Consider the following 45,347-nt stretch of genomic DNA (forward strand, 5'->3'; position numbering starts at 1 on the left):
GCGGTGGGCCCACCTGACTCCATACCGAACTCAGAAGTGAAACGCCGTAATGCCGATGGTAGTGTGGGGTATCCCCATGTGAGAGTAGGTCACCGCCAAGCCTAATTGAAAAGCAACCCCTGATGTGGAAACACGTCGGGGGTTTTTGGTTTTTTAGGCATAGGGTTTTTAGATTAAATAAAAGGTATGATAAACAGCGTAAAAATAAGGACAACACGTAAGAAAAAACCGCACTTAAGTGAATAAAAGTGCGGTCCGTTTTTAAGATGTTTTATTCTTTTCTAACCCAGTACGTTTTCCCGGCAAAGACCAATTTGTTAGAGGAATGTTTAATTTCGGTGAGATAAATCTCCCAAATATCATTGCTCATTAATTTGGCTAAAGGTTGTTTCTTGACATATAAACTCATTGCTTGTTTACGTTCATCTTTACTTTCTAACAAATGGGCTATGCCGGAAAACTGAACACCTTCCATCTCAGTAACTTTTTTCGTTTGTTCTACGATGGTGCCGACAACATGAGCGTTTTGTAACATTATTTGCCCGTGTCTTGTTGATGTCTTGGTCATGATAATCAAGCGAACTTGCTCTTCGTCAAAAGCGTAAAAACAATTTGCCGCCCAAAAGTCATCTTGGCTATGCGCACTAATACTTACAATAGATTTCTCTTTCAGGCATTCTCTTATTTGTTTTGGTAAAGGATTCATACTGGAATTCCGGTAGTTGAAAAAGAAAATAGTATAGTGTTTTAGTCGGGTAAATGGAATTAAAATTTAGATTTGTGAAGTGGTGGAAGGATAAAAACGCTTAAATTTTTGACCGCACTTTATTATAGAAATACTCATCTTCCCAAGAGGCATGATCTAAAATTTTACCGAAGTGACTTTCAACGAGGCGTTTGGTGACATCGGTTTTAGGCGAGGTAAATAGTGAATGCGTGCTACCGTATTCAATCATCTTCCCATCTTCCATTACTAGAACATCATCGGCAACGTGTTTGATAATGCCAAGATTTTGTCCGACATAAATATAAGCCAACTTTAATTTTTCCTGCAGTTCTAGCATTAGATTGGTTAACTGTGTTTTGACCGTGGCGTCCAATGAGCCGAGCGCATCGTCAATAATGATCACTTCGGGATTCAAAATCAAGGCGCGGGCAAGGGCAATACGCTGTTTTTGGCTAACGGAAAGAGTATTTATTTTTATATTGGTATGTTCAGGGTGCATTCCTACAAGTTTTAAAATATCAAAAATTTTCTGATTGCGTTGTTGCTCATTAAATTGTGTTGTAAGAAGTAGAGGTGCGTCCAGCACTTGTCCTACATTTAAGCGAGGATTAAAGGCTGTATTCGGATCTTGGAATACCATGCGAATATGTTTGGCACGATAATGATAGTCGCCGAATGTGAGAGGATTGTCCTTAAACAAAATTCTGCCTGAGGTAGGTTTGGTTATACCAACGATCATTTTAGCCAAGGTTGATTTTCCTGAACCGTTTCGCCCGATAATTGCCATGGTTTTCCCGGATTCAAGGCTAAAACTGATTTGTTCCACTGCATGAAAATGCCCGGTACTAAAAACGCCGAAACTGTCTTTAAAGGATTTCGTTAAATCTTCTACTTGTAATAACGGCATGCTTTATTCCTGTTTATCTGTGCTTAGCGTGAGCGGTTGAATCAGCTCTTTTTCTTTAATTTTCTTTTCCCGCAGATTTATTGGGAAATGACAGTAAAACTCGTGCTGTTTAACACGAAGTGCGGTCGGTTTTACAATACATTTCTTTTGTGCAAATGGGCAACGCGGTCCAAGGCGACAGCCAATCGGCATGTGTTCCAGTAAGGGAACTGAACCTTTCAATGTGCCTAAATAACCTTTGAACGGTAGCGGTTGGGTAAAATCCGGGATGGAATGCAACAGCGCTTGGGTATAAGGATGATGCGGGTTTTCCAGAATATTTTCTTTTGGACCCGATTCTGCATTTTGTCCGCAGTAGAGCACAATGAACGAATCGCACCATTCGCTGATACTGTTAATATCATTGCTGGCAAGTAAAATCGATGTTCCCTGATTTTGGTTCATGCTGGAAAGCAAACGGAATATTTGCACCCTTGTAATGGACTCTACGGAGTTCGCGGGTTCATCAGCGATAAGCAGGCGCGGTTGGTTTGCTACGGCGATGGCAACCATCACTTTTTGTCCTTCCCCCTCCGTCAGTTCATGGGGATAGCTACGCATGATGTCTTTATGCTCTTTGATACCTACACGATGTAACAATTCAATTGCACGACGTTTTTTCCAATTCAATAAACGTTGCCACCAGTGACCTTTAAACGTCCAGTTCGGAATGCTTTCAATCAGTTGTTTACCGATTTTCTGGCTCGGATCAAGGCAAGTGAGCGGATCCTGAAATACCATGGAAATTTCTTTACCGACAATTTTTCGCCGTTGCGTCGGCGTCAGCTTGAGCAATTCAATGTCATTAAAACGAAAGCGATCTGCACTGACAATCCAGGAATCTTTGAAGGCATTGCAAATCACTTTGGCGATTAAACTTTTACCGGAGCCGGATTCCCCCACTAAGCCGCAAATTTCCCCTTCGTTTAAGGTTAAACTCACGTTATCGACGATGCGAATAAGCCCCGCCGGGGTTTTGATATCAATGCGTAAGTTGCGAATATCCAATAAAGCCATTTCTTACCTACTCATAATATTTATCAATGGCTTTGCAGAGCCCGTTGGTGAAAATTAAGCTGATCAAGACGCTGATGATAATTGCCAACCCGGGCAAGATGACCGTCCAAGGGGCGAGGTAAATCAGTTCTAACGAATCTTTAATCATGGCACCCCATTCCGGTGCGGGACGTTGCGCCCCCAAGGCGATAAAACTTAAGGCACTGATGTCAAGAATGGCGATGTTAAAGGCGCGGGATATTTCCTGAATATAGCGGGTAGCGATGTTCGGCAAAATAGTCTCTTTTAATAAAAGCCAATTTGAAATACCGTCCAAACGCAACATAAGAACGTATTCCTTCTTTAATTCCTGCTGAATGCTAAGGTAAATCTCGTGTACAAAATAAGGCAGCAGTGCGAGGCTGATTGCTAACATGGCGTTAATCAGGCTTGGTTCCATTAACGTGGTAATAATAATCGCCACCAAAAGCACGGGAATGGTCAAAAATGCATCGAGAAAATGCCCTAGAACCCGAGATTTAACGCCTTGCGACATTCCCGCTAAAATACCTAAACTACCGCCAATCAGTGCGGTAATCATAGCAACAATAATTGCCGCACCGACGGTATAGCTGGTGCCGATAAGTATGCGGCTAAACACATCACGCCCGATATCATCGGTGCCGAAGAAGTAAGCGATTTGCCCTTCACCTGCCCAAGAAGGCGGGGTTAGCTCCTTGCCGACAAATTGCATTTCGCTTGGATAGGGCGCAAGCAGCGGGCTAAAAAGTGCGGTCAAAATTAACAGCAAAAATGCATAGAAGCTGAATAAGGCGACGCGATCTTGGCGAAATAATTGCCAAATATGGGCTAATGTTGTCGTTTCGCGAAAATTTTCCGGTTCTCTATCTTGCATACCAACCCTTCTTGTTTAACGGATCCAAAATGAAGATTAGGCTTTCGGATAATAATTTAACGAAAATAATGCAAATACCGATGGTAATAATACCTGCCGAAATGGCGTTATAATCCTGCTGAGTGACCGCATCAATCAGCCAGCGACCGATGCCCGGCCAACTGAGCGTGTTTTCAACCAACATACATTGCGTTATCACTAGCGTAAATAAACGGGTCATTTGCGGAATCAGTAGCGGCAAGGTGTTGCGTAAAACGTATTTATGCAACACTTTAAATTTTGACCAGCCTCGGGTTGAAGCGACTTTCACATAATTTTGCGCAAAAACGTATTCCGCCCGTTGTTGGATTAAACGCACGATTTCCATTGTCGGCAGGATCGTCAAAACCAGCGTAGGCAATGCCAAATGCTGCAACACGTTTTGAATGATTTTGAGGCGATAAGGCGCATCGACAAACCATACGTCAATGATTGGAAACCCCGTTATCGGCTTAATTTCATACAATAAATTATATTGTCCGATAGCGGCGATTTCCCAGTTATTAATCGCCGAAGCATACAATAAAATCGGTGCAATCCAGAACACCGGCATGGCTAAGCCCATGGAGGACAAAGTGCGGGTGATTTTCCCGATGAAATGTGTTTGATAAATCGCCCCTAATAAACCGAGCGGAATCCCGAATAATACTGCCAATAAAATGGCACAAAAACATAATTCAAGAGTCGGCGGTAAAACGGTAAAAATCGTTGATTTTAGCAACTGTCCGCCGTTATAACTGACGCCCAAATCACCACGCATCAAGTTCGCCAAATAATTAAAGTAACCATTGTAAAAGTGCGGTGTTGCCAGCTCGGCATTTAATGGCTCCTGCATTAAAATAACATAGCTGATTAATGTCAGAATAACGGATGTCAGCACGAGAAAAACACATTGTCGAATCAGTGAATTAAACATTATTTGTGTCCTTTTCGTAGGGATAAGGTTGAAAAGTTAAGACTACCGAAAGGGCTCATATCAATATTTTGAACTCTTGATCCGGCAACCAACACCCGTTTCACATTGGCAATCGGGATAATCGGAAGCTCCGATAAAATCAATTCCTGCGCTTGGTTATACGCAGCGGAACGTATGCGCTGATTTGAGGTGTCTAACGCCTCATCCATAATTTGATCAAATTTTTCGCTGCACCAGTTGGATAAATTGGTAATTTCGTTTGACGTGCTGCAACTTAAAATCGGGCGCATAAAACTGTCCGGATCCAAGTTTCCCCCAAGCCAGCCGGTTAGAATCATGTCGTAATCTTCGGATTTTTTATGTAACTGCTCAATTAAAAAGGTACGTGTTACCGAACGGATATTGACTTCAACGCCCGCTTTGGCTAAATCCGCCTTAATAAGCTCCGCCGTTTTTAACGGTGCGGGATTATAGACCTGCTCTTCATTAATCACCCACATACTCAAGTTTAAACGCTTATCCTGCAATATTTTTTTTGCCTGTTGCGGGCTGTAATCATAAGCAAAGTCAGGGGTATTCACACTGGACGCCCAAGAAATATTCGGAATGATATTATTCGCCACCGTGGCGGTATTGTGATAAATGGTTCGGATAATTCTTTGACGATCAATCGCTTGCGCAATGGCACGGCGCAAATGTGCATCCTGCATTGCGGTTTTTTGGAAATTAAACGCCAAGTAAGCCAAATTCATGCCTTCAACGCTTTTGATATAATAACGCTCGTCATTTTCCCGCAATAAACCTAACTGACTTACTTCCGGATAAGACGCAATCTGGCATTCACCATTAAAGAACTTAATTAAGCGACCGGTACGATCGGTGGATAAATCGATAATAATGTCATTGATTTTAGCGTCTTTTTTCCAATAATCTTTGTTTTTTTCCAACCGCACATATTGATTGCGGAAATAATTTTTCACCTTATAAGGACCTGTTCCCACCGGCAACGTATCCAGCTGCACTAAATTATCGTCTGCATTGAGCTGTACCGCATATTCCTGCGAGAAAATAATGGCGTATTGGCTTGCCAAATGAGACAAAATAGAGGCGTCCGGCTTGAATAAAGTGATTTCTACCGTATGCGGATTCAGGGCTTTCACTGACTCGATTTTCTGATTCAGTTTAATGCTTTCAAAATAAGGGAAGCGCACCTTCTTCGCCTGCTCATGGAAAATGCGGTATTGCGGATTTTTATAGCTAACGGAGGTTTGTTCCAACGTCGGCAAATAGGTTTCATAGCCCAATACGCGATTTAGCGAAAAAACCACATCATCGGCATTAAAATCGCGGGTCGGTTTAAACCAATCGGTGTGATGAAATTTAATGCCGCGGCGTAAATGAATGGTAATCACCTTGCCGTCAGGCGAAAGAGAGTAGGACTGCGCCAGCACCGGCGTCGGCACCGCACTGGTGTTGGAAATGTCAAAAAGTTTATTATAAATCTGCTCGGTTACCACATTCATGCTGGTGCCCGCATCGGCGGTTTGCGGATTAAAAGAGAAGCCGGAAGCATTGGTGCAGTAAATTAACCCGTTGTCCGTCAGTTCTTCCGGCACACGCGGCGCCGCCATTGCGGAATTCACCACAAAAGTGAGCAAATAAAACGACGTAAAAAATTTTTTATTCAACATAACAAACGGATTCGAGTTCTAAAAAACGAATGTCAAATTGTAAGATATATTCCATGGATATTCTAGCGAATATGCCGGTTCTCGACATTTGTCGTAGAAATTCCTCACAAATCACGGAGTGATCTATTCTTTTTAAAGTTGCAGGCAAACCAATCTTCAAAAATGTTGTTTTATATGACCGCACTTTTCCTTCTATTTTTGTTAACTTAAGCGTACCTTCATTTTTTCGGTATAATATGCCGCAATATTGACTTCATTTGTGCTAATACGAAGAACGGAAGCTATGCTAAATCATCTGCAAAAAGAATTAAACGAACTGGTTAATCGCGGGTTAGATCGCACCTTACGGATTGCCGTGACAGGGCTGAGTAGAAGCGGGAAAACGGCATTTATTACAAGTTTGATTAATCAGTTGTTACATATTAACCGCGTGGATAACAGCCATCTTCCGTTATTTGACGGGGCGCGTCGGCATGGCATTATTGCGGTAAAACGCATTCCTCAAACGGATTTATCCGTTCCCCGTTTTGATTATGAAGGCAACCTCAATATGCTTTCACAACAGCCGCCTGTTTGGCCGCAATCTACTAAAGGCGTGAGTGAAACCCGCCTTGCAATTCGTTATCAACGCAGTTCGGGTCTGCTGCGTCATATCAAGGAAAAAGGCACACTATATCTGGACATTTTTGATTACCCCGGCGAATGGCTGTTGGATTTGCCTTTGCTGGATTTGGATTTTCAGCAATGGTCGCAGGAGTTGCAACGACAACTCAACGGGACACATCGAAAACTGGCGCAAAATTGGCTGGAAAAGGCAAAAAATATGCCGTTAACGGCGCCTGCGGATGAAGATGTGCTGGCGCAACTTGCCAAAGATTACACCGATTATTTGTGGCAATGTAAAAAGCACGGTTTGCATTTTATCCAACCGGGGCGATTTGTGTTACCCGGTGAGCTGGAAGGCGCGCCGGCATTGCAATTCTTCCCTTTATTGCATTTAACCGAGTCACAATGGCAACAATTAAAAAAAGAAGCGAAAGAAAACAGTTATTTTGCCGTGCTACAAAAACGCTACGATTATTATCGACGGCACATTGTGAAAGATTTCTATCAGCATTATTTTTCCACTTTCGATCGGCAGGTAATTTTGGCGGATTGCTTAACGCCGCTTAATCATAGCCGCGAAGCCTTTGAAGATATGCAATTGGCGTTACATCAGCTATTCCGTAATTTTCATTACGGCAAACGCAGTTTCCTCAACCGCCTTTTTTCGCCGAAAATCGATAAATTGATGTTTATCGCCACCAAAGCGGATCATATCACCACCGATCAGTTTGCCAATTTGGTTAGTCTGATGCGCCAGTTGGTGCAGGAAGGCGGGCGTTATGTGGAGTTTGCCGACATCGTCACCGATTACACCGCCATTGCTGCCATTCGGGCGACGCAGCAAGTGCTGGTGAATCAAAATGGACGCCAATTTAAAGCCATTCAGGGGGTACGTAGCAGCGATCAGCAAAAAGTGACTCTTTATCCCGGCAGTGTGCCAAGTAAATTGCCGAATGCGGATTTCTGGCAAAGCCGAAAATTTGAGTTCGATCAGTTTGAACCGCGCCGTTTAGAACAGGGCGAAAACATACCGCACTTACGAATGGATGCGGTGTTGCAGTTTTTGTTGGGCGATAAGTTATAGCAGGAGTGAACGGAATGGAGAAGAGGATTTTCAATCAACAGGAGAATGTTGAACAGCAGGAAGTCTTTATTGCCAAGCAGGAATTTCGTGAAGAACAGGCTATGCCGGATACGGAAGCAGACAACGAGGCGTTGGAAGGCGAAGTGTTTGAGCAGCAATTTGAACAAAGCGTTCAGCCTCAACCCCGTTGGTGGAAACGGGGGCTCATCAGTACGGCACTGTTATTTTTTACGGCGACCGTGGCGCAATCCGTGCAATGGCTGGTGGATGCTTGGCAGCAAAATCAATGGATCTATTTCGCCTTTTCTTTGGTGTTATGTTTAGCCGTATTACTCGGCATTTCGGCAATGATCGCTGAATGGCGACGCTTGGTGCAGTTGCGCAAACGGGGTGAAATGCAACATCAAAGTCGTGAATTGCTAAAAAGTGCGGTCGGTTTTCACGGTGAATTTTCAACGGCAAGCCACCAACAAGCTGTCGAATTATGCGAACAAATGGGTAAGCTCATGAAACTTGAAACGCAGCAGAGCGGCTTGAGCCAATGGCGTCAACAAATGAATGAATCCTATTCGGCGCCTGAAGTGTTGCATTTGTTCAGCCAAAACGTATTGCAGCCTTTTGATAAACAAGCAAAAAAATTAATCAATAAAGCTACCACCGAATCGGCGGCGTTGGTGGCGATCAGTCCGTTAGCATTGGCGGATATGTTTTTTATCGCTTGGCGCAATATTCGTCTAGTGAACCAAATCGCTCGCCTTTATGGCATTGAGCTGGGCTATGTCAGCCGTCTTCGGTTGTTGCGCATGGTGTTGGTGAATATGGCGTTTGCCGGCGCCACGGAATTGATTCAGGATCTTGGCGTCAACTGGCTTTCACAAGATCTTACCGCCAAACTTTCCGCCCGTGCGGCACAAGGTATCGGCGTCGGTTTGTTGACCGCCCGTTTAGGCATTAAAGCCATGGAGTTTTGCCGTCCGTTGGCATTTCAAACCGATGAAAAGCCGCGTTTGTCTCATATTCACAAAGAGTTACTCAGCCATCTAGGTTCAAGCATTTTTGATAACCTGAAGGTGAAACAGAAAGACAAAGTGTAAACTGTAAATAAAAGTTGCCAAAATAATTGGCGATTTTGGGTTGTAACGGTATTATTATGCTGTTACCCACGTAATCCACTTTTTTATGAGGCTTTCATGACCACTTCCCCGAATACCGATCCTTTTGCGCATATTGTTAGCAAAAATCCGCGAATGCAGGAGATTATCGCAAAGGCGAAAAAATTTGCTTTGTTGGACGCGCCATTGCTCATTTAAGGCGAAACGGGTACAGGAAAAGATGTAATAGCCAAAGCCTGTCATGATTTCAGTACGCGCCGACACAAAGAATTTCTTGCGGTAAATTGCGCCGGCATTCCGGGAGAAGATGCGGAAACGGAAATGTTCGGACGGCGCAATAAAGACGGCGAATTTATCGGTTTTTTTGAATATGCCGATGGCGGCACGGTGTTGCTGGATGGGGTGGAGGAGTTGCCGCTGACCTTGCAGGCGAAGCTTTTGCGCTTTTTGAGTGACGGCACCTTTCGTCGCGTTGGCGAGGAAGAAGAACATTACGCCGATGTGCGCGTGATTTGCACCACGCAACAGCCGCTACAACATTATGTGGAACAAGGCAAAATGCGTAGCGATTTGTTTCATCGGTTAAATGTGTTGACGCTGAACTTGCCTTTGTTGCGCGAACGTGCGGAAGACATTGAGCCGCTGACCCGTCAGTTTATCGGCGAAATCAGTGAAAAACTCGGGATTTTTGCACCGCACTTTGATGCCGACTTTTTACGTTATCTACAACAATATCCTTGGTTCGGCAACATTCGAGAGCTTTATAATGCGCTGTATCGCGCGGTTTCCCTTGCCAAAGAAAATCACTTGCGGATTGACGATTTGGGTTTGGAACCGCCGATGGCTACAGAACAGAAGATTGATGACTTTGTCATGGAAGGCGCAACTTTGGAAGAAATCGTTGGGCGATTTGAAGCGGCGGTGTTAGCCAAGTTTTATGCGCAATATCCCAGCTCGCGAAAACTTGCCGCCCGTTTAGGCGTGTCTCATACGGCGATCGCCAATAAATTGCGCCAGTATGGCATCGGTAAATCCTAGTCTTCTTCCGGCTGAATCGGGTTGAACGCCGCAAGTGTAGCAAAGCGTTTCATGAGTTTCAGCCATTCAACTTTTTCAATGCGGATGTTGAGCAAGAACTCGCCAAGTTCATTGATTTCTTCCTTTTCCACACAATTCAGCTCATACAACGCATGGCGGATTTTGCCTTCCGACGGCGACAAACGAATCGGTAATTGAAGAATCTGTTCCGTTAAACGAGCCCGAATGGCGTCCAGTAAAAACGCAAGCCCCTCGGCAGAATTAGCGGAAATATAGACCGCACTTGGTTGCTGCTTTTCGTCGTATTCAATATGCGGTTTGACGTTTTCCAGTTGATCGATTTTGTTATAAACCAAGAGTCTCGGCACATCCTGCGCACCGATTTCTTCCAGCACCTGATTTACCGCTTCAATATTTTCCAACTTGCGCGTATCGGCGCAGTCAATGACATGAAGTAAGAGTGAGGCTTCAGTGGTTTCCTGCAAGGTGGATTTGAAGGCAGAAATTAAATCGTGAGGCAAATCTCGCAGAAAGCCCACGGTGTCCGCTAAGATGGTCGTGCCTACATCTTTTAAATGCAGTCGGCGCAATGTGGGATCTAAGGTGGCGAAGAGTTGATCCGCCGCGTACACATTAGCGTCGGTGAGCAAATTGAACAGCGTGGATTTGCCCGCGTTGGTGTAACCCACCAGAGAAATGGTCGGAATATCGGCTTTTTGGCGGGTTTGGCGATTTTGATTGCGTTGCTTGGTGACTTTCTCCAAGCGACTTTGCAACTGGCTAATGCGCACTTTAATTAAGCGACGATCGGTTTCCAGCTGCGTTTCACCGGGACCGCGCAGACCCACCGCACCTTTTTGCTGATCCAAGCCGGTTTTACGGCGCACCAAGCGTGTGGCGAGATGTTTTAGCTGTGCCAGTTCCACTTGCAATTTGCCTTCGTGAGAACGGGCGCGCTGCGCAAAAATATCTAAAATTAGACCGTTGCGATCCACGACACGACAATCACATAAACTTTCCAGATTGCGGGCTTGTGCGGGCGTTAGGCTGTGGTTGACTAAAATTAAATCAGCTTGATATTGCTTCACGGCATCGGCGATTTCTTCCGCCTTGCCCTGTCCCACAAAATACTTGGCTTGCGGTGAACTGCGGCTGGTGGTGATGACCGTTAAAATATGCGCTTGGGCAGATTTGGCGAGCAGTTGAAATTCGTTTAAATCGTCCAAATTTTTCTGCGAATCAAAAAAACAATGCACCACAATGGCATTGTTCAAGGCGCGATTTTCGTTTATCGGGGGATTTTCAGACACAAAAAGTGCGGTGGAAATTTCCGAAGAATCCACCGCACTTTGAGTTACATTATCGGGTAAATTGTTCAATATTTTCAGCTTAATTATTCGGATTGCGCTTCAATATTGTTTTCGGCAGAAGGTGTTTCTTGCTGTTGCGCTTGATGTTGCTGCTGTTGGTTCGCATTGTGATGCGCCACGGAGCGAGCAGGTACAACAGTAGAAATTGCGTGTTTATAAACCATTTGATTAACTGTGTTTTTCAGGAGAATCACAAATTGATCGAATGATTCGATTTGCCCTTGTAATTTGATGCCGTTTACTAAATAAATTGAAACAGGAATGCGTTCACGACGTAATGCGTTCAAGTAAGGATCTTGTAAAGATTGTCCTTTTGCCATTTTTTCTTTCCTTCTATTTTCTACAAAATTTTATTAATTAAAAACAATACAGCTAAGCTGTACGGCCTCCGAGATTCAATATAACAACAATCGTACAGAAAGTCACTAGGCGCAGTCTGTGTTTTATGCTTTATTTGAAAGTGAAATCAGCACCGTTTCAAGTGCTTGTGCAGGTTGTAAACTGTCCAGCCATTGAATCGGTGATTTCCAACCACGTAGCCAAGTTATCTGGCGTTTCGCTAATTGGCGGGTGGCGCAGATACCACGAAAAACCATTTCATCATGACCATAGTCACCCCGCAAATATTCCCACATTTGCCGATACCCCACACAGCGAATAGAGGGCAAATTCTCGTGCAAATCAGCGCGTTGGTACAATTTTTCGACCTCTTGTTGAAAGCCAAGTTCAATCATTTTATGAAAACGTTGTTCAATGCGTTGATGTAGCACATTGCGTTGTTCCGGTGCGATGGCAAATTGCAGAATGTCATAAGGCAAGGCGTCGCCTTTTTGTTCGGTTAATTCCGTTAAGGTCTTACCTGTTAAATAGAATACTTCTAACGCGCGGTTAATGCGCTGTGAATCGTTCGGATTAATGCGTTGCGCGGAAATCGGGTCGATTTTGCCGAGCGCCTGATGTAACTCCGCCCAGCCGACAACGGCTGCTTTTGCTTCAATTTCCGACCGCACTTTTTCATCGGCGGACGGTAAGGGGGATAATCCTTCCAATAAGGCTTTGTAATACAACATCGTGCCGCCCACCAAGAGTGGAATTTTGCCTTGTGCATGAATATCCTGCATTTCACGCAATGCATCAGCACGGAAATTGGCGGCGGAATAACTTTCCGCCGGATCGCAAATATCAATTAAACGGTGGGGCGCCAGTGCTAATTCGGCTTTTGACGGTTTTGCCGTGCCGATGTCCATGCCTCGATAAATCAGGGCGGAATCTACGCTAATGACTTCCACCGGCAGGTGTTGGCGTAACTGAATCGCCAAATCCGTTTTTCCGGAAGCGGTGGGGCCCATTAAAAAAATCGCCAAAGGTTTGTGTTCGGAATATTGCATAGTTAGCGGGCTGATTGCGTTAATTGGGTTAAATAAGGCTGCCAATCGATTTCTACAAGCAAGTCCGAAAGCCGAATTTGTTGTTTCGCCAATAATTGTTCCGTCTCGGTCAATAAATTGACCCCGTCGGCAAGTACGCTGATGGGGGACGATGCTAATGGCGCTAAAAGTGCGGTCAAAAAATCGGGTAAATTTTCAACCGGCTGATTTAACGGTGAAATAATCAATTGCTGTAAGTTTTGCTGACGCAAATGTGCCGATACTTTTTGCAGGGTGATTTTTCGTTGTGCTAAATCTTCTGTGAAGGCGAAACCGATTTGTTCAAAAAAAACTTTTTGCTGAAGCCATGCCTGCCATTGTGTTTCAGATAAACGGAAAATAATCGGAATTAACAAGGGCTGAGATGTCGGCGCCAAGGTTAGATTCAGTTCCAGTTTTAAGCGTTGCAAACGGGCTAATGACAGCAAATAAAAATGCTGTTCCTGCTGTAATAATAAAGCTTCGTTGTTGATTAACGCCAGCGCGTGCAGGAAATTAGTCTTCGGCTTACCGACTTCGGCAACGGTGGTTTGCATTGGTGGCGTCGAATCCGTCCATAAGGCCTTATAGGCATCCAGCACTTTCGGCGTGATTCGTTCGTGCGGGGCATTTTCGCCATAAAAGTGCGGTGGATTTTGGCGGTGTTTTTGCAGTTCGCTATTTCTGTTTCCGGAATAGGTGTTGGCGGAATAATTGACCGGTTGCGCAAACATATTTTGCCCCGCCGCCGCGCGGTTCGGTTTGGTCTGGCTTGAAACTTCCCACAATCCGGCAGGTTCTTCGACCTGATATTCCGTTGCTGAGGTACTCAACGGCATTTGCTCTGACACCAGCGCATTGAGAATTCCTTGGGTGATAAAATCATGTACCAAGCGGGATTGCTGGAAACGCACTTCATGTTTGGTCGGATGCACGTTCACGTCCACGTCATTCGGATTGAGATCGATAAACAACACAAATGCGGGGTATTGCTCGTTGCTTAAATATTCCGCATAAGCCTGACGAATGGCATGGGTAATGATTTTGTCACGCACCATACGCCCGTTTACATAGCAATAATTTAAATCGTTCTGCGGGCGGTGAAAGTGCGGCAATGCCACCCAGCCGGATAAATGCAGGTCGTCGTGTTTCCAGTCGATTTGTAGGGCATTTTGGATAAAATCCTCACCGCAAATGGTGGCGACGCGTTTTAATTTTTGCTCGGGCGTAACCGCACTTTTATACTGGCGGAGCACTTTTCCGTTATGCGTGAGGGTAAAGCCGATGTTAAATTTGGCTAAAGCAATACGGCGAATTACCTCATCAATGTGAGAAAACTCGGTTTTCTCGGAACGCAAAAATTTGCGTCGGGCGGGCGTGTTAAAAAATAAATTTGCTACTTCAACGGTGGTGCCCACAGGATGAGATGCCGGCTGAATGGTGGTTTCCATGTCGCGCCCTTGGGCGTAAACCTGCCAGGCTTCGCTTTGTTCGGCAGTACGGGAAGTGAGTGTTAATCGAGAGACGGAACTGATACTGGCGAGGGCTTCTCCGCGAAATCCCAGGCTTAAAATGGCTTCCAAATCGGCAAGATCGACAATTTTGCTGGTGGCGTGGCGGGCAAGAGCTAAGGCTAATTCCTCTTTGGCGATGCCGATGCCGTTGTCGCGAATGCGGATCAACCCCGCGCCACCGTTTTCAATATCGATCTGAATTTTATCGGCACCCGCGTCCAAGCTGTTTTCCACCAATTCTTTCACTACCGACGCGGGGCGTTCGACCACTTCTCCGGCGGCAATTTGGTTGGCTAATTGTGGCGATAAAATACGTATGGTCATTATTTCTTCCCGTGTTTTTCTTCAATCAGTCGAATTTTCTGTCCGCTCAACACTTTACCATTTTTTAACTGCGGGTTTAATTTCAACAACGTATTCGGCGAAAGATTGTATTCGCGCGCAATGGCATAGAGTGTTTGATCTTTTTTCACCACATGGAACGTTGGCACGGCCTGTTTCACTTCTGCCTTACCTTTTCCCGGTGATTTTTTATCGTTGCTTTTGCTGTTGTCTGCTTTTTTATCTGTTTTAGGCGATTCTTCCGCTTTGACAACCGCCGGAATTTTAATGGTTTCAGCTACCTGCAATTCTTTACGTTTTAATTTATTCAGCGTAAGAATATCGTTGGAAGAAACCTTATATTTAGCGGCAAGTTTGCTTAGGGTTTCGCCTTTTTTCACTTTATGGCGGGTTCCGCTGTCCTTTATTGGAGCCGTTTTGGTTACGCTTTTTTCGGTTTTTTCTGCGGTGTCGGTTGTGTTATTTTTGCCGTTATCTGGGATTTTAATGGTTTCGCCCACCCATAATTCTTTGCGTTTTAATTTGTTTAACGCAACGATGTCCGCTGCTTTAACATGATATTTTTCCGCCAGTTTGCCTAAGCCTTCGCCGGATTTTACTTTATGACGAATGCCGCTGTCTTTTATCTCAAGTGCGGTAGATTTTTCGGGTGTTTTTACCGTTTCAATTTTGGGTTCATCTTTATAATTTTTACGACGATATTCCACCAAACCATTATAAATGGCGTGTGCAATTTTTTTGCGATAGGCAGGTGTACTTAATTTCTGTTCTTCTTCCTGGTTGGATAAAAAGCCCGTTTCTACCAAAATAGAGGGAATGTCCGGTGAGCGCAAAACACCAAGACTTGCATGGCGCGGAGTAGGACGACTTAACGAGGCGATTTGGGAAAAATGGCGTAGCACGATACTACCCAATTCATAACCGACCCGTTGACTATGCCCAAATTGTAAATCCAACACCGTTTGATCTAAATATTTTTCATTATGGGAAGCGAGTACGCTACCTGCACCGCCTAAAAGTTCCGAACGTTTTTCATGATCTTCGAGCCATTGTCCCATTTCGTCATTGGCGCGACGATTGGACAGTACCCATACGGATGCACCGCGCAAATTCGGAGTCTCGGAAGAATCCGCATGAATGGAAACCAAATAATTGGCTTTATGTTTGCGCGCGATTTCGGAACGTTCAGGCACGGAAATGTAGTAATCGCCGTTGCGGGTTAATACCGCATGAAAACGCGGATCTTTGTCCAGCAGGGCTTTTAATTCGCGGGCGATGGAAAGGGTGACGTTTTTTTCATAAATTTTTAAATTGCGACCGATGGCACCCGGGTCTTTCCCTCCGTGCCCCGGATCAATGGCGATTGTCCATGCGTTATTGGCGAAAGCAAATGTCGCAAAGCAAAAAAGACCGTTTACAAGAAAAAATTTAAAGATATTGCCAAGTTTCATTGTGGTACATCAAGCTTGTTTAATTGTTCAATAATATGTCTGCCGGTTGGTGATTGCGCGACCAATTCAATATGACGGGCATTGTCTGCATAGGCGATATTAACCAATAAATCCGCCTTCATAAGCATTCCAGCGCCTTTCTCCGCCCATTCAATCAAACAGAGCGTGTTCGGTGCAAAATAATCACGAATACCCATGAATTCCAACTCTTCCGGATCGGTAAGACGATACAAGTCAAAATGATAAACGGTTTTGCCGCTGAATTTGTATTCTTCCACCAGTGTGTAAGTTGGGCTTTTTACTTTGCTTTGATAACCCAAAGCTTGAATCATGCCACGGCTTAAGGTGGTTTTCCCTGCACCAAGATCACCGTTCAAGTAAAGCGCAACGCCTTGCTCATTCGGAACAGCGTAAATCGCCTCAATAAGCTTTGCACCAAAAGCACACATGGCGTTTTCATCAGGAATGTATTGGCTAAATCTATCAGTCATGTTGTTTACGGTTTAAAAAAATAGTGCGGAATTGTACCGCACTTTGGGGGAATTACATAGTATGAAGTCCGGAGATTGATGATTTCTAACTTTATTATTTGGATATATATCTAAAAAGTGCGGTTAAAATTTTAAATGTTTAATAAGATAGGAAAAAGGGGTTAAATTAACCCCTTATTAACGTTAGTTAGACGATTGATTAAAGTAACCGTATTTATATTCCGTAATCATATTGCCATCGGTAATTATTTCCGGTGTTCTGCCTAATTCTGAGAAATGAATATTTTCAGAATGAATAAAAGGCTTACTAAAAATATTATTCGCTCCACTTTCCAATTCTTCTTGAGAGTTAAAAACGGGAACTTCTTTTTCCCATTTTAATTTTGATAATCCCGCAATGATTTGCTCTTTGGTCGGCGTAGTAATAGGCGTTAGTGAAGCTAATGACATATTTATATACTGGTAAGTATATGGGAACACTTCTTTGGATGTATAGTAAGCATCGTATGAACCGGTAGTATTGAAATAAATAAAGCCATTTTCATTTAAATGAGATTTTGTTAATTCTAAAAATTCTTTACTCAGCAAATTAGAGGCATAATTACGCCAGTGAAATGTGGTATTCATCAGAATAAAATCGAATTTTTTCTCCGGATTTCTGTTTAACCAACGACGACCATCATCAGTAATAAGATTAACCCGTTTATCTTGTAGAAATTTTTCCATTTCCGGATACATTCCTGCCAGTTGAGGATAGCCCGGATTTAATTCAATCACGGTCATTGATTCAAGCTCAGGCATTGAGGTTAAAACTCTTGTCCAAGAAGCCGTGCTTAAACCAATAACTAAGATGTTTTTTGCATGAGGTGCGATAATAGGCAGTAAGTAAGCTCTTTCAATACCGTTATGACTATGGTTTAAATTTGTATTTAGCATACCGTCATAAACATTACCACCAAAAACCAGTTCATCATTGTTTTTGTCTAAATAAACTTGAATGAAACCATGTTTGTTTTCAATGAGTTTTTCTAATTTTAAATAACTTCCATCATCATCTTTTTTCTGTGCTAATGCATGAATTATTTTTTCAGGCATCGTAAAGGTTACTGTTATGATAGTGGCGGTAAAAATAACGGCGATACTTTTCAACCATTTTTCCTGTATGCAGAATGCGGCTGTAATTAATGTAATAGCAATAATAACCAAGTAGGTTTGTTGCGTAGTAAAAATATCAAAGAGATAGAATCCGATTAATATAGGAGAAATTGTACAACCTAAAACATTTGAAAAATAAACATTGGAAATTGCAGCACCTGTTTTCTTTTGTTCTGCGCCTAAATGATGTACAATTGGAAATACTATGCCTCGTAATAATGCGGTAATAAATATAGATACTATAAAAATACCTAACATTTTTTCAGTAGGGAAAGTGATTATTGCTGTAATTGTTAAACAGTCAAAAATAGAAGATAGAAGAAAAGAATATCCAATATGCTGAATATTGCCTTTCCCTGATTGGCATAAGCGTTTACCAATTAAAGAACCGTAGGCAATTCCTAATAGAAATAAAGCCAATGTTAAGGCAAATATTTGAGGCAAGGTAATGCCATAAAAACTAAAAAGTCTAATCCAAATGACTTCTAATCCTAAGCTTAGAAAACCGCTTAAGAAGGATAATATGATTGCTTTTTTAGTTATTGTCATAATTCATTCCTTTTTTTCCATATTTGAAGAAAATAATTGTAGCCACAATACAGTTAATCACTGCAGCTAAGTAAATAACTTGTGTAATCGTAAAATGGTTAAATAAAATAAAACCGGTTGCTATGCAAGCAAATGCAGCGCCTAAAGTATTTGTAAAATATAACCAACCGATATTATTTCCAATATTGTCAAAATGTTGGTTTAAATATTGTGTTAATAAAGGAAGCGTGCTTCCCATAAGAAAAGTTGGGAAAAGCAATAAAATAAAGTTAGAGAAAGCGACAGTAGCAAGAGATGAATGCAAGAATAAGTCTTGGGTTAGACTAATTAATGTTGGACTTAAGAAACCAAATGCACCGATCCCTATTTCTGTTAATGCAAACAATAAAATGATATGTCTAGGGAATTTATCCGCAATGCGTCCACCAAAATAGGCACCTATGCCTAAACCTGCCATAAAGACAGCGATGATGACGGTAATTGATTCTAAATCTACGCCAAAGGCGGTAAATAACATTCTTTGCCATGCTATTTGATAAATAAGAGCTGCAAAACCAGACATAAAAAATACAGTTCTTACTGTTTTAGCACCATATTGATCCATTGTAATATCCTATGTAAGTTATAATTTAAAAGTTGGGTATAGTGTCGTTTTTTAACGTTTCATAAGGAATATTGTCTTTAAAATTAAAGACTTTAATATTTTTATCATCCTTATTTGAGAAAAAGTCATAATCTTTGTCTAATTCTTGCGTTTTTATTCCTAGCCATTGTGCATAACCATAGATAAAGTTAAAGGCACTTCTTTTAACATTGACGAAATTTCTTGATGTGTCATCACTGGATAGTTTAATAAAAGGTACTTCAAAGTTTTGTTTTGATTCTTCACCGAAATCTAGATCGACATCTTTTTTATTTTCTTTGTTTATATGTGATAATCCATGATCTGAAAAATAAATTAATGAATAAGTTTCATTTTGATTTTTTAATAGCGTGACAATATCTTCAATTAATTTGTCGGTTTTTAAAATACTGTTTACATAACAAGAGAGACTTTCATTAATAAATTTATACTTTCTTTCTTCTTTTGTTACACGTTGACAGAAATTACGATGAGAGCCCATTAAATGAATCACAAATAACTTTGTTTCATCCCGGTAATCTTTTTCTTTAAATCTTATTTTAAGCTCATCTAATAATTTAAAATCATCAGTGTTATTCGTAATAAATCCGCCTTTCTTCGTGAAATAATGAAAATCTGCACCAGCCCCCAGTCTGCTTGCTAAGGTGTCATATTTTCCAATACTTCCTTGATTTGATAACCAAAAAGTTTTTATGCCGGCAGCTTTTGCTAAAGTAATAATATTATAAGAATAATCTTTCTTGCCTTTATCTTTAGGTTTGAAATGTAATGTATTTAATAATGAATGATATGTTGCCGGTGCTGCAGAAATATATCCGGCATTAATATATCCATTAGTTTTATCTAAAAATGGCGTTGTAGGTAATTTAAAGCCATAAGTTGACATATAATCTCTTCTGGCACTTTCGCCAATGATTAATACATAATTTTTATATTTGGGTTGACTGGAAATAACATGCCAAGGTGGAAGAATATCTTTTGCTAACTCTAAATCTTTTTTGTCATTATAATAATCACTTACACTGTCTATGATATTTGCATAAAAAGAGATTAAATTTACCGGGCTATTTGCTAATGTCCAGCGGGAATCTATTTGATCTTTTGAAATGTAATCAAAATGATGTTTTGTCGGAATCCAAACAATGCTTAGAAGAGCAACAGCAGTTAATGTAAGTTTTAATATTTTCTGATATTTAATTTCCTTGGTAGATAAAGGTAATTTAGGAATAGCCTGTGATCTTAGTCTATATAAAATATATCCGGATAAAATAAATATGAAAGGTAGTAAAAATTGATCAAATTTCAATTTACCTAAAAATTCAAAAGATTCAGCAGGGTTGGTTTCAAAAAACGCAGCCACAACGCCGGAATTTAAGCTTCCGTAAGATAAATATATTGGTTGATAAAGCGATAATGTTACGATGACAAAAGTGATGAAAATCCAAAATATTTTTTGGTTTAGTGAAAAAATTAAATAATAGATTATATATATGGAAAATATGCCATAGTAAATACTATTTTCAGGAGAGATGATAAGTGTAATAAATGAAAAAAAGAGAAGCCAAATCCAAAAGATTCGGCTATTCAGATAACTAAGAAATTTTTTTAACATAAATCGGTTCTTAAGTATAAAATTAAGTGCAACACACAACGAAAAATAACGGCGCAAATTTTATACTCAACAGCCTCTCGGCTCAATAGCATCAAGGGCTGAACCGTGTAAAGATAAGTTAAAGATTTGTCAGTTTTTTTGATGAAAAAATACCTCAAGATCTGACCGCACTTTTTAGGTGATGGGAATTATCATCGATAAAAAAATCCCTCGCTAAAAAGCGAGGGATTGATGAATTTGGAGCGGGAAACGAGGCTCGAACTCGCGACCCCGACCTTGGCAAGGTCGTGCTCTACCAACTGAGCTATTCCCGCAGAGATTTGATGGTGAGAATGGAGCGGGAAACGAGGCTCGAACTCGCGACCCCGACCTTGGCAAGGTCGTGCTCTACCAACTGAGCTATTCCCGCAGAGATTTGATGGTGAGAATGGAGCGGGAAACGAGGCTCGAACTCGCGACCCCGACCTTGGCAAGGTCGTGCTCTACCAACTGAGCTATTCCCGCATTCACATCAAATGAATGAGATGGCATTATACGAATATTTTCAAGCAGTGCAAGCACAAAATCGCGAAAATGGCGCGCTTGTTTATATATTCGTCGATTTAGTCCAGCTTCAAAAAGTGTTCGCGATAATAAGCCAACTCTTTGATAGACTCACGAATATCGTCCAATGCCAAATGGGTATTTTGCTTGCTGAAACCATTGAGAATTTCCGGTTTCCAGCGGGCGGCTAATTCTTTTAATGTGCTCACATCAAGGTGGCGATAATGGAAATAGTCGGCAAGTTCGGGCATGTATTTGAACAGAAAACGTTTATCTTGCGCCACGCTATTGCCGCAAATTGGGGAAGCGCCTTTGGGGACGTATTTTTTCAGAAAATCCAATGTTTGCAATTCGGCAGCGCGTTCGGTTAATTTGCTGTTTTTCACCCGTTCTACCAAACCGTTTGCCGTGTGGGTTTTGACGCACCAGTCGCTCATGTTGTTGAGTAACTCATCAGATTGGTGCACGGCTAAAACCGGGCCTTCGGCGAGAATGTTTAAATTTTTGTCAGTGACAATGGTAGCGATTTCAATAATGCGTTCTTTTTCCGGATCCAAGCCCGTCATTTCAAGGTCAATCCAGATCAGATTTTGTTTATCTAATTCCATTATATAAGGTATCCTATGCGAAAATTTTTCCTATTCTAGCGAAAAACGCTATAAAAAACGACCGCACTTTTTATGAGTAAACCCAAATTAACCCAAAATCAAAAACGCCGTATTCAATCCAACAATCATAAAGTATTACACCGCCATCAGAAGAAAGACATTGACTGGCAGGATGATATGCTGGGCGAGTCGCAGGACGGCTTGGTGGTGACCCGCTATGCCCGTCATGCGGATGTGGAAAATGTGCAGGGTGAGATTTTTCGTTGTAACTTGCGTCGTACCTTGGCAAGCGTGGTGGTGGGCGATAGGGTGATTTGGCGTCGTGGCAACGAACAATTACAGGGCATTAGCGGCGTCATTGAGGGCGTTCATCCGCGCAAAAATGAAATTTCCCGTCCGGATTATTATGACGGCATCAAAGTTATTGCTGCCAATATTGATCGCATTATTATCATTTCTTCTGTGTTGCCGAGCCTGTCATTAAATATCATTGATCGTTATTTGGTGGTGTGTGAAGAGGCAAAAATCGAACCGATTATTGTGCTGAATAAAGCGGATATGCTGACGGAACAACAGTGGCAGGAAGTGGATTCCCAGTTGGAAATCTACCGTAACATCGGTTATCAAACCTTGATGGTTTCCGCGCAGAACGGAAAAAATCTGGAAAAACTGACCGCACTTTTATCAAGTGGTGTGTCGATTTTTGTGGGGCAATCCGGCGTGGGAAAATCCAGTTTGATTAATGCCGTACTGCCGCATGTGGACGCGCAGATCGGGGAGATTAGCTCGACTTCTGGGCTAGGGCAACATACCACCACCTCCTCCCGTTTATACCATTTACCGCAAGGCGGCAGTTTAATTGATTCGCCGGGTATTCGTGAGTTTGGCTTATGGCATTTGGAAGATGAACAGATTACGAAAGGGTATCGCGAATTTCAAACGGTGTTGGGAACTTGTAAATTCCGCGATTGTAAACATTTGAATGATCCGGGGTGTGCTTTACGTCAAGCAGTGGAAGAGGGCAAAATTAGCGCCGTTCGCTATGAAAATTACCACCGTTTATTGGCCAGCAAAAAGGAAATGAAGTCACAACGGCATTTTTCTATGGAATGACATGATTTACCGTTTTTTAGGTATGAAATGTTAATTTTTAGTTAAGGGATTAATCGATTTTGCAGTTTTTTTGTGATCCAATTCAAACTTTTGGGCAAAACGCCTTGCATCAAAACCGTAGACACAGGATACTGCCACTTATTTATTTTAGTGTTTTAAATAAATATATGACGAAATGCTGAGATAAATTTAACGCGTTCTATTAACTTTTTAGAGGAAAGTAACATGTATTCAAAAGATGTTGAAATCACTGCGGCTAATGGTTTACACACACGTCCGGCAGCACAATTTGTAAAAGAAGCGAAAGCTTTTGCTTCCGACATTACTGTCACCTCCGCCGGTAAAAGTGCCAGTGCAAAAAGTTTGTTCAAGTTGCAAACCTTAGCGTTGACTCAGGGAACCGTAATTACTATCTCGGCAGAAGGTGACGATGCGGAAAAAGCCGTTGAACATCTTGTTGCATTAATCCCTACATTAGAATAATTCAGTAGCCATAATTTGCCTCCTTATTGCTTAACAAAAGCATTCGGACGGTAAATTATGGCTTTTATTCTATTTAGTCGGTGATTGATTTTTGTTCGGTTTAATTTTTTGTTCAGTTTAATAAGAAGGTTACTATGATTTCAGGAATTCCAGCTTCTCCGGGCATTGTTTTTGGCAAGGCGCTTGTGCTTAAAGAAGAAAAAATTGTACTTGATACGCAAAAAATTAAAGACAGCCAAATTGAAGAGGAAGTGGCGCGTTTTTATGCAGGGCGTGATGCGGCGGTTGAGCAGTTAAATTCAATTAAAGAGCGGGCTTATCAATCTTTAGGCGAAGAGAAAGCGGCTATCTTTGAAGGTCATTTGATGATTTTGGAAGATGAGGAACTGGAAGAGGAAATCCTTGATTACCTTCGTTCAAATCATGTAAACGCTGCGGTTGCCGCCAATGTAGTTATTGATCAGCAAGTAGCAATGTTATCCGAAATTGATGACGAATATCTGAAAGAGCGTGCCGGTGATATTCGGGATATCGGTAATCGTTTAATTAAAAATATCTTAGGTATGCATATTGTTGATTTGGGCGAAATTAACGAAGAAGCAATTTTGGTTGCCTATGATTTAACTCCTTCCGAAACGGCACAGTTAAATTTAGATAAAGTGTTGGGCTTTGTCACCGATATCGGTGGTCGCACATCTCACACCTCCATTATGGCGCGTTCCCTTGAATTGCCTGCTATCGTAGGGACAAATAACGTCACGCAAAAAGTAAATACCGGCGATTATCTGATTCTTGATGCATTAAATAATGTCGTTTATGTCAATCCGTCTCAAGCAGACATTCAACGCTTGCAAGCATTACAGGCAAAATTGGCGGAAGAAAAAGCCGAATTGGCAAAATTAAAAGATTTACCGGCACTGACCTTAGACGGTCACCGTGTAGATGTGGTGGCGAATATCGGTACCATTCGTGATGTGGAAGGAGCAGAGCGTAACGGTGCAGAAGGTGTAGGTTTATATCGTACCGAATTCTTATTTATGGATCGTGATCAGCTACCGAGCGAAGAAGAGCAGTTCATTGCTTATAAAGAAGTGGTTGAAGCGATGAACGGCAATTTAGTTGTATTGCGTACCATGGACATTGGTGGTGACAAAGAGTTGCCATATTTGAACTTACCGAAGGAAATGAATCCGTTCTTGGGCTGGCGTGCCGTTCGTATTGCTTTGGATCGTCGTGAAATTCTACACGCACAACTCAGAGCGGTGTTACGCGCATCCGCTTACGGTAAATTGGCGGTGATGTTCCCGATGATTATTTCCGTGGAAGAGATTCGTGAATTGAAATCTGTGATCGAGGCGTTAAAAGTGGAATTGCGTAACGAAGGTAAAGCCTTTGACGAAGACATTCAAGTCGGCGTGATGGTAGAAACTCCGGCGGCGGCGGTTAATGCCAAATTCTTAGCCAAAGAAGTGGATTTCTTCAGTATCGGTACCAATGACTTAACTCAATATACATTGGCGGTTGACCGTGGTAACGAATTAATTTCCCACTTATATAACCCAATGAGTCCATCCGTGCTGAACTTAATCAAACAGGTGATTGATGCGTCTCACGCCGAAGGTAAATGGACGGGAATGTGCGGTGAATTGGCAGGTGATGAGCGCGCAACGATTCTGTTATTAGGCATGGGCTTAGACGAATTCAGTATGAGCGCTATTTCTGTACCGCGTATTAAGAAATTAATCCGTAACGTGAATTATCAAGATGCAAAAGCATTGGCTGAAAAAGCGTTACAGCAACCGACCGCTGCTGAAATCGAAACCCTGGTTTCTGATTTTTTGACTGAAAAAGCATTAAATTAGATACAATTTTCAGATTTTAAGCTAAAATACGACCACATTTTTTAATTTCAGGAGAGTAAAAATGGGTTTATTTGACAAATTATTTGGTTCAAAAGACAAGAAAGCCGTTGACGTAGAAATCTATGCGCCGCTTTCCGGAGAAATCGTGAACATTGAAGACGTTCCGGATGTTGTATTCTCTGAAAAAATCGTTGGTGACGGCGTGGCAATTCGTCCGACCGGTAACAAACTGGTTGCGCCGGTTGACGGCGTCGTCGGTAAGATCTTTGAAACCAACCACGCCTTTTCAATGGAATCAAAAGAAGGTGTTGAATTATTCGTCCACTTCGGGATTGACACCGTTGAGTTGAAAGGTGAAGGTTTTACCCGTGTTGCGGAAGAAGGTCAAACTGTAAAACGTGGTGATACCATCATTGAGTTGGATCTTCCGTTATTAGAAGCGAAAGCTAAATCCGTATTAACCCCGGTGGTGATTTCTAATATGGATGAAATCAGCAACATCGAGAAAAAATCCGGTGAAGTGGTTGCCGGCGATTCTGTTGTGTTGGTTCTGAAAAAATAACGAACATAAAATAAGAAAAAGGCTTACTTGTGATGAGTAAGCCTTTTTTAATGCATCAAAAAAACACTTCAGATGATGACCGCACTTTTCCCTTGGAAGAAAAAAGTGCGGTCGTTTTTTCAGGTGTTTTTAGTTGGCAATGCCTTTGTGGCGTAGCAGCGCGTCTAATTGCGGTTCACGGCCACGGAAGTTTTTGAACAGCGTCATCGGTTCTTCCGAACCGCCTTTAGTGAGGATTTCGTTTAAGAAGGATTGCCCTGTTTTGGCGTTAAAAATCCCTTCTTCCTCAAAGCGGGAATAGGCATCCGCCGATAACACTTCCGCCCACAAATAGCTGTAATAGCCCGCCGCATAGCCGCCGGCGAAAATATGGCTGAAGCTGTGCGGCATTCTTCCCCATTCGGCACCCGGAATTACGGCGACTTGGCGTTTCACTTCATGCAACATATCCAGCACTTGATTTTGTTTGTTCGGATCGAACGTGTGATGCAATCGGAAATCAAACAAGGCAAATTCCAATTGACGCAACACGAACATTGCCGCTTGGAAGTTTTTCGCTTTGAGTAATTGGGTTAATTTTTCTTTTGGCAACGGTTCACCTGTTTGGTAATGACCGGAAATGAATTGTAGGGCGTCTTCCTCCCAGCACCAGTTTTCCATAAATTGACTTGGTAATTCCACCGCATCCCAAGGCACGCCGTTAATGCCGGCAACATCCGCCACATCAATTTTGGTCAGCATGTGGTGTAAACCGTGACCGAATTCGTGGAACAGCGTCGTGACTTCATCGTGAGTAAATAATGCCGGTTGATCACCAAGCGGGCGATTGAAGTTACAGGTTAAATACGCCACCGGTTTTTGCAAACTGCCGTCGATAGTTTTGCGACGACCGATACAATCGTCCATCCAAGCGCCGCCGCGTTTGTGTTCACGGGTGTATAAATCCAAGTAGAAGCTGCCGCATACTTCATTGTTTGCGTCGATTAAATCGAAGAAACGTACGTCTTTGTGCCAGGTTTCCACATCGTGGCGTTCTACCGCACGAATGTTGAAAATGCGTTTAATCAGTTCAAATAAACCGCTCAGCACGCGATCTTCCGGGAAATACGGACGCAATTCTTCATCGTTGATGGCGTATAAATGTTGTTTTTGTTTTTCGCTGTAAAAGGACAGATCCCACAGCTCAAGTGCGGTCAAATTATAGTGCGTTTTGCAGAAGTCTTTTAATTCCTGTAATTCGCGTTCGCCCTGTGCTTTGGAGCGTGTCGCCAGATTTTCGAGGAAGTCCAGCACTTGTTTTGGATTTTCCGCCATTTTGGTGGCGAGAGATAGTTCGGTGTAGGTGTTGAAATCCAGCAATTTGGCTAATTCGACGCGTAGGCTTAGGATTTCCTGCATAATCGCCGAGTTGTCCCATTTGCCGGCATTCGGGCCTTGGTCTGAGGCGCGGGTAGCGAAGGCGCGATACATTTCTTCACGTAATTCACGGTTTTCGCAATAGGTCATCACCGGAATGTAACTTGGAAATTCCAAGGTGAAACGATAGCCGCTTAAACCTTTGCTTTCCGCCGATTGTTTGGCGGCTTCCAGTGCGGATTCCGGCAAGCCTTTGAGCAGACTTTCGTCTTCAATGACTTTTTCCCAACCCATGGTGGCGTCTAACACGTTATTGCTAAATTGTGAGGTGAGTTCGGACAAACGCGCGGCGATTTCACCATAACGTTTTTGTTTTTCCTGCGGCAGGGAAATGCCCGATAATTTGAAATCGCGCAGGCTGTTTTCAATGGCTTTCTTTTGTGCCTGACTATAATCGGCGAATTCTGCGCTGTTTTTTAATTGCAAATAGGCTTCGTATAAGCCCTGATGTTGTCCGACCCAGGTACTATATTCCGCCAATAACGGCAAACAGGCTTGGTAGGCTTCGCGTAATTCGGGGCTGTTTTTTACCGAATTTAAATGGGAAATCGGCGACCAAACTTTGCTTAACCGATCGCCGGCTTCCGTTAACGGCAGAATGAAGTTTTCCCAAGTAAAGTGCGGTTGTTTTACCACGCGTTCGATGGTTTCGCGGTTTTCCTGAATCAGTTGCTTAATGGCGGGTTCGATATATTGCGGTTCGATTTTAGAGAATGCAGGTAATGCGGTTGGCGTGAGTAATGGATTTGTCATTAAAATGTCCTTTGTTATCGGTAAAAGTAATTAGTTAAATTGGGCCGGATTTTATGATTTCAAGCTTGAAAAATCCACTGATTCAAGGATAATTGCGAACAATTTTTATTTTGAGGTTTTCCATGAAGTATTTTTACATCGGATTAGGTTTCGTTTTCTTGGCACTTGGCATTGTGGGGATTGTCGTTCCTATTTTGCCTACCACGCCGTTTTTGCTTTTGACGTTATTTTTCTTTGCCAAAGGTTCCGAACGTTTACACAACTGGTTTGTGAGCACCAAAATCTATCAAGCTCATTTGAAAGATTTTCACCAACATCGCGCCTTAACCAAAAAAGCCAAAATCTACATTTTGACCCTTTCTACTTCCATGTTGATGCTGGGATTTTATTTCACCCCGAGCATTATCGGCAAAAGCGTGATTATTGCTGTCTTGCTGATTAAATATTGGTTTTTCTTTTTCTGGATCAAAACCCTCGAAGAAGAATAAAGCATTCGACTGGTGTATAATACGCGCATTTTATTTCACCGGTTTATTCAAATGCGTATTTTCCACTTTAAAAGTGCGGTGCTTTTTTTCAGTGTTTTTTTGCTGAATGCTTGTGATGAGGACACTCAAAAGCCCGCCGAACCTCCCTCAAATGTTACCGTTCACGTAACGCCGCAACCACCGCAAACCAGTCGTCAGTTGTTGGTGCGCGGCGTTTATTCCGATTTATTCTTAAATCCGTTGCAGGCTTCAAATATCGAGCAATTTGCGTTTCTGCGCGATATTTTTGAAGGGCTGGTGATCTACGATGCGCAAGGCAATGTGATGCCGGCAATGGCGGAAAGTTGGCAAACCAAAGATAACAAAATCTGGCGGTTTACTTTACGGCAAGAGGCAAAATGGTCTAACGGCGAGCCTGTTACCGCACAGCAATTTGTCGAAAGTTGGCAACATTTGGCAAAATCCGCTTCTCCTTTTAAACACTATTTAAGTTACATTAACTTGGCGAATGCGGAAAAGGTGCTGAAACAAAGCCGGCCGCCTGACCAGTTAGGAATCGTCGCCGAAAACGACCGCACTTTGCGTCTTACTTTGGATAAACCGACGCCTTATTTGCCACAGATGTTGGCGCATATCAGCCTGCTTCCGCAATATTTGAAAGCGCACGACGGCATTGTGACGAACGGTGCTTATCAGGTTAACGGGCAGCAAGGGGATCGTATTCATTTGGAAAAAAATCCGCATTATTGGGCGAAAGAGAAAGTCTCGTTCAAAAACGTGGATTATCAAAAAATCGCCCCGCAGCAGGATGTCACGGCACTGGATATTGTGTGGCAGCCACAACAACAAAACGCGCAAATGCAATATTTCCCGCAACTTTGCACCTATTTTTACGCTTTCAATTTCAAAACGCCGCAATTAGCGCAAGGCTCCGTACGCAAAGCGTTGGCGATGATGACGTCCGCCCGCAATTTGTTGCCTGAAAATAAAGGGATGATTCATTTAACGGACAATTTTTTGCCAATTTCCATGCAAACCGTGGAAAGCCGATGGGAGCAAACGCCCGTTGAACAATTATTGAGTCAAAGCCAAATTAGCGAAAAGTCCCCGTTAAAGCTGACCTTAAGCTACGATGAGTCAGAATTGCAAAGCCAACTGGTGCAAGGATTGATTCGTATGTGGTCGCAGTCGGACATGATTCGAATTATCGGCGAAGGCATGCCGAAAGCACAGTTGTTGGAACATATTGCCAAAGGGAATTTTCAGATTGCCCGCTCGGGTTGGTGCGCCGATTACAACGAGCCGTCGGCATTTCTGAGCTTGTTTTATAGCCATAGCCCGGACAACAAAAGCGGCTATCGCAACAATGAACTGGATCGTTTGTTCGAGCAAAGCCTAGCCGTCATTCCTGCACCGGAACGCACCGCACTTTACGAACGAATCGAACAAATTCTACAAGAGGAAAACGTGGTGCTGCCGTTATATCAATCCACCGTTCCCATCTATCTTAACCCAAGTTTAAACGGCTACGACCCCGCCAACCCGACGGAAGTGATTTACAGTAAGGATTTGTTCCGACGGATTCAGTAAAAGTGCGGTGAATATTTTTTTATTTTCTATATGAATTTATAGCGCGTGATTCCCTTAAATAAAGCAGGCTGAAGGGCAAGCTAAACAGCAGGAAAAGCGCGTATAAGGCGGCGACATCGTCTTGTGCGGTCAACTGTAAATACCCCAGCCATAAATATGCCGCCCCGCTGCAGGCCTGTATTGCATAGAACAACAGCACCGGCAATTTGAGCAGCTCCCTATAATGAAATTCCCGCAAATCGGCAATAAACAATAAACCGACCGCAACGGCTAAAAAACCGCTGACACCGGGAACCGGGGCGATTTGTGAAGCGAAATAACAGAGCAGAAACAGCATTTTTAAATTGCGATACACCAGATTCGGCACAAAGAAAATGTTATTTTGCGGCAGGTTCTGTAACGCGCGTTGACAGAGTTGCACACTGAGTTCTACGGAAAGGTAAACCAACAATAGGTTATAAAGGGTTAAAAGTCCGTCGGCGATGCGTGCGGAATAAATAAAGGCGAAGATAATCAGTAAGTTGGCGATACTCATCAACACCGCGAGAGGCCGTTTAATCATAATACACCACCCCATTAAAGCGGGTCGCCACTACCTCTTCTTCATAACGATTATCCCGTTGATTCAGCGGTTCCGGCAAAAAAATCGATTGTTTGATGTGCATGCCTTTAGTGCTGAGTAACAGAATTTCATGACTTAATCTTGCCGCCTCAAAGCGATCATGGGTTACTAACAGGCAAGCCAAGCCTTGTTCGCTGATACGATTGGCTAATATCGCGGTTAAATTATTGCGTAAATCGCGATCCAATCCGACAAACGGTTCATCCAGCAACGCCAAGTCGCAATCGCTCAAAAATAAGCGTAACAAGGCGATTCGTTTTGCCATGCCGCCGCTAAGCTCAATGGGGTATTTTTTCAGATCGTCGGGCTGTAAACCAATGTCGGCGGCTAAGTTAAAAATACGTCGATTATCGGGTTGGGTCATAAAAATGCGAATATTTTCCAACGCATTTAAATTGTTCAAGAGACGATTTTCCTGAAACATAAAACCGACTTTGCGAAAACGATTGGAAATTTGACCGCACTTTGGCTTTGCCAATCCGCTGATCAAACGCAACACGGTGGTTTTTCCGCAGCCGCTCGGCCCAAACAGGGTTTTCACTTCACCTGCCGCCAAATCAAAATTGAAATTGTCCACAATCACGTCATTAAAAATCTGATAACGAACCTGCCGTAAACTGAGCATTATCTTCTCCAGGGCATAAATAAAATTTCCAAGGGTTTGGTGATGAAATATTCAAACAATGCCACAAATAAAATCACTAAACATACATAAGCCATGACGGTGGTGGTTTCCAGCATGGCGCGTGCATCGGCAATACGGGAGCCGATACCGTCGCTGGCACCTAACAATTCCGCCATAATCACCACCCGTGCGCCGGTTGCCACAGCAATGTTGACGCTGGAAATGATGTAAGGGGTTAAGTGCGGTAAATATAAATAACGGATTTTTTTGTATAGATTGAGTTTATACACGTTAAACAGTTCGATAGCCTGTGGATCCAAGCTGGAAACGGCAATGGCGGCTGAGGCAAAGGTCAGTGGCGTGATGATGATAATAATGGTGAACAGCACGCTCACATCGCCGAAGCCAAACCAAAATAGCGCCATCACGATCCAAATAATCGGTGGCATGGCGAGTAAAACCGTAATCATCGGTTTGAGTACTGCCATTACCGTTTTGAACGAGCCTGCGATCATGCCGAACGTCAACCCTAAAATCAGTGAAGTGATGACGCCAATCAGCGCCCGTTTAAGGGAAATATCCAGTTGATTGAAGGTAAATTGGCGCAATAATTCTGCCGCCAATTTGAACACATCAAGGGGATTCGGCAGCATAAATTCACCGAATGCCACGCTGCCGAGTTGCCATAACGCAACAAACCCCGCACAAATGCCCAAGGTGGCAAAGCCGCTCCATAAATAATCAAGAAGAGAAAAGAGCGGTGCCTGCGGTTTACGGACTTTGTTAATTTTTAGCATAGGAAAAAGGACTCGTTAGGCAATTTTCCGCCTAACAATTTCGGATTAAAGCGCATCAGAATGTCGTAGAACTGCATAATTTCCTGTTTCAATTCGCTGCCTTTAATGACGCTTAAATTGGCGAATGGCAAGCCTTCGGCAATAGCTGGCGCCGGTGCCGGAAAATATTTCGTGCCGATGTCCGCTGCCTGTGCCGTGTTGGCGAGGATCCAAGTTAAAGCGTCAGTGAGATCTTGCTGAAAGGTGTCAAAGTGCAGTTGATTTTCACGGTAAAAATCCACGTTGGCAATAATGCCCGCTTGTGGAATCAGCGGTTTCGTATTAAAGGCCTCCGCCCAAAGTTGTTGAATGTTCAAACTGCGTTCTACATTCACGCCCATGGCTTTGCCTTTTAAAATACAGGCGCTGGTGAGCGGTTCCGCTAAGAACGCCACATCGTAATCTTTACTTAAAAACAGCCCTACCGCTTCGGCCGGCGCGGCGGAGTAGGTGATATCCACCTTGCTTTGATCGATTTTAAATTGTTGTAACAGGGCGCGCAGCATGATGTCCGGCATATCATTTTTAAACGGCACAATAATTTTTTTGCCCGTTAAATCGCCGAATTCCGATAAGGTTTTTTTGCTGACAAAGTTGGTAATGCCGGTGGTCAGAATATTAATCATGCCCACGTTTTGTCCTTGATTACGAAGGTTTACGCCCACATTGCTCGGGCTCATCATCACTTTAAATTCACCGCTGGAAACACCGGCACGCAGTTGATCGGGGTTACGCCAAAGCTTAAGCGTCACATCCATTTGTTTGGCAAGTCGCCCCTGTAAGGCGGCAATGGCGATGATTAAACTTGGCAGGGCAGGGGCGCCGTAAACGGTAAAAGCCGCTTTATTTTCGGCAAAGGCTTTCGGCAGAACGCCGGCTAACATTAACGCAGAAGTTAGTTTCAGAAATTCACGTCTTTGCATGTGTTGCTCCTTTGAGAAGTTAATTTCTTTGATGAGAACAATTATCGTTTATATGCTAGCACGTTATTTTCTGTCTAAGAAGTATCTAATTGGGGTTAAAAGAAACAAAAAGCACAACCTGATTTAGGCTGTGCTTCATAAATAGGGTCAAAAGTGCGGTTGGTTTTTCCGTTATTTTTTCGGCACTTCTTCCTGACAATACGGACATTCCATTAAATGCTGTTCGCCGTTGTGCACGATAAAATGGCCCATTTTTTTCGCTTTAGTATCCAAATAAGCGGTGTTGTAGCGATTTTCGCCCACGTTTAACGGCACACGCTCAACCACGTTAATGCCCGCTTGTTTCATGGTTTCGATTTTTTCCGGGTTATTGGTCAGCAGGCGAATTTGTTTGACGCCCAGTAAATCGAAAATATCCGCACACACGCTGAAATTACGCTCGTCGGCAGCAAAACCCAAGGCAAGATTCGCCTCAATGGTATCCATGCCCTGATCTTGCAGGGAATAGGCGCGGATCTTGTTAATCAATCCAATGCCGCGCCCTTCTTCACGATGATAAATTAACACGCCGCGCCCTTCTTGTTGAATTTGGCGCAATGCCGCCGCCAGTTGGAAACCGCAGTCGCATTTTAAGCTGTGTAACGCGTCACCGGTGAGGCACTCGGAATGGATGCGCGCCAGCACGGGCTCTTCCGAATTGCGGACGTCGCCTAATACTAACGCGACGTGTTCTTTTTTGCTGTCGGGGAATTCAAATCCTACGATTTTAAATAACCCGAATTCCGTCGGTAAATTGGCCTGGGCGACGAGTTCAATTTTTGCCATAACTTGTCCTTATTTGTCCTTATTCTTTTTCTTTTGCCGAATTCTGATGATAAAATGGCAGTCCGATTCTTATTTATGGTTATGAATATGTTAAAAAGATTGTCATTATATACACTATTGCTTTGTCTTGTCCCTATTTTTGTCTGGTTATCCGCGTGGCAGTGGAGCGGAAATCTGGCGTTTGAGCATTATGAACATCCTTTATATTGGTTGACAGAAACGGGTAGTGTGCCTTATGCCATCATTACTTGCGGCGTTTTTGCGTTGCTCTTTTTACCACTCTTTTCCAACCGTAAACAATGGATTTTAGCTGTTGCTGTCATGGCTTTTTCAATGGTTATCACGCAAGGGTTGAAATCCGGTTTAAAAAATGTCTTTGCCGAGCCGCGCCCTTTCGTCACCTATGTCGCCGAGCAAACCGGCACGGGCACGGATGCCTTTTATGCGCAGGATCGCAAAGCGCGGGCGCAGTTTGTGGAGCAATTTTATCAAACCCAACCTTCGGTTCCGGAATGGATTAAAGGGCATTATGCCGACGAAGTGGGTTATTCTTTTCCATCCGGACACACCATTTTCGCCGCCAGCTGGCTCATGTTAACGGTGGGCTTTATGCAGTTGATCGGCAACCGAAAAGGGCGCGCAAAATTGTTAATTGGCTTTATGACGATCTGGGCGGTGTTGATGTTAGTCAGCCGTTTACGTTTCGGCATGCACTATCCCATCGATTTATTCATTTCGGTGTTAATCGCCTGGTTGGTGCACTGGGTGATCTTCGCATTTTTAGACAAAAAGCAATATTTCCAAAAAACGGAATAAGTTTGCTAAAAGTGCGGTCGTTTTTTCAGGTATTTATTGAGTATTGTAAAAGGAGAAGCGTATGTTATACGGACTCGATATCGGCGGAACCAAGATTGAGCTGGCAGTGTTCAATTCTCAGTTGGAGAAGCAATATAGCGAGCGGGTGGAAACACCGAAAACCAGTTATGAAGATTGGCTGAATACTATTGCCGATTTGGTGAAAAAAGCCGATGAAAAATTTAACTGCAAAGGTTCCGTCGGCTTAGGCATTCCGGGGTTTGTTAATCAAACTACCGGCATTGCGGAAATCACCAATATTCGTGTGGCGGACAACAAACCGATTTTGCACGATTTAGCGGCGATTTTAGATCGTGAAGTGCGCGCCGAAAATGACGCCAACTGCTTTGCGCTGTCCGAAGCATGGGATGCGGAAAATGCGCAATATCCTTCTGTTTTAGGCTTAATTTTAGGCACGGGTTTCGGCGGCGGTTTCGTGTTAAACGGCAAAGTGCATTCAGGGCAAACCGGCATGGCAGGTGAGCTTGGGCATTTGCAACTGAACTATCACGCGCTGAAATTGCTCGGTTGGGACAACGCTCCGATTTATGACTGCGGTTGCGGTAACAAAGCCTGTTTGGATACGTATTTATCCGGTCGCGGCTTTGAAATGTTATACCGCGATTTAAAAGGCGAAGCCTTATCGGCGAAAGACATCATTCAACGCTTCTACGCCGGTGATAAAAGTGCGGTGGATTTTGTCGGCGTTTTTGTAGAGCTTGCAGCGATTTCTATCGGCAACATCATCACCGCTTTCGATCCGCATCTTATTGTGCTCGGCGGCGGATTATCCAATTTCGATTATTTATACGAAGCGCTGCCGAAAGCCTTACCGCCGCATTTAATGCGTAGCGCCAAAGTGCCGGTGATTAAAAAAGCCAAATACGGCGATTCCGGCGGTGTGCGCGGCGCAGCGGCATTGTTTTTATCCCGTTAATTTACAAATAAAAAAGGCTGAAGTGATTTCAGCCTTTTCTTTTTGTTTTCACTTATGGATTCAGCAAATTATCAACGGTTTCCACTTCCAATCTGCCTTGTTCCACCCGAATGGCTTTGGCAGCTTGTTTAATCATCATATCCCGTGGATTTTTTTCATCCAGCGTATAAATCGGCGTATTGCTCAAATACGCGGAAATGTTGTTCGTTAATAACGGAATTAGGCTTTGCACCTGTCCCATATATTGCTCCGGTGAGCCGGACCAACGCAATACGCGAATATCTTTTAAATACACCGCGCCTTTTTGTGCGTCGTAGTAAGGCACGGTATCAAAGGTTAAGTTTAATTTGGCGGAAAATTGATCCGTCGGCAGTTTGAACAAACCATCGATAATGCCGCTTAATTCCAAGCGTTTTTCGGCGGTTTGCCCGATTTTTGCACTGAAATCATGTAGGTTGTAATCTACGCTGGCAAGTCCGGGAATACCGTAATTATTTTTATAATTATTGTGTCGGCTGAGTAATTGATTGATTTCATTTTCGCCGATGGCAAGGGCGAAAGCCGATGTTGATAAGGTTGAGGTTAGCAATAATGCGCAAAACAATGTGATGAATTTCTGTTTTAACCATACAAACATAAATGTTCTCCAAATAGTAGGGCTTGTGGACGTTTCAAAAATACTTGCGTTGTCGCTCAAAATTGCCACAGGCAATGAACAAAACGCAGTGAATAGCGGGACTATTAACAAGTTTTGCGAAGCAGAATGTGGCAATTTTGAGCACAACCCGAAGGGACGGGACTGTTTTTCGCCAATCCTGCGTTGAAAAATTCTTATTTAGATGACTAAATCGCGAATTTTCCGCCTTGTCTTGGCGAAAAACAGTCTCCGTCGCAAGCATTTTTGAAACGTCCACAAGCCCTAAGGTTTTAAAAAAATAAAAAAACGGTTAAACTAGACCGCACTTTATTAACTCAGGGAGCTCTTTTTTATGCATAAATATATCACCAAAGTGACCTTATGCTCATCCATTTTACTTTTATCCGCCTGCGGTGCTTTACCCGGTTCCAAAACCGAAAGCGCACCGGGCGTCGTTACCGAAGCCGCTCCGGCAACTGCCGATGTAAAAGCTTTATTGCAAAAAGCGGAAACCTTGCCGACATTTGAGTACGTTCATAATAATACGCAATATGTGGCTTACTTAAATGGACAACCGGAATTGATTAAAGTTAGTCAAGGCAGCGATAATAAATTCTTTTTCTATAAAGGCGGGAAGGTTTCCGTTATTCAAGAAAACGGCAACGTTCACCACGTTGAGGGCGCAAACGAAGGGCAAAAAGCGTTGGTTGCCGAAGCCGCCAAATTACACAAAATGTTAGGCACTAACAGTGCGGATAAAGGCGCAGCCAATGTGAAAACCGGCAATGATGCCAAATTGAATTACCTTTGTATTGCGAAAATTCAACAAGTGGCGCAAACCAACCGCGTATTTCGCAGTTCCGCCAACCAAGCGAACAGCGATTCCCGCTTAACCGCCGATGTGCGTTTGAACGGCAACCAATTCTACAAAATGGATTGTCAATTAGCCGGTAATCGTGTGGCTAAATTAAGTTTAATCAAAAAATAATCAAGGATGATTTCGCGAAAAGTGCGGTTAATTTTGACCGCACTTTGCGTTTATGGGGTATTGCATTATGTCGGATTTATCTCCGCTTTCTTTTGAGCAATATGTTCGGCAGTTATTGACGGAACATAAAGGAGAGCGGGTCTATCATTTTACCTACGGGAACAAAAGCTACTGGCTGAAACAGCCTGAACAGCTGAAAGGTGTGTGGCATTTGCTCAAACCGCATCCGCAACAAGCCTTTCAAAACGAAATCCAAAGTTTGCAATATCTTGCCCGACAACTGGCACCGGTACCGAAATTAGTCGCATTCGGAGAAGATTATCTGGTGCTGGAGGATGGCGGCAAAAGCGTGGTGAATTGGATAAATGACAACATTTCCGAACAAACCAAACAACAAATTTTACTGGATTGCGCTAACGCCTTGGCAATGTTGCACCAAAAGGGCTTGGTGCACGGGCGCCCGGCAATTCGGGATATTTTATGGCGTGACGGTAAAGTGCTATTTATTGATTTTGAAGTGGATGTCACGAGGCGGGATTTGCCTCATCAAAAGGCGCGGGATTTGATTTTATTTATTTATAATCTCTGTCGCGAAGAAAATATAACCGACGAAACCGTGCGTATGGTCATGCGTCGTTATCAAAAATATTGCGAACCGCAGGAATGGCACGACATGATGTCTTCCGTGTGTCATTATCGTTTTTTGTATTATTTATTGTTGCCGTTTAAATGTGTTGCCAAAAAAGATTTAATCGGCGTGTATCGTCTGTTTAAAAATGTGGAGAAGGTAAAAAGGGGCAAAACATGAAAAAATTTATCCTTGCCGTATTTATCCTATTTAGCCTGACGGCCTGCTCGGTGGGCGTCGGCGCGAGTGGCGGCTCAAATGGCGTCGGCGTCGGTTTTGGTGTCGGCAGCGGTATTAGATTCTAAAAAATGCCCGATAAGTTGAATTATCGGGCATTTTTTCGTTTTTTACTGTTCTTCAGAAAGATAACGAATTAACCCTTCTTGTTGGGTGGTGGCAATGAGTCTGCCGTCGGCAGCAAAGAATTGACCGCGTGCCAAGCCACGGGCAGCGTAAGCGTTGTTGCTTTCAATGGCGTATAACAGCCAATCGTTCATGTCAAAAGGACGATGGAACCAAATGGAATGGTCAATGGTGGCGACTTTCATGCCTTTTTGTAAAAAGCCTTTTTCGTGCGGATGAAGTGCGGTCAAAATGCAATGAAAATCCGAGAAATAGGCAAGCAGGCATTGCTGAATGCGGTAATCCGTCGGCGCTTCGCCGTTGGTGCGCACCCAAGAAAATTGTTGCGGCGGCAGTTTGCGTCCGTGGAACGGGTTATTCAAGTATTTGGTGCGAATGTCAAAAGGGCGTTCGGCGGTGAACTTATCACGTACCGCTTCCGGAATCATTTGTGCCATTTGTTGAATCACCGAGCTTTCCGACATCAGCGCATCAGGTGCTTCCACTTTTGGCATCTCGCTTTGATGCTCAAAGCCATGTTCAAGGGTTTGGAAAGAGGCGGTAATGTGGCAAATCGGGGATTTATGTTGAATGGCTTTTACGCGCATGGCAGTGAAATTTCTGCCTTCGCGCAAAATTTCCACATCATAAATAATCGGATATTGGCTGTCGCCGGGCGATAAAAAATAGGCGTGACAAGAATGTAAAAAACGATCCGTCGGTGCCACCTGAATGGCGGCGGAAAGGGCTTGTGCCACAACCTGACCGCCGAAAACCTGACGGAAGCCCAGATCCTGACTTTCCCCACGAAAAAGTAAATCGTCAATTTTTTCCAGTTTTAACAGTTCGATAAGTTGGTTAAGTGCGGTCATTATTTTCCTCGTTTTTGTGTAAAGTTCGGGCTGTTCCGAATTTATCCTGAGATAAAATTTGCAATTCGGCAGGGCTTAATGCATAATGCGAAGCCTTAATCGCCGGTTAAACCGGCGGTTAATTCAATGGAAACCTTTTCGGTCCCTCGCAATGAAGTCTGGTTTACCAGGTCAGGTTCGGAAGAAAGCAGCCAGAGTCAGAATTTTCGTGTGCCGAGACTAAGCCGGAAAGGTTTCCACCTTTCCAGCCTCTTTATTTTAAATCCGTTGCGTCAATTGCTTGAAAAAGCCTTTTTCTTTGTTGATTAATTCCTTATACGAGCCTTGTTCAATCAATCGGCTATTATCAATCACCACAAGCTGATCAAACTGCTCAATAGCGGTTAAGCGGTGCGTGACCATAATCAAGGTTTTACCTTTGCAGTGCGCTAAAATCGCTTGCAGAATATGGCGTTCGGTTTCTCGATCCAAACCTTCCGTCGGCTCATCTAACAGTAAAATCGGCGCATCATTTAACAGCACCCGCGCCAAGCCTAAACGGCGTTGTTCACCACCCGACAACGGACGGCCGCCGTCTCCTAGCCATAAATCTAAGCCTTGTTCTTGATTCACGAGTTTTTCCAAACCGACTTGTTGTAGGACGGCAATCATCTTTTCATCGCTCAATGGCGTGTGGTTGGCAAGTTGCAGATTGTTACGCAAGGTATCGCTGAACACATGCACCCGCTGGGTTAAAAAGCAAAATTGTCGGCGTAAAGCCGTTTCGCCATACGCCTGAATTGGGTTGCCCGCCAATAAAATTTCACCTTGATTGGCGTCATAATTGCGCACCAATAATTGAAGCAACGTAGATTTGCCGCTACCGGTTTTGCCTAAAATCGCGACTTTTTCTCCGGCTTGAATATTGAGACTTAAATCCACTAACGCAGGATTGTCTCGTTGCGGATAAGTGAAATGGACATTTTGGATTTGCAGCAGCGGCTGTTGCGCGTTGTTTTCCACGGATTGCGTGCCGGAAAAATCAACCAATGGCTGTTGCTCGATAATATCCGTCACCCGTTCGGCGGACGCCACCACTTGCCCGATGTGCAAAAATGCCGCGCCGATAGGCATCAGAATTTCAAAGGAGGCGAGGGCGGCAAAGGTAAATAAGCCGATAAATGCCGCGCGGTATTCGTCGTTGCCTAAATCCACCTGGGCGGCAAACCACATGACGATACATAAAATCAAGCCGTTGGCGAACAATAAAAGTGCGGTGGAAAATCCTGATAAATTCGCTTCCCGTTGTTGATAGGCTTGCCATTGTTCTTCTGTTCGGCTCAATTTTTCTTTGGCGTTTTCTTCGCCGTTAAACAGCAATAACTCGGCTTGTGCTTGAATAAATTCGAGAAACTGTGTGCGATAAAGGGCGCGGGATTGGGTAAGTTTTGCACCGAATTTATTACCCAAATGATAGAAAATCGTCGGGATCACCAGCAATAATGCCAATAATGTTAAGCCGAGAAACAAGGCGAGTGGGGCGTTGATAAAACTTAGCCCGATCGTGATCAAGGCAATCACCAAAATGGCACTGACAAAAGGCGCGATGAGGCGAAGATAGAGGCTGTCCAGCGTATCCACATCGGCGACCAAACGATTTAATAAATCGCTATTGCGATAACGGTTAAGTACCGCTGGGCTTAACGGAATGATTTTGCTGAATACCTGTACGCGTAATTTTGCCAGTACGCGGAAAGTGGCGTCGTGGGTGACGACTTTTTCAAAATAACGCGCCACTGTGCGCCCGATTGCTAAGCCGCGCACACTGGCGGAGGGGTAGAAAAAGTTAAATAACGACCCGAAGCCGGCGATTGCGGTGGCAGCGAGGAACCAGCCGGAGAGCGTTAGTAAACCGATACTGGAAGCCAGTCCCAAAATCATCAACAAGCCGCCTAAAATTAACGGTAGCTTGGCGAATGTAAATAAACGAAGAAAAGGTAATAAAGCACGCATTAGTGAATATCCTGTTGTCGTTGTGCCAATAATTCGGCGAAGAAACCTTGGTGTTGCAGTTGGTCGAAATGCCCCTGCTGAATAATTTGTCCGTGGCGCATCACCAGAATGTTGTCGCATTGTTTCAGATCTTCAATGCGGTGGGTGATCATCACCGTGGTTTGTTGACGGCTGATGTGTTGTAGCGCCTGTAATACCTGATTTTCCGATTGGGCGTCAAGGCTGGCGGTGGGTTCGTCCAATAACAGCAAATCGCCTTTGCGCAATAGCGCACGCACCACAGCTAAACGTTGTGCCTGCCCGACAGAAACGCCGATGCCGCCTTCTTTGATTTCAGCATCCAGCCCGAGGCGATCGGTAAATTCTTTTGCTTGCGCCAAATTCAATGCCTGATCGATTTCCTGTTCTGAAGCTTGAATGTCGCCCAATAATAAATTTTCTTTCATCGTGCCTTGCAGCAACAGCGGGTTTTGCCCCACCCAAGCGATGTGTTTGCGCCATTGGGTTAAATCCAAATGGCATAACTCTTGCCCGTTAATTTTCAGGCTACCTTCATAAGGCAGAAAACCTAAAATGGCATTGATCAGGGAGGTTTTGCCTGCGCCACTTTGTCCGACAATGGCGATGTGGCTGTATGCCGGAATATGGAAATTTAGGGCTTCGGTCAGCGGTTTGCCTTGCGGTGACAACACCACCAGATTTTCACCTGAAATTTCCACCGCACTTTCGCTTTCAAAGGCCGCTTTATTGTCGCCTTGCGCGATTAAATAATCTTCCTCGAGGAAGTTCACAATGGCATCTGCCGCCCCGATACCGGCGGCGCGGTCGTGGTAATAGGTGCCGAGATCACGCAGCGGTTGATAAAATTCCGGTGCAAGAATTAAGCAGAAGAAGCCGATAAACAGCGTAATCGGCGTACCGTAAGTGCCGAATTCAATTTGTCCTAAATAACTAAATCCGAAATACACCGCCATTAAGGCAATGGAAATAGATGTGAAAAATTCCAACACAGCAGAGGAGAGGAACGCCATTTTCAGTACGTCCATGGTGGTTTCGCGGAAATCTTCCGTGCTTTCTTCAATGTGACGGGTTTGCTCCGTCGTGCGGTCGAATAAACGCAAGGTTTCCAACCCGCGCAGACGATCCAAAAATTGACCACTTAAGCGCGCTAATGTGTCCATGTTTTTTTGGCTACTGTCCGCCGCCGCTTTGCCCACTAAAATCATGAAAATCGGAATCAGCGGCGCCGTGCCCATTAAAATTAAGCCTGCTGCCCAGTTCAGCGGAAACACGACAATCAGAATAATCATTGGCACAATGGCGGAAAGTGCCTGTTGCGGCAAGTAGCGGGCGTAGAAATTATGCAGATTTTCCACCTGTTCCAACATGATGGTCGCCCAGCTGCCGGCCGGTTTGTTATTAATAGTGGCAGGTCCGACCTGATGGATTTTATCCAGAATCTGTTGGCGAATAATATTCCGTAATAATTGACCGCACTTAAAGCCGATTTTTTCCCGTAACCACAAAATCAATGCGCGCAATGTAAAGCCAATGACCAAGCCGACAAAATAAAGCGTTAAGTCGGTCACCGATTCTTCAAGAATAATGAGTTTATACAGCAATGACGCCAACAAATAGGTTTGCGCTACTAAAATCACGGAAGAAACGGAGGCAAGCAAAATATTGAGGTTTAAATATTTTTTGATCGGCTTTTGCTGCGTGCGAAGCCATTGTTGCAAATATTTTTGACGGGATTTGTCCATAGGATACGGTTTTACAAGAGAGAGAAAAACGTAAGGTGGGCTTAACGCCCACCATTTATAACATCATGATTTCATTGACGGAATTACCGCCATTGTCACATTATTTCTGTGCGTCTAAATAACGCTCGGCATCTAATGCCGCCATACAGCCGGTACCTGCGGAAGTAATAGCTTGGCGATAATTATGATCCATCACATCGCCCGCAGCAAACACACCTTCCACAGATGTGGCGGTCGCATTACCCTCCAAGCCGGATTTCACTACGATGTAGCCGTTATTTAATTCCAGCTGACCTTGGAAGATTTCCGTATTCGGCGCGTGACCGATTGCCACAAACACACCATCTAACATCACATCTTCCGTTGTGCCGGATTGCACATCTTTCAAACGAATGCCGGTGACACCCATGTTGTCGCCCAATACTTCCTCTAAAGTGCGGTGGGTATGCAACACGATTTTGCCTTCTTCCACTTTTTTGTATAAGCGATCGATGAGAATTTTTTCTGCGCGGAAACTGTCGCGACGGTGAATCAAATGCACTTCGGAAGCGATATTGGCTAAATATAAGGCTTCTTCCACTGCGGTGTTGCCTCCGCCGATCACCGCCACCGGTTTATTGCGATAGAAGAAACCGTCGCAAGTAGCGCAAGCGGACACGCCACGACCTTTATAGCTTTCCTCGGAAGGTAAGCCCAGATAACGGGCGGAAGCGCCTGTGGCAATAATTAATGCGTCACAGCTGAAGGTTTGCGCGTCGCCGTACAATTTGAACGGACGGGAGGACAAATCCACGCGGTTAATATGATCAAAGACGATTTCCGTCTCGAATTTTTCCGCATGTTGTAGCATTCTTTGCATCAATTCCGGGCCGGTGGTTTCGCCGAAATCGCCCGGCCAGTTTTCAATTTCACTGGTGGTCGTTAATTGACCGCCTTGTTGTAAGCCGGTGACCAATACCGGTTTTAAATTGGCACGCGCCGCATAAATCGCCGCCGTGTAGCCGGCAGGGCCGGAACCTAAAATGAGTAATTGAGCGTGTTTAATATCCGACATAATAAATCCTTATATCATCTGAAAAATTGTGGGCGCTATTATAGAAGATTTCCCGTTAGTACAACAACGAATAGAGCAATCGGCGGTATTTATTAGTGACCGGATCGTTGTTGCCGATGGCGGCTAAAATGGATAAAAATTCCTGCTTGATTTTGCCCTCTTCCGCGCCTAAATCTTGACGTAAAATCGTAAATAACAAATCCAATGCCTCTTCGTTACGATTGGCTTGGTGCAATTGCAACGCCAGCTTTAACGCCAGATCGTTGCTTGGCTGTTTCGCAAATTCTTCCTGTAATTGTTGAATTTCCGGCGTGTCGGCGGCTTTAATTAACAGTTCGATTTGTGCCTGCAACCCCTGCCAGCGACTGTCGCGATCCTGCAACGGGATCTTGTTCAAAATCTGTTGTGCCGGCTCGGTTTTCTTCATGGCGATGTAGGTTTCCGCGTAGAGCAGGGCGATTTCGCTGTTTTTCTGATCAGACAATTCCCAGGCCTCTTTTAACAACGGCAATGCCTGCTCGTAATTTTCCACCGCAAGCAAATCCAACGCCTGATTAAACTTAATGTCCTCCTCTTTCGGCAAAATGGCACTCAAACGTTGTTGCAATGTGGCGTTGTCCAATGCCCCCTGAAAGGCATCCAACGCCTGCCCGTCTCTGAATAAATAGGTGGTCGGCAACGCCTGAATACGGAATTGCGCGGCGACCATTTGTTCTTTTTCACAATTCACCTTGGCTAACACAAATTGCCCTTGGTATTGATTGGCATTCGTTTCCAAGGTTTTTACAAACGCCATGGAATCGGCATGACTTGGCGCGTAAAAGGTGATAACTAAAGGATGTTGTTGTGAAAGTTGTAATATTTCGTTGAGATTTTGCTCGTTGAGGTCACGAATCGCGGGAAAATCGGTCATGGTTGTCTCTTAATTTTGAATGAAATGAATGGCGCGCATTATAGCAAAGTGCGGTGGTTTTTTTTAGTGTTTTGGGCGCGAATATCTATTCTTAGGTAACTGTGCTTGCAAAAAAACAGGCATTAATTTTGAGTCATAACATCGCTGGTTAAATGATATATCGGGCTTATTTTTCATTATGTCTTACTCACATATTGATGATAGTCGGTAGTTTTTGCATACACACAACCAAAGCGGCTTTTTTCGCTTTTCCGTGGATAGAAAATGAAATTACTCAGTGACACAATTCGTTTGGATGAGAATCTGCCGCTTAATTTGAGTAGGGTTGAGGAGGTGAGGTTTAAATTCGATTGAATAATGTTTGCTCATAAAAAATCTGCACCTTAACGAAGCAGTTGATTATTCCGGCTTTTAAGGTGCAGATTTCTTCTAATGTTTTATCCAACGTGCCGTAAAACTCCGTCCTTCAGGGCGGAGATATAAGGCACAAACGGCGTAAGCCGTTTCAAACCT

The 45,347-nt window shown here is 43.6% G+C and carries 41 protein-coding genes, 3 tRNA genes, 1 rRNA gene, 1 other RNA gene and 1 pseudogene; 16 read left to right on the plus strand and 31 right to left on the minus strand.

The genetic code is table 11. The features are described 5' to 3' along the window. Positions 1–101 (plus strand): 5S ribosomal RNA (gene rrf / locus DK430_RS11960); the annotation flags it as partial. 170 nt (positions 102–271) lie between these two features. Here the strand turns inward: rrf and DK430_RS11965 are convergent. The 6 genes from DK430_RS11965 to DK430_RS11990 all read right to left on the minus strand — a co-directional run bounded on the left by DK430_RS11965 (position 272) and on the right by DK430_RS11990 (position 6,231). Continuing rightward, positions 272–706: a PNPOx family protein gene (locus tag DK430_RS11965; RefSeq protein ID WP_109079290.1), complete on the minus strand. Its 435-nt coding sequence runs from the start codon at positions 704–706 to the stop codon at positions 272–274. Positions 707–806: 100 nt separating this feature from the next. After that, positions 807–1,634, minus strand: coding sequence for a peptide ABC transporter ATP-binding protein (locus DK430_RS11970; protein ID WP_109079291.1), 828 nt, complete (start codon positions 1,632–1,634; stop codon positions 807–809). A 3-nt stretch (positions 1,635–1,637) separates the two neighbouring features. Then, positions 1,638–2,690 carry a peptide ABC transporter ATP-binding protein gene (locus tag DK430_RS11975; protein ID WP_109079292.1) on the minus strand — a complete coding sequence of 351 codons (1,053 nt, stop codon included), beginning with the start codon at positions 2,688–2,690 and terminating at the stop codon, positions 1,638–1,640. A 7-nt stretch (positions 2,691–2,697) separates the two neighbouring features. Continuing rightward, the gene (locus DK430_RS11980; RefSeq protein WP_109079293.1) at positions 2,698–3,585 is read right to left on the minus strand and encodes an ABC transporter permease subunit; all 888 of its coding nucleotides are present in this window, start codon (positions 3,583–3,585) and stop codon (positions 2,698–2,700) included. Beyond that, a complete protein-coding gene (locus tag DK430_RS11985) occupies positions 3,575–4,540 on the minus strand; it encodes an ABC transporter permease (protein WP_109079294.1) in 966 nt (321 codons plus the stop codon). Before DK430_RS11985 ends, DK430_RS11980 begins: the two co-directional genes overlap by 11 nt. Next, positions 4,540–6,231: an ABC transporter substrate-binding protein gene (locus tag DK430_RS11990; protein ID WP_109079295.1), complete on the minus strand. Its 1,692-nt coding sequence runs from the start codon at positions 6,229–6,231 to the stop codon at positions 4,540–4,542. The genes DK430_RS11985 and DK430_RS11990 overlap by 1 nt, the downstream gene beginning before the upstream one ends. Before the next feature lie 283 nt (positions 6,232–6,514). On the opposite strand from DK430_RS11990, the gene DK430_RS11995 reads away from it, so the two are divergent. The 3 genes and pseudogenes from DK430_RS11995 to DK430_RS12005 all read left to right on the plus strand — a co-directional run bounded on the left by DK430_RS11995 (position 6,515) and on the right by DK430_RS12005 (position 10,071). Beyond that, the gene (locus DK430_RS11995; protein ID WP_109079296.1) at positions 6,515–7,921 is read left to right on the plus strand and encodes a YcjX family GTP-binding protein; all 1,407 of its coding nucleotides are present in this window, start codon (positions 6,515–6,517) and stop codon (positions 7,919–7,921) included. Positions 7,922–7,935: 14 nt separating this feature from the next. Further along, on the plus strand, positions 7,936–9,015 hold the full coding sequence (locus tag DK430_RS12000; protein WP_109079297.1) for a TIGR01620 family protein: 1,080 nt from the start codon (positions 7,936–7,938) through the stop codon (positions 9,013–9,015). Positions 9,016–9,111: 96 nt separating this feature from the next. Beyond that, positions 9,112–10,071, plus strand: a pseudogene (locus DK430_RS12005) (sigma 54-interacting transcriptional regulator). Here DK430_RS12005 and hflX read toward each other — a convergent pair. The 13 genes from hflX to orn form a co-directional block, all read right to left on the minus strand. Next, complete coding sequence (gene hflX, locus DK430_RS12010; protein WP_109079298.1) at positions 10,068–11,450, minus strand: ribosome rescue GTPase HflX; 1,383 nt, start codon at positions 11,448–11,450, stop codon at positions 10,068–10,070. The pseudogene DK430_RS12005 and the gene hflX overlap by 4 nt on opposite strands. A gap of 14 nt (positions 11,451–11,464) precedes the next feature. Then, positions 11,465–11,761, minus strand: a complete 297-nt coding sequence (gene hfq, locus DK430_RS12015) for an RNA chaperone Hfq (protein WP_109079299.1) — start codon at positions 11,759–11,761, stop codon at positions 11,465–11,467. Between the two features lie 123 nt (positions 11,762–11,884). After that, positions 11,885–12,829, minus strand: a complete 945-nt coding sequence (gene miaA, locus DK430_RS12020) for a tRNA (adenosine(37)-N6)-dimethylallyltransferase MiaA (RefSeq protein ID WP_109079300.1) — start codon at positions 12,827–12,829, stop codon at positions 11,885–11,887. Positions 12,830–12,831: 2 nt separating this feature from the next. After that, positions 12,832–14,685 carry a DNA mismatch repair endonuclease MutL gene (mutL, locus tag DK430_RS12025; protein ID WP_109079301.1) on the minus strand — a complete coding sequence of 618 codons (1,854 nt, stop codon included), beginning with the start codon at positions 14,683–14,685 and terminating at the stop codon, positions 12,832–12,834. Continuing rightward, a complete protein-coding gene (locus DK430_RS12030; protein ID WP_109079302.1) occupies positions 14,685–16,154 on the minus strand; it encodes an N-acetylmuramoyl-L-alanine amidase in 1,470 nt (489 codons plus the stop codon). The genes mutL and DK430_RS12030 overlap by 1 nt, the downstream gene beginning before the upstream one ends. After that, entirely contained in the window at positions 16,151–16,645 is a 495-nt protein-coding gene (gene tsaE, locus DK430_RS12035; protein ID WP_109079303.1) for a tRNA (adenosine(37)-N6)-threonylcarbamoyltransferase complex ATPase subunit type 1 TsaE, read from the minus strand. The genes DK430_RS12030 and tsaE overlap by 4 nt, the downstream gene beginning before the upstream one ends. A 183-nt stretch (positions 16,646–16,828) precedes the next feature. Further along, positions 16,829–18,349: a fused MFS/spermidine synthase gene (locus DK430_RS12040; RefSeq protein WP_109079304.1), complete on the minus strand. Its 1,521-nt coding sequence runs from the start codon at positions 18,347–18,349 to the stop codon at positions 16,829–16,831. Next, the gene (locus DK430_RS12045) at positions 18,336–18,953 is read right to left on the minus strand and encodes a fused MFS/spermidine synthase (protein ID WP_109079305.1); all 618 of its coding nucleotides are present in this window, start codon (positions 18,951–18,953) and stop codon (positions 18,336–18,338) included. The genes DK430_RS12040 and DK430_RS12045 overlap by 14 nt, the downstream gene beginning before the upstream one ends. A gap of 25 nt (positions 18,954–18,978) precedes the next feature. Beyond that, positions 18,979–20,604, minus strand: a complete 1,626-nt coding sequence (locus DK430_RS12050) for a phosphoethanolamine transferase (RefSeq protein ID WP_109079306.1) — start codon at positions 20,602–20,604, stop codon at positions 18,979–18,981. A 238-nt stretch (positions 20,605–20,842) separates the two neighbouring features. After that, positions 20,843–20,918 (minus strand) — tRNA-Gly (locus tag DK430_RS12055). A gap of 19 nt (positions 20,919–20,937) precedes the next feature. After that, positions 20,938–21,013: transfer RNA gene (locus tag DK430_RS12060), tRNA-Gly, on the minus strand. Between the two features lie 19 nt (positions 21,014–21,032). Then, a tRNA-Gly gene (locus DK430_RS12065) sits at positions 21,033–21,108 on the minus strand. A gap of 98 nt (positions 21,109–21,206) precedes the next feature. Continuing rightward, positions 21,207–21,755, minus strand: coding sequence for an oligoribonuclease (gene orn, locus DK430_RS12070; RefSeq protein WP_109079307.1), 549 nt, complete (start codon positions 21,753–21,755; stop codon positions 21,207–21,209). 72 nt (positions 21,756–21,827) lie between these two features. Between orn and rsgA the strand changes: the two genes are divergently transcribed. From rsgA to crr, 4 genes are all read left to right on the plus strand, one after another. Beyond that, positions 21,828–22,868, plus strand: coding sequence for a small ribosomal subunit biogenesis GTPase RsgA (gene rsgA, locus DK430_RS12075; RefSeq protein ID WP_109079308.1), 1,041 nt, complete (start codon positions 21,828–21,830; stop codon positions 22,866–22,868). Between the two features lie 225 nt (positions 22,869–23,093). Beyond that, positions 23,094–23,351 (plus strand): phosphocarrier protein Hpr, encoded by a 258-nt coding sequence (ptsH, locus tag DK430_RS12080; protein WP_109079309.1) that lies wholly within the window; start codon positions 23,094–23,096, stop codon positions 23,349–23,351. A gap of 134 nt (positions 23,352–23,485) precedes the next feature. Then, entirely contained in the window at positions 23,486–25,213 is a 1,728-nt protein-coding gene (ptsI, locus tag DK430_RS12085; RefSeq protein WP_109079310.1) for a phosphoenolpyruvate-protein phosphotransferase PtsI, read from the plus strand. A 61-nt stretch (positions 25,214–25,274) separates the two neighbouring features. Then, positions 25,275–25,775 (plus strand): PTS glucose transporter subunit IIA, encoded by a 501-nt coding sequence (gene crr / locus DK430_RS12090; RefSeq protein WP_109079311.1) that lies wholly within the window; start codon positions 25,275–25,277, stop codon positions 25,773–25,775. A gap of 129 nt (positions 25,776–25,904) precedes the next feature. Here crr and prlC read toward each other — a convergent pair whose 3' ends face one another. Beyond that, positions 25,905–27,944 (minus strand): oligopeptidase A, encoded by a 2,040-nt coding sequence (prlC, locus tag DK430_RS12095; RefSeq protein ID WP_109079312.1) that lies wholly within the window; start codon positions 27,942–27,944, stop codon positions 25,905–25,907. Between the two features lie 122 nt (positions 27,945–28,066). Here prlC and DK430_RS12100 point away from each other — a divergent pair, with 122 nt between their 5' ends. Further along, positions 28,067–28,432, plus strand: coding sequence for a YbaN family protein (locus DK430_RS12100; protein ID WP_109079313.1), 366 nt, complete (start codon positions 28,067–28,069; stop codon positions 28,430–28,432). Positions 28,433–28,483: 51 nt separating this feature from the next. Continuing rightward, the gene (locus DK430_RS12105) at positions 28,484–30,022 is read left to right on the plus strand and encodes a peptide ABC transporter substrate-binding protein (RefSeq protein ID WP_109079329.1); all 1,539 of its coding nucleotides are present in this window, start codon (positions 28,484–28,486) and stop codon (positions 30,020–30,022) included. A gap of 19 nt (positions 30,023–30,041) precedes the next feature. On the opposite strand, the gene DK430_RS12110 is transcribed toward DK430_RS12105, so the two are convergent. From DK430_RS12110 to ribA, 5 genes are all read right to left on the minus strand, one after another. Next, positions 30,042–30,584, minus strand: coding sequence for a hypothetical protein (locus DK430_RS12110; RefSeq protein WP_109079314.1), 543 nt, complete (start codon positions 30,582–30,584; stop codon positions 30,042–30,044). Continuing rightward, on the minus strand, positions 30,577–31,269 hold the full coding sequence (locus tag DK430_RS12115) for an ATP-binding cassette domain-containing protein (protein ID WP_204352546.1): 693 nt from the start codon (positions 31,267–31,269) through the stop codon (positions 30,577–30,579). Before DK430_RS12115 ends, DK430_RS12110 begins: the two co-directional genes overlap by 8 nt. Further along, positions 31,269–32,066 carry an ABC transporter permease gene (locus tag DK430_RS12120; RefSeq protein ID WP_109079316.1) on the minus strand — a complete coding sequence of 266 codons (798 nt, stop codon included), beginning with the start codon at positions 32,064–32,066 and terminating at the stop codon, positions 31,269–31,271. The genes DK430_RS12115 and DK430_RS12120 overlap by 1 nt, the downstream gene beginning before the upstream one ends. After that, entirely contained in the window at positions 32,060–33,028 is a 969-nt protein-coding gene (locus DK430_RS12125) for an ABC transporter substrate-binding protein (protein ID WP_109079317.1), read from the minus strand. The genes DK430_RS12120 and DK430_RS12125 overlap by 7 nt, the downstream gene beginning before the upstream one ends. A gap of 171 nt (positions 33,029–33,199) precedes the next feature. Continuing rightward, a complete protein-coding gene (gene ribA, locus DK430_RS12130) occupies positions 33,200–33,853 on the minus strand; it encodes a GTP cyclohydrolase II (protein WP_109079318.1) in 654 nt (217 codons plus the stop codon). A 75-nt stretch (positions 33,854–33,928) separates the two neighbouring features. Between ribA and DK430_RS12135 the strand changes: the two genes are divergently transcribed. Further along, positions 33,929–34,669, plus strand: coding sequence for a phosphatase PAP2 family protein (locus DK430_RS12135; protein ID WP_109079319.1), 741 nt, complete (start codon positions 33,929–33,931; stop codon positions 34,667–34,669). A 61-nt stretch (positions 34,670–34,730) separates the two neighbouring features. After that, entirely contained in the window at positions 34,731–35,645 is a 915-nt protein-coding gene (nagK, locus tag DK430_RS12140) for an N-acetylglucosamine kinase (RefSeq protein WP_109079320.1), read from the plus strand. Positions 35,646–35,697: 52 nt separating this feature from the next. On the opposite strand, the gene DK430_RS12145 is transcribed toward nagK, so the two are convergent. Continuing rightward, complete coding sequence (locus DK430_RS12145) at positions 35,698–36,282, minus strand: YceB family lipoprotein (protein ID WP_109079321.1); 585 nt, start codon at positions 36,280–36,282, stop codon at positions 35,698–35,700. Positions 36,283–36,634: 352 nt separating this feature from the next. Between DK430_RS12145 and DK430_RS12150 the strand changes: the two genes are divergently transcribed. The 3 genes from DK430_RS12150 to DK430_RS13435 all read left to right on the plus strand — a co-directional run bounded on the left by DK430_RS12150 (position 36,635) and on the right by DK430_RS13435 (position 38,203). Next, complete coding sequence (locus tag DK430_RS12150; RefSeq protein WP_109079322.1) at positions 36,635–37,270, plus strand: hypothetical protein; 636 nt, start codon at positions 36,635–36,637, stop codon at positions 37,268–37,270. Between the two features lie 67 nt (positions 37,271–37,337). After that, complete coding sequence (locus DK430_RS12155; protein WP_109079323.1) at positions 37,338–38,078, plus strand: lipopolysaccharide kinase InaA family protein; 741 nt, start codon at positions 37,338–37,340, stop codon at positions 38,076–38,078. Then, entirely contained in the window at positions 38,075–38,203 is a 129-nt protein-coding gene (locus DK430_RS13435; protein ID WP_275425153.1) for a hypothetical protein, read from the plus strand. Before DK430_RS12155 ends, DK430_RS13435 begins: the two co-directional genes overlap by 4 nt. 42 nt (positions 38,204–38,245) lie before the next feature. Here DK430_RS13435 and tesB read toward each other — a convergent pair whose 3' ends face one another. Next, positions 38,246–39,112, minus strand: a complete 867-nt coding sequence (gene tesB, locus DK430_RS12160) for an acyl-CoA thioesterase II (RefSeq protein ID WP_109079324.1) — start codon at positions 39,110–39,112, stop codon at positions 38,246–38,248. 135 nt (positions 39,113–39,247) lie between these two features. Between tesB and ffs the strand changes: the two genes are divergently transcribed. Further along, positions 39,248–39,346: signal recognition particle sRNA small type (gene ffs, locus DK430_RS12165), an RNA gene on the plus strand. 24 nt (positions 39,347–39,370) lie between these two features. On the opposite strand, the gene cydC is transcribed toward ffs, so the two are convergent. The 4 genes from cydC to DK430_RS12185 all read right to left on the minus strand — a co-directional run bounded on the left by cydC (position 39,371) and on the right by DK430_RS12185 (position 44,834). Further along, a complete protein-coding gene (cydC, locus tag DK430_RS12170; RefSeq protein ID WP_109079325.1) occupies positions 39,371–41,104 on the minus strand; it encodes a heme ABC transporter ATP-binding protein/permease CydC in 1,734 nt (577 codons plus the stop codon). Beyond that, positions 41,104–42,867, minus strand: a complete 1,764-nt coding sequence (cydD, locus tag DK430_RS12175; RefSeq protein ID WP_109079326.1) for a heme ABC transporter permease/ATP-binding protein CydD — start codon at positions 42,865–42,867, stop codon at positions 41,104–41,106. Before cydD ends, cydC begins: the two co-directional genes overlap by 1 nt. 100 nt (positions 42,868–42,967) lie before the next feature. After that, a complete protein-coding gene (gene trxB / locus DK430_RS12180; protein ID WP_109079327.1) occupies positions 42,968–43,921 on the minus strand; it encodes a thioredoxin-disulfide reductase in 954 nt (317 codons plus the stop codon). A 55-nt stretch (positions 43,922–43,976) separates the two neighbouring features. Then, on the minus strand, positions 43,977–44,834 hold the full coding sequence (locus DK430_RS12185; RefSeq protein WP_109079328.1) for a co-chaperone YbbN: 858 nt from the start codon (positions 44,832–44,834) through the stop codon (positions 43,977–43,979). Between the last annotated feature and the right edge of the window lie 513 nt (positions 44,835–45,347).

Origin of the sequence: Aggregatibacter kilianii, assembly GCF_003129965.1 — a bacterium.
Taxonomy (GTDB): Bacteria; Pseudomonadota; Gammaproteobacteria; order Enterobacterales; family Pasteurellaceae; genus Aggregatibacter; species Aggregatibacter kilianii_A.

Coding starts and splice junctions, on each gene's coding strand:
- DK430_RS11965 (WP_109079290.1), bottom strand. CDS start 706: ATGAATCCTTTACCAAAACAAATAAGAGAATGCCTGAAAGAGAAATCT.
- DK430_RS11970 (WP_109079291.1), bottom strand. CDS start 1,634: ATGCCGTTATTACAAGTAGAAGATTTAACGAAATCCTTTAAAGACAGT.
- DK430_RS11975 (WP_109079292.1), bottom strand. CDS start 2,690: ATGGCTTTATTGGATATTCGCAACTTACGCATTGATATCAAAACCCCG.
- DK430_RS11980 (WP_109079293.1), bottom strand. CDS start 3,585: ATGCAAGATAGAGAACCGGAAAATTTTCGCGAAACGACAACATTAGCC.
- DK430_RS11985 (WP_109079294.1), bottom strand. CDS start 4,540: ATGTTTAATTCACTGATTCGACAATGTGTTTTTCTCGTGCTGACATCC.
- DK430_RS11990 (WP_109079295.1), bottom strand. CDS start 6,231: ATGTTGAATAAAAAATTTTTTACGTCGTTTTATTTGCTCACTTTTGTG.
- DK430_RS11995 (WP_109079296.1), top strand. CDS start 6,515: ATGCTAAATCATCTGCAAAAAGAATTAAACGAACTGGTTAATCGCGGG.
- DK430_RS12000 (WP_109079297.1), top strand. CDS start 7,936: ATGGAGAAGAGGATTTTCAATCAACAGGAGAATGTTGAACAGCAGGAA.
- hfq (WP_109079299.1), bottom strand. CDS start 11,761: ATGGCAAAAGGACAATCTTTACAAGATCCTTACTTGAACGCATTACGT.
- miaA (WP_109079300.1), bottom strand. CDS start 12,829: ATGCAATATTCCGAACACAAACCTTTGGCGATTTTTTTAATGGGCCCC.
- mutL (WP_109079301.1), bottom strand. CDS start 14,685: ATGACCATACGTATTTTATCGCCACAATTAGCCAACCAAATTGCCGCC.
- DK430_RS12030 (WP_109079302.1), bottom strand. CDS start 16,154: ATGAAACTTGGCAATATCTTTAAATTTTTTCTTGTAAACGGTCTTTTT.
- tsaE (WP_109079303.1), bottom strand. CDS start 16,645: ATGACTGATAGATTTAGCCAATACATTCCTGATGAAAACGCCATGTGT.
- DK430_RS12040 (WP_109079304.1), bottom strand. CDS start 18,349: ATGACAATAACTAAAAAAGCAATCATATTATCCTTCTTAAGCGGTTTT.
- DK430_RS12045 (WP_109079305.1), bottom strand. CDS start 18,953: ATGGATCAATATGGTGCTAAAACAGTAAGAACTGTATTTTTTATGTCT.
- DK430_RS12050 (WP_109079306.1), bottom strand. CDS start 20,604: ATGTTAAAAAAATTTCTTAGTTATCTGAATAGCCGAATCTTTTGGATT.
- orn (WP_109079307.1), bottom strand. CDS start 21,755: ATGGAATTAGATAAACAAAATCTGATCTGGATTGACCTTGAAATGACG.
- rsgA (WP_109079308.1), top strand. CDS start 21,828: ATGAGTAAACCCAAATTAACCCAAAATCAAAAACGCCGTATTCAATCC.
- ptsH (WP_109079309.1), top strand. CDS start 23,094: ATGTATTCAAAAGATGTTGAAATCACTGCGGCTAATGGTTTACACACA.
- ptsI (WP_109079310.1), top strand. CDS start 23,486: ATGATTTCAGGAATTCCAGCTTCTCCGGGCATTGTTTTTGGCAAGGCG.
- crr (WP_109079311.1), top strand. CDS start 25,275: ATGGGTTTATTTGACAAATTATTTGGTTCAAAAGACAAGAAAGCCGTT.
- prlC (WP_109079312.1), bottom strand. CDS start 27,944: ATGACAAATCCATTACTCACGCCAACCGCATTACCTGCATTCTCTAAA.
- DK430_RS12100 (WP_109079313.1), top strand. CDS start 28,067: ATGAAGTATTTTTACATCGGATTAGGTTTCGTTTTCTTGGCACTTGGC.
- DK430_RS12105 (WP_109079329.1), top strand. CDS start 28,484: ATGCGTATTTTCCACTTTAAAAGTGCGGTGCTTTTTTTCAGTGTTTTT.
- DK430_RS12110 (WP_109079314.1), bottom strand. CDS start 30,584: ATGATTAAACGGCCTCTCGCGGTGTTGATGAGTATCGCCAACTTACTG.
- DK430_RS12115 (WP_204352546.1), bottom strand. CDS start 31,269: ATGCTCAGTTTACGGCAGGTTCGTTATCAGATTTTTAATGACGTGATT.
- DK430_RS12120 (WP_109079316.1), bottom strand. CDS start 32,066: ATGCTAAAAATTAACAAAGTCCGTAAACCGCAGGCACCGCTCTTTTCT.
- DK430_RS12125 (WP_109079317.1), bottom strand. CDS start 33,028: ATGCAAAGACGTGAATTTCTGAAACTAACTTCTGCGTTAATGTTAGCC.
- ribA (WP_109079318.1), bottom strand. CDS start 33,853: ATGGCAAAAATTGAACTCGTCGCCCAGGCCAATTTACCGACGGAATTC.
- DK430_RS12135 (WP_109079319.1), top strand. CDS start 33,929: ATGGTTATGAATATGTTAAAAAGATTGTCATTATATACACTATTGCTT.
- nagK (WP_109079320.1), top strand. CDS start 34,731: ATGTTATACGGACTCGATATCGGCGGAACCAAGATTGAGCTGGCAGTG.
- DK430_RS12145 (WP_109079321.1), bottom strand. CDS start 36,282: ATGTTTGTATGGTTAAAACAGAAATTCATCACATTGTTTTGCGCATTA.
- DK430_RS12150 (WP_109079322.1), top strand. CDS start 36,635: ATGCATAAATATATCACCAAAGTGACCTTATGCTCATCCATTTTACTT.
- DK430_RS12155 (WP_109079323.1), top strand. CDS start 37,338: ATGTCGGATTTATCTCCGCTTTCTTTTGAGCAATATGTTCGGCAGTTA.
- DK430_RS13435 (WP_275425153.1), top strand. CDS start 38,075: ATGAAAAAATTTATCCTTGCCGTATTTATCCTATTTAGCCTGACGGCC.
- tesB (WP_109079324.1), bottom strand. CDS start 39,112: ATGACCGCACTTAACCAACTTATCGAACTGTTAAAACTGGAAAAAATT.
- cydC (WP_109079325.1), bottom strand. CDS start 41,104: ATGCGTGCTTTATTACCTTTTCTTCGTTTATTTACATTCGCCAAGCTA.
- cydD (WP_109079326.1), bottom strand. CDS start 42,867: ATGGACAAATCCCGTCAAAAATATTTGCAACAATGGCTTCGCACGCAG.
- trxB (WP_109079327.1), bottom strand. CDS start 43,921: ATGTCGGATATTAAACACGCTCAATTACTCATTTTAGGTTCCGGCCCT.
- DK430_RS12185 (WP_109079328.1), bottom strand. CDS start 44,834: ATGACCGATTTTCCCGCGATTCGTGACCTCAACGAGCAAAATCTCAAC.